The sequence below is a fragment of the Acidobacteriota bacterium genome, assembly GCA_016196035.1.
Taxonomy (GTDB): domain Bacteria; phylum Acidobacteriota; class Blastocatellia; order RBC074; family RBC074; genus JACPYM01.
On record JACPYM010000018.1, the window covers coordinates 1 to 57,671 of the forward strand.

The following is a 57,671-nucleotide window of genomic DNA, read 5'->3' on the forward strand; positions in this document are numbered from 1 at the left end:
AGGTTCGATTAGTCTCCTTTACGTGGTCAATCGCCACAACGAGATGATTCAACCTCTGACCTATCTACTCCAGCTACTTTCGCAACTGGAGTTTACCGCCGCACCTCTTACTCATCATGCCGTCTCCTTTTATAGTGAGGTCATTGCTGCCAGTTTGCGGGCGGCAGGTTAGTCTCAGTGTATGTGGGCTGTCCAGATGTCCGGGCGAATTGTGTGCGGAAAAATTGCTGACCGGTCGGTAAGTTTAGTATCATCCGGCTCGCTGAATCATCTTCACTCATTTGCATTTCGTTTTTCGGCAGTTCCACACCCTCGCCCAGCGTCCGCGCTCCGCGCCTGTACGCTGGCTGCGGCGGCTGTCTGAAGGGCACGCTCCTTACACTGTCGAAGACGCTTACGTCCGAAAGGGAAGACCGCTATGCCAACCAAGTTTTGGTTTTTCGTCACGCTTTCTTTGTTGCTGCTCGCCAGCCCTACGTCCGCCCAACAACCGGCGAGTTCGCGCCCGCCTGATCCGGCGGCGATTCGACCCGCGCCCGCCACGAGTTTCAAAGCGCCGGAGAATATCGAATTCCGCACCGCCAACGTCATCAGCGAAGGCGTGCGCATTCATGCCGAGCTGTATTCCTTAAAGGCGCTCGCGGGCAAACCCTTGCCGACGATCATACAGGCGCACGGCTGGGGCGGCACGGCGGCGAACTTCCGGTTGGATTCGCTGGCGCTGGCGAATGCGGGTTATCTGGTCATCTGTTTTGATTATCGCGGCTGGGGACAAAGCGACGGGCGCATCATTCTGGCCGCGCCGCCTGAAAAACACGAAGGCCGCCGTTTCACCGCCCAGGTCGAAGAGTTACGTGAATACGTTGACCCAATGGAACAGTTGACCGACTGGTTCACCGTCATCAACTGGGCAATGGGCGAACCCGCCGTGGATAAGCAACGCATCGGCCTGCGCGGTTCCAGCTATTCGGGCGGACATGTGTTTTTTGTCGCGGCGCGTGAACCGCGCGTCAAAGCCATCGTCAGCCAGGTCGGCGCGTTTGATTCGCGCTGGGTCATGGCCGATGAAGCCAATCGCAAACTCACCTATGACGAAGCGACCAAACGCGCGCGCGGCGAACTGGGCTATCCCGAACCGCGTGTCAAAGCCGTCGGCAACCTGATCGGCGCGCCCATCCGCGACAAACTCATTCACTATTTGCCCAGCGATGAGGCCGCCAAGCTCAAAGATTGCGCGGCGCTCTTCATCGTGGCCGAAAAGGAAGAACTCTTTGACAACAAAGATCATGCCAAGCTGGCCTATGACCGCATGCCGGGGACGAAGAAGAAATACGTCTCTTACCCAGACATCACGCATTACGGCATTTATCGCGAGAAACGCCAGGAGGCGATCAATCTGGCGATTGAGTGGTTCGATCAGTATTTGAAGAAATAACCCGGCAGGTTCAGAGTGCAAGTTCAAGTTAAGAGTTCACGCTTCAGCGTGCCTAAGTCGAATTAACACGCTGAAGCGTGAACTCTTAACTTGAACTCTTAACCTGAACTCTGAACCTGCACCCAACGTCATTGGCCCAAAGCCGGTATGACAAGACAAATTTTTTCCAAGGAGAATCCATGCAACTGTCGAAAAAACTGTTTCTCAACTTGTGCCTGTCGTTGTTGGTCGTTGGCGTCTTGTCGGTCATCGGCAGCGCCCGCGCCAACTTTGCCGATCTCACGGGCACCTGGAAGCTCACCTTGCAAACGCAGCAAGGCACCAGCAACCCGACCCTGACCTTAAAGCAAGAAGGCGAAGAGTTGACTGGCACTTACAAAGGCCGTCTGGGCGAAGCACCAGTCAAAGGCACGGTCAAAGGCAATGCCTTCAAATTCAGTCTCAAGGTCAACGCGCAAGGCAACGAGTTGCAAATTGATTATGACGGCACCCTCGAAGCCGATGGCACCATCAAGGGCAAAGCGAAGTTCGGCGACTTCGGCGAAGGCACGTTCACTGGCAAGAAAGAATAATTTCAGACATCAGCCCCAAGGGGGCGCAATATGATAGCCCGGTGCAACGCACCGGGTCAGCAGATGAATGGTTTTCAAGCCCCAACGGGGCGCAATAACTATCTCGCCCCGTTGGGGCTTGCCTGATTTGATGTCCTGCGCCCAGGGCGTTGCCCTGGGCTTCATTACTTCGCCCCGTTGGGGCTGAGCAGTAACTCTTTGATTTCCACACCATCGAGAAAGCACGCTATGAAAGCATCCGCAAAAATCATCGGCAGTCTGGTATGTCTGCTGGCGCTCGTTTACGGCTGGGGATTCCCTTCCACCGCGCAAGACCTGGCGGGCAAAGCTGCGCCGCCCGATGGCGCGAAACTTTATGAAGCGCGTTGCGCCGTCTGTCACGACAACGCGCAAGACCGCACGCCGCCCAAAGCGCAACTCGCGCGCAAGCTGCCCGATGAAATTATCACCGCGCTCACCAACGGCGTGATGAAAACGCAGGCCGCCGGGTTGAAGGAATTGGAAATTCGCGCACTGGCCGTGTATCTGACCGGCAAACAACCGGCGGGCTTGCTCGACCCCGCGCAACTCGCCAATCGCTGCCAGACGCCCGGCGCGCCCCTCAATCTGAAAGCGGCGAATTGGAACGGCTGGGGCGCTGATCTCGATAACACGCGCTATCAACCCAAACCCGGGTTGAAGGCCGCCGACGTGCCGCGCCTCAAGGTCAAATGGGCGTTCGCCTATCCCGCCTCAATGGCGATTGGGCAACCAACCATCGTTGGCGACCGGTTGTTTGTCACGACCGATTCGGGCCAGGTCATCAGCCTGAACGCGCAAACGGGTTGCGCCTATTGGGCGGTGGGCGTGAATGCGCCGGTGCGCACGGCGGTTTCGGTCGGCCCGCTGCCCGCTGGTCACAGCAGCGGGGCCAAATTCGCCGCCTATTTCGGCGACGAACGCGCCACGGTTCATGCGGTGGATGCCGAGACGGGCAAACATTTGTGGCGGATAAAACTCGACGATCACCCGGTCGCGCGCATCACGGGTTCGCCTGTCCTGCACGGTGATCGTTTGTACGTGCCCGTTTCTTCAGTCGAAGAGGCCATCTCGCGCGGCGACAAATACGAATGCTGCAAGTTTCGCGGCGCGATGACGGCGCTCGATGCTTACACCGGCAAACTGCTCTGGAAGTCGCACACCATCACCGAAGAGATGCGGCCATATAAAAAGAATTCGGCGGGCACGCAGCTTTACGGCCCGGCGGGCGCGGCCATCTGGTCGGCCCCGACGCTCGACCTCAAACGTGGCGTGCTGTATGCGGGCACGGGCAATTCCTACACCGATGCGCCCACGACCGGGGCCGACTCAATCCTCGCGTTCGATCTGGCGACGGGCAAAATTCGCTGGGGTTTTCAGGCCCTGCCCAACGACAACTTCATCATGAATTGCCGCCAGCCGGGCCAGGGCAATTGCCCCGAAAACGCCGGGCCGGATTTCGATTTCGGCAGTTCACCGATCTTGCGCAAACTGCCCAACGGCAAAGACGTGATTCTCGCCGGCAACAAAGCGGGCATCCTCTTCGCGCTCGACCCTGACAACCAAGGCAAGAAACTGTGGGAAGCCAAACTCGGTTTTGGCACCGCGCTGGGCGGCATCGAGTGGGGCTTCACCGCCGATGCGGCGAATGTGTATGTGCCGCTGGCCGATCCGTTCGGCGATCCCAAGCAACGCAAGCCGGGTCTGGCCGCCGTGAAAATCGCCACCGGCGAAAAGCTCTGGTTCATCCCCGCGCCCGAAGCGAAATGCACCTGGGGGACGACCCGCTGCAACAACGCGCAATCGGCGGCGGCTTCGTTGATTCCCGGCGTCGTGTTTTCGGGCGCGTCTGACGGTCACTTGCGCGCCTACGCGACGGCTGACGGCAAGATCGTTTGGGATTTCGATACGGCGGGACAGCCTTACGATGCGGTCAACGGCAAGCAGGCCAAAGGCGGCACGATAGATGGGGGCGGGCCGACGATTGCGAACGGCATTGTTTATGTCAATTCCGGCTATGGCCGCATCATCGGGATGCCGGGCAATGCGTTGCTGGCGTTTTCGGTGGAGGGCAAGTAGCAAGGAATTTTTTGGCAACCTTGTACAGCGGACTGATAGTCCGCTGGCAGTCTGCAAGGCAAGCCCGCGCAGGATGATTGGAGTCTCTGCCAATGTACGATTGGTAAAGACCGGCAGCGGACTGACAGTCCGCTGTACATTTGAACAAGGAGCATCCATGTTACGACGACGCACTCTGACGTTCTTCCTCTTTACGCTGCTCATTGCCCCGTTGGCAGTGGCGCAAACCGACAACAAGCTCGCCAAGAACGATTACAGCAAAGGCGAAAACTGGCTCTGCCGTCCGGGCCGCCAGGATGCCTGCGCCGCTGACCTAACGACGACCATCGTCGAAGCCAACGGCACACTCAAAGAAGAGAAATTCAAAGCCGATCCCAAAGCGCCGATTGATTGCTTTTACGTCTATCCGACGGTTTCGCTCGACGCGACGCCCAACAGCGATATGACTGCCGGGCCGGAAGAGAATCGCGTCGTGCAATACCAATTCGCGCGCTTTGCCGCCAAGTGCCGCGTGTTTGCGCCGCTGTATCGCCAAGTCACCTTGACCGCCTTGCGCGCCGGCATAGCAGGCAAGCCAATGGCGGCAGATCGCGTGGTTGGTTACAACGATGTCGTTGACGCTTGGAAACACTACCTGGAACACGATAACCTGGGGCGCGGCGTCGTGCTGATCGGCCATTCACAAGGCTCCGGCGTGTTGACGCAACTCATTCGCAACGAAATTGACGGCAAGCCTGTGCAGAAACGGCTCATCTCGGCTTTGCTGCTCGGCACAAACTTGGCCGTGCCCAAAGGCAAAGACGTAGGCGGCGCATTCAAAAACATTCCGCTTTGCCGCGCGGCGTCGCAGCCCGGCTGCGCGATTGCCTATGCCTCGTTCCGCGCCAATCAACCACCGCCTGCCGATACACGGTTTGGCCGTGTTGCTGGCGATGGTATGGCGGCAGCTTGCACGAATCCAGCGGCCTTGGGCGGTGGTAGCGGCGCGCTGCACGCATATTTGAATAGCGGCAGCAACAGCGCCGAGCCACCTGTTTGGGTAACGCCTGCGAAGCCGATCAAAACGCCATTTGTCAGCGTGCCTGGCTTGCTCACCGCCGAATGTGTGTCGAACGAGAAAGGCAGCTATCTGGCGGTTACGGTGCACGGCAATCCGGCTGACCCGCGCACCGACCAAATTGCGGGCGATGTGGTGACGAATGGGCAGGTGCAAGCGAACTGGGGCCTGCACACAATTGACGCGCACCTGGCGATGGGCAATCTGGTAGACATCGTCGGCCAGCAAGCCAAAGCCTATCTTGCCAAACAAGCGAAGAAGTAACTCAAAAGGAGGGCTGTGATGAAAACGCTGTTGCGGTATTCGACCGTCGGCACAACCTGTGCACTCGCCTGTTGTCTGTTGTTGGCTGCCACGAGTGCGTTCGCGCAAAATCCCGCGCCCACACCCGCACGTCCAATCATCGGTTCACCCGCCGCCGCCGCCGGCTTCCAGCAGTTGGCAAAAGACCGATTGGCCAGCGACTTCATTCAGGATCGCTTTTACAAATTCAAAGAAGCGGGCGATTTGTGGCAGCCCTATTCGATCTTTGTGCCGCGCAATTACGACAAGGCAAAGAAATGGCCGCTGATCGTCAATCTGCATGGGTTGAACATTACGCCCGTGCAACAGATTCGTTTTGAAGGTGTCGCCGAACTCGCCGAAAAATACGGCTATATTGTGGTTTGTCCGATGGGGTATTCGGTGCGTTCGTTCTGGGGCATCCCCAACATCGGGCGCGGGCTGATCGAAGGCGAGCCAGGATTTGAGAACGAGAAAAACTTAAAGCTGAGCGTGCAGGAATTGGCCTATGCCGACACGCTGAATGTGTTCAAACTGGTCAAGCAGGAGTTCAACATTGACGAGAACCGCATCTTCCTGATGGGGCATTCGATGGGCGGCGCGGGTGCGTATTTTTACGCCGCGCAGCATCCCGAAATCTGGGCGGGCGTTGCGCCCATCGCGGGCGGTGGCATAGATGACCGTTACGCGCCGGGCGAGAAAGTCAAGGACCTGACCTTTCTGGTCTTGCAAGGCGAAAAGGATTTGATCATCAATGCCGCAGCCTCGCGTGCGTCGGTGGCGAAGATGAAGGAGTTAGGCATCAAGCATACTTACATCGAAGTGCCCGGCGCGGATCACGAAGTTTGGATTCGGCACAACCCGGCGAACATCGCCAAGTTGTTCGACTTCTTCAACGGCTTGAGCAAAGCAACGGCTAAGCCCTGACCTAGACCTTGCTCATCGAAAGTTACACGGCTGGCGATTAATTTCAGACCCAGTGAATTGTGCATCACGAATGCGGCGGCCTTTGGAAGAGAGAAAAAGCATGGGGTTAGTTCGGAACTGCCCTATCTTGACGAGTTGCCTGCTGGGTGGGCTGCCAGCGCGTGGGTCGCTTTTCAACCGACCCTTAACCTTTTACTTGAACCGGGCAGGCTACAGCCAGGCGATCTGGCGACGACGAGCACTTACGATGGCAGGGCCGTCCTCTATGGCATTCGTATAGATTCGGGCGCTCTCAGGCCAGGGCTGAAACCGCAACCTGGCCGTCAACTTCGGCGACGGTTCAGACACATATTCTCCATTCTGCATTCTTCATTCATTGGCAGAGAGGCAGCGGCGGTTACTGTACGGGAATTGAGAATGGCGAATGAATAATGGAGAATGCTTTGGCGCGCCGACAAGCCAGGGAAACGAAACACACTTTATGCAAGCAGCACTCTTACGCGAATTCGGTCAACCGATCACGCTTGAGACTTTGCCTACGCCGGAACCTGATGCGGGCGAAGTCGTCATCAAAGTCGCCGCCTGTGGCGTCTGTCATTCGGATTATCATCTGATACACGGCGAATGGGATTTGCTCAAGCCCATCACCAAACTGCCGCTCATCCCCGGTCACGAAATCACCGGCACTGTTTCCGCCGTTGGCGAAGGCGTCACCAACCTGCAAATCGGCGACCGCGTTGGCGTGCCCTGGCTCTATTACACCTGCGACGAATGCGAGTTTTGCCGCGACGGACACGAGACGCTGTGCGTTAAACAGAAAGTCACTGGCTGCACGGTGGATGGCGGCTTTGCCGAATACCTCAAAGCCAAAGCCAGCCACACCGCCAAGCTGCCCGACAACTTGAGCTTCGCCGAAGCCGCGCCGCTGTTGTGCGCCGGTCTCACCGTTCACAAAGCACTGCGCGTCGCTGAAGCCAAAGCCGGTCAGCGGCTCGTTGTTTTCGGCGTCGGTGGTCTCGGTCATCTGGCCGTGCAACTCGGCAAAGCGGCGGGCATGGAAGTCGGCGCGGTGGATGTCACTGATGACAAGCTGCAACTGGCGACCGAGTGCGGCGCGGATTGGACGGTCAACGCTGCGGCTGGCCCCGCGCATAAAGAAATCAAAAAACACGGCGGCGGCGCGCACATCGCGCTGGTGACTGCGGGAAGCACGGCGGCGTATGAAACGGCGCTGCGTTCGTTGCGCCGCGCGGGCACGCTGGCCGTGGTCGGAATGACGCCGCAACCCATCAGCGTCTCGACCGTGGCGCTGGTGTCGGGTGAATACAAGATCGTCGCCTCGGCGGTCGGTTCGCGCCAGGATTTGGCCGAAGTGCTGGCGCTGGCGGGCGCGGGCAAACTGCGCTGCCGCATCGAAACGCGCCCGTTGGCCGAGGTGAACGAAGTCTTTGCAGCCATGCGCGCAGGGCAGATCACGGGTCGCATCGTGCTGACGCTCTAAAACCCCTGGGTACGCACGGCTTCCAGCGTGCAGTCTCGGCGACAGGCGGCTTCCTTCCGGCAGGAGAACGTCTCTTCCCGAAACCGCACGCTGGAAGCGGTGCGTACCCAGGCAAAACCTAATGTCGCAACAACCCCAGCGCCACTTCCACCATAATCAACACGATCACAATGATTTCCAGCGTATGCGATTGCGCCGTGTGCACGCGATCATTCAGCAATTGGTAAAACTCCGAAGCAATGTCCAGTTTTTGCGCGATCTGCTGTTGCCAGTCCTGTAAGTTGAAACGCCGCACGCCGAGCGTATGCAGCCGCGCCAGATAAAGATTGCCGATCAGCTTCAAGGCATTTTCGACGCGCTCGGCCAGCAGCGAAGATTCGATGCGGGCTTCGGCCAGTTCCGCGATGGCGCGTTTGTAGGTGTTGCGGAAGGGCATCGGCAACGCATTGCGGCGGCGGATGAGGCGTTCGTATTCGTGCAGCCGTTTGTCGAGTTGGGCGTCAATGTAGCGGGCTTCCAGCAATTCGACGTTGAGCAGTTCCAGCACGTTCACCGTGTCTTCGTAATCGGCGTCGAAGATCACCGCTGAATTCCACTCCAACAAGGCGAGGTCGTCGGTGTAATACGAGAGCCGCTGGCTCAGGGCCTCTTCCTGCAACTCGCGGCTGAGTTGCTTGACCTCGAAGCGCAACGTTTGCGCCAGCGCCGCCCCGTGCTGTTGCAGCAACTCGTCAGCGTTCAAGGCCGCCTCGAATTTTTCCACCACGAAGACATAGTAATCTTCGACCAGTGCGGAAAAGGCCGGTTTGGTAATCGCCGGTTCCAGCCGTTGCAACAGGCTTCCCATCAATTCGCGCGCGTGGGCTTCGAGATTGCGTTCGTAAAGGTCGTGGCTGATTTGCGGCAGTGCGGCGAGCGCGAGCGGTTCGCCGCTGACGGCCAGCGGCCAGCGATAGGCAATGCTGACCGCGCCGAAATCGAAAATCGTCGCCTGCATGTGGCCGGGCCGCGTGACCAGTTCCGCTGTCGCCCCCAGGTGCAATATCTGCGGCGCTTTGCTGTATTGCAGATAATTCGGATTGAGCTTCTTGCGCGACAACGGTTGCACGGGCGTCGTGGTGAGCAATTCTCGCACCTTGTCGAGATCAACTTCATAGCCGACATCGAAGGCGAAAAAGGCGATCACGTGGCCTTGTTGAATATTGGTCATACGGATTCTCCGTGTGGCTGGCCGTCTGCGCTGCGTCTGTGGTTAGAGCAACTTCGCGCGAAAGATGACCAGCGCGATGGCGACGATCAGCCCGCCCAGCAACAGCCAGAATACGACCATCAGCAGGTGCTGTTTGTCGGCGATCATCCGCGCGTAATCTTCGCGCAGTTCGCTCGGCGAATTCAGCTTCACCTCTGTCACCTCGGTCAGCAGCACTTGCAGGCAAAAATACAGCGCCCCCATCCACAGCAGCAGCGGCGCGACGAAGACGAGCTTCCACCGCACATTAATCATTTCGGGGATGAATTTCGCAAAGCCGAGAATGCCGAGGTAAATGCCCTGTAACGCGCCGAGTCCCGTCATCAGCGCAGTCGCCGCCCCGCGCAACGAGGCGGGCGCGTCCTGCACCAGCTTGCGCCCGTAATCCAACCACAAATCGGCATCGGGCGGCGGCGGACTGTCGCCCAAATCAATGATTTTGTCTGGCATCGTGGCCTCCTTGAAAATTGAACAGAACGGGGAGCGTCAGCGACCTGCGCCTTCACACCCGGACGCATTCAACAGACAGCTACTTATCAACTTTCCTGCTTCGGCGTATATACATTCCCCACCCATAAATCATCGTCCGTAAAATCCGGAATCAAGTCTACCCCCTGATGATAAAGCACATAATGAATGGCGCGCTCAACCTGCCGTTCGTACCACAAATGCCGTTTGCTGCCGCCCTCAGCCCAGGGCGAATGGGGTTCCTGCCACAAACCGTCCCTTCGCAATTGCCGTGTCGCGTAAGCCTTAAAATCATTGAGTACTTTTTCAGGATGACAAGCTGCCGACACTACGGCGTGCGCATGATTGGTACGCACGTTCAGAGCGCGCAATCCCCAATGACGAAATTGGCAGACCGCTCGAATGGCGGAGTCCACAGCCACGCAGCCTGATATATTTAAGATCACGGGCGGGTATTTCATTCTTTCCCGCGCGGCGGTTTTTCTCACCTCATCGCGCGGGGCGTAGGGCGTTCCCCACACGTTATGGTCGCGGTCTACGGAGCCGCGTTCGTCCCCGTGCAGCCACGTGCCATAGCTACGAAAGGTAATCAGATAAGCCAGCGGGAGGTGATTTTCATTGAACTCGTCGTCGTACATAAAAATGCCCCACAGTACGGAACGGGGAGCGTCAGCGACCTGAGCATTTACGTTCAAGCCCAATCAGGAAAAGCGCAGGCCTCGCCTATCAATCAATACTTGGCAATATCTGGCAAGCGCAGGCCTCGCCTATCAATCAATACTTGGCAATATCTGGCAAATAGCTGGCATTGGAGTACGCAGGTCGCTCACGCTCCCCGTTCCGTACCGGCCACCTTTCCCAACTCGCTGCGGGTGAACACGACGCGGCCATCCGTGCAGGTGCGGCACCTGCACACCAACTCGTTCGGCACATCGGCGGCGGCGGGAGGGGCGGGCGCGATTCTCACGACCGGCGCCTTCCGCAACAAGTCGTCGCGCGTGAAGTCATTGTCGTGTTTTTCCTTGCCATTACATTTCTTGCGGATGATTTGACTCATACATATTTCCTCGGAACATGTACCGTAGGTTGTCCAACCTGCGGGTGATTCGATGATGAAGTTGTTCAGTTACCACCAAGCGGCTGGATGACGAGCCTTCTGCAGGTTAGACAACCTACGGTACACGGCTTCGTCACGTTTCATTGCAACCACTCCGGCACATCCTCGCCCGTAGCCTCACGCCACGCCGCAGCGAAGCCGTCCCATTTGCCGCGCAAGCTTTTCAGCATATTCACCACGATTCCCGTATTCGGCGATTGCAGTTTGCTGAAGGCGCCGAGCGCATTCAGCAACCACCCAAACGCTTCGGCACAACGCCCGGTTTCCGTGAGCAACCGTCCGATCTGCCCTTGCGATTCCGCCACGCCCGCCACGTTGCCGATCTCTTCCAGAACTTTGAGCGAGCATTGATAGTAGTCGAGCGCCGCCTCGTAGTTCCCCCGATTTTGCTGTAGCATACCGAAATTGTGCATCAGTACTGCTGCATCGGCGCGTTCAACTCGATCCAGCACGCGGGCATATTGGCTTTCGACGTACCGGCCAAAGCCCCAGCGATCGAGCAGTTCGTGCGCGCCGAGCAGAAGCTGAGAGGCATCGCGGTAATCTTCCGCTTCCATCAGCAACTCGAACGCTTCCATCCCGCTCCACACCAGCGCAGGCGTCTTTTGCTCATCGGGAATCCGCTTTGTCAGGTTGGTGTAAAAGCCGGTGGCCTCGCGCAAGCGGTTGCGCCACGTGCCGGCTTGTTTCTCGCGGCAGAAAGCGCGCACCAGGCTGTGAACATCCAGACGGCTCAATTCATCGCTTTCATACACCGGCGTCAGCAAGCCCCATTCGATCAGTTCGCGCACCGACTGTTGCAAATCGTCCGGCGCTTGCCGTTGGACGGGCAACATCTCCGTCAGCATTTGCAGCAGCGTCGCATCATCGGCGTCTTTCAATTCAGCCGGAAAGTTTTCATCCTGCCGCAGCATTGCAATCATTGGCTGCAATGCTTCCGGCGACAGTGTCACTGTTTCGCCCATCACCCATTCGGCAGCTTCCAGCGGCACGGCCACGCGAAACGCCGCCAGCCGATTCAGCAATGTGCGCGCTGGTTCGGTCAAACTTCCGTAATTCAATTCCAGCGCCAGATGCTCGCGCAATTTGGTGTGCACGGCTTTGGCGTTCTGCAAGGCGTTGGCGACGGAGGAGGTCTGGCAACACTTATCGAGCGCCACCAACGCGAAGGGATGCCCGCCGAAGGTGTGGTAAATCGCTTCTTTCTCGGCGTAGGCGACCTTCGCCAGGCGCGGCAATTTCAGCATCACCGAAAAGGCTTCGGGACGGCTCAGATCGCCGAGCGGCAACGACGCGACATCGCTGAGACGCTCATCCAACTCGAATAGAAAGCGGCAGGTGAAGACAAACTTCGTGTTCGTCACCGTCGCCTTGACCAGCGCGGCCAGAAAGCGCCGCAAGCCTTCGTCCGCAATGCGAAAGCCCGCTTCAGTGCGCGCAAGCTGCGTCTCGAAATTATCGAAGATCAACAGCAACGGCCATTGCGCCAACACCTGCGCCACCATCTGCGCCAGCACCTCCGGCTCTAACGGCTGCCCGACGAATCGTTCGAGCACGCTGATGTCTTGCAACGCAAAGTACCGGTGCAATTCCAACAACACACGCTCAGGCGCGAGCGTGGCGCCCGCACAATCGAATGCATAGATGCCTTTGAAACGCGGGCCATCCTGCCGGCGGCGATGGTACAAACGATCTGCCGCGTGCGCGATCAGCGAAGTTTTGCCGATGCCGCCGATGCCGTGAATGATGACGGCGCGATGGTTTTTGACCAGCAAATCATCGCGCAATTGCCGGTACTCTTTGCGGCGTCCGTAAAACTTGAAGCCGAGTTGCGGCAAGGTGCCGAGTTGAAAGCCCGTGTCTATGGTGGGATTGAAATTGACGGTGGGTGCGTCTGCCGCTTTGGCTTGCAAACAACCGCCGTTGCCCGTCAGCAACACCAGCGCCAGCGCATCGGCTTGCAAGACCGCATCCTCGCTCAGCCACAACGCCCGGCGCGCGGCGTGGGTTGCCGCTTCGAGCACTTGCCCGGCGCTGAGTTTGGGATAGAGCACTTCGGCCAGCTTCAAACCCCCGCCATCCGAAATCGCAAACTGCATCGCCAGCACGGCGGGAATTTTCTTTTCGACCAGCGCCCGCGCCAGATCGCGGAAACCGCCGGTGTGCAGCGTCTGCGCCGTGTTGCAACCCGAAATCACCGCCAGCCGCAACGTGCCGAAACCTTTTGCCAGCGACGCGACGAAATCGTTGACGCCAACGGGCAGCCGCTTGCCGTCGTGATCTTCCAACAACAAACCGCCGCCCTGTTCGGGCGCGATGCCGTGGCCGGTGAAATGCAGAATGTGGTAACCGGCTTCGAGGCTGGACTCCAGAATTTCCAGTTTGGCTTCGTCCTCGAAATCTACGTGGAGCTTGCCCTGACCGGCGGGCGCATTGATGGCTTCGAGCAACAATTCCTGCTCGCGTTCGATGTTCAGGCGCGAAACATCGGGCAAATCCGGCGGCGAAGAAACCAGCGCCAGCATGCGAATGGGCAACGGAATCGCGGGCAAATCGGTTATTGGATCAATGCCGAGCGGCAAGCGCGTGAGCGTGGTTTTGGCGCCGGCGGCGAGGAATTCCGTGCCGTCGTGCAGCGCCTCCCACGGCACGGCTTCCAGGCGTTTGGCGTCAGCGTGAATGCGCACACGCAAGGTCAGCAAATCGGCGCGCTCGCGCTGTGCTTGCCAGAGCCGTTCGATTTCGGCAGGGAAAAGTTTTTGATAGAGCTTTTGTCCGAAGGCTTGCAAACGTTCGAGGCGGCCCAGCGGATCGCGCGGGTTGAAATCCAACCGGCTGATTTCAACTTGCGCCAAATCATCGAGGCGATATTCAAAACGCGCCGAGGCCAACGGCTGCGCCGCGTCAGGCGCGTAAACCGTGACGTTGAAAATGTCGCTGGTGTCGGACTGCAGATGAAACTCGAGGACGCTTGTCACAACACTGTTCCTTTCCAGTTGAGGCAAACTCAGCCTGGCTGAGGTGAGCCGCAACATTGACGCTGGGATTTCGCACTTGCCGGAATTCGCCCTGTGAAGCTGTAACCGCATAAAAGATTCAGCGGCAACCAATGAAAGACTGTTCCAAGCAATCGTACACATGCCTGCGGTCTCCGACAATCGGGTATCCGTCAATATTTTGTGCCAAGACAGGCCAAGGCGGCTCGCGCAGGAGTAGCGCCACCCGCCGAGGTTGCGCGGCTTCATCAATGACGGACATGGCTATACCTCCGACCGCGGCGCAAGTGGTGAAGCCGCGCAAACCCGGCGGGTTGCGCTACTTGCGCCGCAGCGTCCGTTGCCGTGCACGCAAAACCTTGACGCCCACCCTCGACAATCCACACACAATGTTTATCGCCCGCGCATAGCCACCCCCGCGCATAGAACGGCTGCCGGAAGGACGCCGCCCTTCCGCACATCAGGCGGTACAGCCACAAAGCGATCCTCGAAAATTTACAGGAAGCATAAATCCCCATCCCCATTGCGCAATCAATGGCAGTTGTAGTGACATGAAATTCATCGTGCCGCTATGTCGCGGTGCATGGCAAGCATCCATTCGAGAAATTCCTGGCAAAGAATCCGGCAGAGAATTATGACTAGACGACTGAAATTCATTTGTGTGGTTGCAGTGGTGTTTGGTGGTTGGTGTTCTGGCCGATTGCAACCACTGCACGTGGACGCGGGCGCAGCGCGGCCAGACGCGGCGACAAATACACGCGCGTTTTTGGCAACACATTGTTATGCCTGCCACGACAGCCGGACGAAAAAAGGCAATCTCGATCTGACTGCACTCGAGTTTGAGTTGACGGATGCCAAGCTGTTTGCGACTTGGGTGAAAGTGCACGACCGCGTGCGTGACGGTGAGATGCCGCCGAAGAGTGCGCCGCAACCGGAGGCCGCCGCGCGCGCCGCCTTTCTGAAAAATCTCGTGCCACCCCTGATCGCGGCGGATGCCGCGCGCATTCGGCGCGAAGGCCGTGCCGTGCTGCGGCGGCTGAACCGGTATGAATACGAAAACACGTTGCGCGATTTGTTGGATGCGCCTTGGCTGCAAGTCAAAGAGTTGCTGCCCGAAGATGGTGAGCGGTATCGTTTCAATAAATCCGGCGAAGCGCTCGGCGTCTCGCACGTGCAAATCAGCCGCTATCTGGCGGCGGCGGAATATGCCTTGCGCGAAGTCATGGCGCGTTCAGAAAAACAGCCGGAAACTGTGACAAAACGCTATTACGCCCGCGAACAGCGCGCCTTCACCAATCACATCGAATTCTCGCAATTCAATACGTATACCGAACGCGCCACCTTTCCGCTCAGCGGCAACGAAGCCGATGTCGCCGTGCTTGAGAAAAAAGCGCCGCTGACCGTTGGCGCAGCCGATCCCGTCAAACGCGAACTCGAAAGCCTGGGCGTCGTCGCCAGTTCTTACGAACCGCTTGAAATCCGCTTCAATCAATTCAAAGCGCCCGTGCCCGGTCGTTACAAGCTGCGGCTCAACGCGCATTCGTTTTGGGCCGGGCCGCAGCCGGGCGACAAATGGTTCCACCCCAGCCGCACCGAAGCTTTTGCCGGACGCACGCACGAACCGATTACGCTCTATGCCGAAATCCCGCCGCGCCAGATGCGCTACCTCGCCAACGTAGATGTTTCGCCCGAACCTTCCGTGCAGGAGGCCGAAGTCTGGTTGCTAAAAGACGAAACGATTCGGCCCGACGCCGTGCGCTTGTTTCGTTCGCGCCCGCCCAACTGGCGCAATCCGCTGGCCGAGAAAGACGGCCAGCCCGGCGTGGCCTTTCGCTGGTTGGAAGTCACGGGGCCGATTTATGACGCCCAAACGGAGTGGCCCGGTCGCGGGCATAAGCTGCTGTTCGGCGCTTTGCCGCTCAAGAAAAACACCAAAGGCCAAATCGAAATCATCTCGACCAATCCGCGCGCCGATGCTGAACGGTTGCTGCGCAACTTCCTGCAATGCGCCTATCGCCACGCCACGCCGCCAGCGATTGAAGAAGACACGCAACGCTTCCTCAAACTCGTCAACGCCGCGCTGACCAACGGCGACAGCTTTACGGAGGCAATGATTACGACGTATACCGCCGTGCTCTGTTCGCCCGCGTTCACGACGCTCGAAGAAAAACCGGGCCGTTTGGATGATCACGCCTTGGCTGCGCGCCTCGCCTATTTCCTCTGGAATTCCGCACCCGATGCGGCCTTGCGTGAACTCGCGCAGCAGAGCGCCTTGCGCAAACCCGCCGTCTTGCGCGCGCAGGTTGAGCGCATGCTCAACGATCCGCGCGCGCAACGCTTCGTCAACGCTTTCCTCGATTACTGGCTCGATCTGCGCAAGGTGAATATCACTTCGCCGGATGAGTTGCTTTACGCCGATTATTACCTGGATGACCACTTGGTCGAATCATCTATCGCCGAGACGCGCGCGTTTTTTGCCGAACTCGTGCGTGGTGATTTGCCCGCGCGCAACGTGATCGCGTCGGATTTTGTGATGATCAACGAAAGGCTCGCGGCGCATTACGGCTTGCCGGGTGTGCAGGGTTCACAGATTCGCCGTGTCGCCTTGCCGCCCGATGGAATGCGCGGCGGCTTGCTCACCCAAGCCAGCGTGCTCAAAGTCACGGCAAACGGCACCACCACTTCGCCCGTCGTGCGCGGTGCGTGGATGATGGAACGCCTCCTCGGCAAACCCGTACCGCCGCCGCCGCCCGGCACGCCTGTCGTCGAACCGGACATTCGCGGCGCGACGACGTTGCGGCAGCAACTCGAAAAACATCGCACCAATCAGAGTTGCAACGTCTGCCACGCCAAAATTGATCCGGCGGGTTTTGCGCTCGAAAACTTCGATGTCTTCGGCGGCTGGCGCGACAAATACCGCGCGTTGGCCGAGGGCGAAAAAGCCCCCGGCATCGGCAAGAACGGCCAGCGGTTCGCCTTCCGCTACATTCAACCGGTGGATGCTTCCGGCTCGCTACCCGATGGTCAGAAGTTTCAGGATGTGCGTGAGTTGAAACGCTTGCTGCTCAAAGACGAACGGCAAATCGCGCGCAATCTGACCACCCAACTCATCGTCTTTGCGACCGGCGCGCCCGTGCAATTCAGCGACCGTCCGCAGGTCGAAGCGCTGCTGGAGCGCGCGGCCAGCAAAGGCTATGGCGTGAAAACGCTGCTTCAGTTGCTGAGCGAGAGCGGGTTGTTTCTGGGTAAGTAGCTCAAAGAGATGCCGGAACCCACGCTTTGCTGTAACGACATTCTGTAGCTACAATGCAACCCCATGAAGTTCGAGTGGGACGTCGCGAAATGCCAGACCAATCTTGCTAAACACGGCATTGATTTTGCCGATGTGGGGCCATTGTTTGACGGAGTAACTGTGACCATGCCGGACGACCGCTTTGATTATGGCGAAGAGCGTTTCGTCACACTCGGATTGCTCAACGGTTTCGTGCTGGTGGTTGTTCATACAGAAACTGACAAGGTCATCAGGCTCATCTCCGTTCGCAAGGCTACGAAAAATGAAGAAAAGAGTTACTTCAACGAAATCGCAAACTGACTGGAAACGCATAAAGGCGACGAAGGATAAAGACATTGATTTTTCGGACAACCCGGAATTGACACCGGCAATGTTTGCGCGGGCAGTGGTCAGACGCGGCCTCAAACCCATCTCACGCAAGACGCAATTAACACTGCGCGTAGACGACGATGTATTGGATTGGTTTCGGCTACAGGGACGCGGCTACCAGACACAGATTAACGCGCTGTTGCGGGCTTATATGGAAGCGCATAAGCAGGACGTGGCTTAATCTAAATTCAACCGGCGGATGCGTCGGATACGCTGCCCGCTGGACAGCGCTTTCAAGACGTGTGTGAGTTGAAACGCCTGCTACTCAAAGACGAACGGCAAATCGCGTGCAACCTGACCACTCAACTCATTGTCTTTGCGACCGGCGCGCCAGTGCAATTCAGCGACCGTCCGCAAGTCGAAGCGCTGCTGGAGCGCGCGGCCAGCAAAAGCTATGGCGTGAAAACGCTGCTTCAGTTGCTGAGCCAGAGCGGATTGTTTCGGCATAAGTGACTTCAACCACGCTCCAATAACATCAGCCCGCCACACTCCAACCATTCCGCCAAAATCTCTTGCGCTTGCGGCGCTTTGACGCCGGTCATGGCGGCGCGTGTGAGCAGGCTGCGGATTTCCGCCGGACGTTTCGCTTCGCCCAACACGCCCCAAGTCGGTTTATCAATGTGCGTGAGGGTGATGCCCGTCGCGCCGGGGCTGAAGAGCAGATACAACTTGCGTTTGGGTTCGACGGCGGGCAATTGCGGCAAACGCGGCGCGTCGTCACAGAGCGCCATTGCGGGCATCAGGCTCAATTCAAACAAGTATTGTTCGACGGTTTGAATCGCTTCGATCACATTGGCCTGGAAGCTGGCGACGCCGTAACCGGGCGCGAGGCGAATGTGTGCTCGGTCGTTAATCGTTGCCGGCAATTCACTGGGTTCGTAAGCGCCTTCGCGCGCCAGGGTGCGGCGGCAGGCGGCGACGGCGGCTTCGAGGCGCACGATGTCGGTGATTTGCGGGGCGCGCCAGACGCCATTGCGGCAGCCGTCCAAGAGAAATTCGGAAAAGGACAGCGCCAACGAGCCGCGCTGTTGCACGGCTTGATGAAAGAACGCGCTGGAAAAGAATTGTTCGAGCGCGGCCAGCGAACGCGTTTCGGCGAGGATGATCGTGGTGGAGACTTTGAACTCTTCGGCCAGCGTGCGCAGCGTGCGTTTGCGGCGCAAAGCATCGTGCCGCCAGGCGCGGCGGTCTACGGCCAAGAGTTGCGCGCGTTCGGCGGCGGTGAGTTCCAAACCTTGCAACGCCTGTTCGGGCGCGGCGTGCACGGCGGCGACAAAGGCTTCGTCCCAGAACATGCGCACGACCAGTTTTTGCAGCGTGTGATGACTCATTGCGCGGTGACTCCGGCTTGAACGGGGAACAGCGCGTTGAGCCGTTCAAAGTTGGCAATACAAGCTTCCGGCAGATTGTGTTCGCATTCAAAGACGATGGCTTTGAGGTTGGGCGCGCGCGGCACGACGTATTCCAAAATCTCCCATGTCGCCGGTAAGGGTTCAGGTGAATGGTTGTCTTCGATGTAAGCGTAGCCTTCGACTTCGGTGTAAGCGCCGCCCGCGACGTGCATTTCGATGATGCGGTCGAGCGGGAAATTGTCGAGCGCGGCGAGCGGCGACAGACCGCGCGTTTGTTGAAAGATGGCGAGGTGCGCGCAATCCAGCAAGACGCCGCAATCGGCCTGTTCAGCCACCAGCGCGAAATAATCGAGGATGTGCAACTCGCCCAGATAAATCACCGAGGGCGGATTTTCAGGCAGACAGAACAGGCCGGTTTCACTTTCAATCGTCTTGATGCTTGCGGCTGTTTCCAGCGCGGACTCGCGGCTCAAGATCGGCGGCAGCAACAGCCCGTGGCCGCGTTCGCGCGCGCCGAAATGCCAGCGGCCCGCATCGCCGCACAGCCAGGCCGCACCGATTTCGCGGGCGAACGTCTTGGTGCGCGTCAGCCAGTGTTGATCGAGGTCGGCTTGCTCTTCGAGATTGATGTCGAGGAAGTGATAGGTCGTCGCGCCGCCGTGCGCGGCCCAGCGCCGCACGCCGTCATCAAGGCCGCGTTCGAGGTCGCCGCCGTATTCATAAAAATGCACCAGCGCCGGGTAATGCTCTTTCAGCCACGCGACGTCAATGCCTTTTGCGCCGCTGTTGAACTCGCCGGAAAGGCCGACGCCCAGGCGCGGCAGCCGCTGCACTCTGTTTGCGAATGTGCTCATACGCCGGATTGTAGCGGACGGTGAAAGACAGGCTCAAGCGTCGCCCGCGCGGCCAGACATTTGCCACAGAGGCACGGAGACACAGAGGAAGAAAAAGAGAGCGGAAGCTGATGTCGGGACACTTTTGGCAGCGCGGAAGATAGATACGCGGATGACGCGGATGCAGTGGATCGGCGCGGATCAACCAAAAGAAAAATCCGTAAAATCCGCATCATCCGCGTATCCAAGTTGCCTCGTTTTGAAGCGCTTGGGCGCATCTTTTCAAAAGCGTCCCTGACTTTAGGAATGGAAGAGGAAGAAAGAGGGGGTTGTTGCAATATCTCCATACCAAATTTCCCTCTGTGTCTCCGTGCCTCTGTGGCAAACCTGATTTGTGTGCATGCCGGCTGGCGATTCTGCTGGAACTGACTGAGAATGCGCCCGGCAATTCACCACAACCACTTCACCAATCAAGGAGCAACCCATGCATATCGGCGTATCCATGTTTGTCACCGAGTACACGATCCAACCGGCGGAGTTGGCGCGCGAATTGGAAGCGCGCGGCTTTGAATCACTCTGGCTGCCCGAACATACGCACATCCCGGCCAGCCGCCGCACGCCGTATCCCATCGGCGGCGATTTACCCAAAGAGTATTGGCACACCTACGACCCCTTCATCGGTTTGATGGCGGCGGCGGCGGCGACCGAACGCTTGCGCCTCGGCACGGGCATTTGTCTGTTGATCGAACGCGATCCGATCACGACGGCGAAAGAAGTCGCCACGCTGGATCGCCTGTCAAACGGGCGCTTCATCTTCGGCATCGGCGGCGGGTGGAATGCCGAAGAGATGGAAAATCACGGGACGGTTTACAAGACACGCTGGCGCTTGTTGCGCGAGCGCGTGCTGGCGATGAAAGAAATTTGGACGGAAGAGGAAGCCGAGTTTCACGGCGAGTTCGTCAACTTCGATAAAATCTGGGCGCACCCGAAACCGGTGCAGCGTCCGCATCCGCCGATCATTATGGGCGGCGACGGGCCGACGACGTTTGATCGCGTGATTGAATACTGCGACGGCTGGCTGCCGATTGCGTTTGCGGCGGGCAACCTGGCCGAGCGCATCGCGGTGCTCAAACAACGCGCGGAGGCGGCGGGCCGCGACCCCAACTCAATCAGCGTGACGGTTTCAGCCGTCAGACCGGCGCCCGGCATTGCCGAAGAATTGGCGCAAGCAGGCGCTGAGCGGGTGAATTTCTTCCTGCCCGCAGCGGGCCGCGAGACGGTGTTGCCGCTACTGGATCAGTATGCGGGCTGGGTTCATTCCTAGTGGACGACTTCAAAAGTACTGCGCCTGCTTTCGGTGAGTATTTGTAACTGCTCAGCCCCTCTTCGCCGCGTAGCGGCGGCTGACTTTAGCCGTGGGTTTCAACCCACGGTGGATGTGGAAACAAGCCCGCGTCGCGTCAGCGACGCCTGAATTCAACCGTCGCTGACGCGACGCGGACCATGATGCCCTTCCTGTCCCGTGGGTTGAAACCTTGTCATTACCCAAACTTTGCACGAAACGTGTAGTCGGGTTTTCAGCCCGCGAAGGCGGGCGGCAGCATAAAGCCCAGGGTGTAGTGCACACGCGCGGAACCCTGGGAACATTGGCGAAAACCCGCACAGCCCGCGAAGGCGGGCGGCAGAGCGTGGAGAGCCAATCAATGTCTGTCGCCCGCGTTCGCGGGCTTGCGGCTTCAACTTGACGCTTTCCTGGGGTTCCGGCTGCGCCTTCACCCCAGGCTTTATGCTGCCGCCCGCGTTCGCGGGCTGAAATCATGCAAAGATTTGGGTAAGGACAAGGGGTTGAAACCCACGGCTAAAGTCAGCCGCCGCTACGCGGCGAAGAGGGGCTGAGTAGCGGCGTTCTCTCTTAGAGTTGCTAAAGCATTGGTTGGTTGGCAATGGCTTCATCAGCGGAAAAGATCCGTGACATCCATTGAAAAGAAAAACGCGCCGCGCCCTTCGCGGGCGTGCGGTTGCGGATTGACGGCGTAACCCAGCGTCACATTGAAATTGACCAGCGTGAGCCGCATACCGCCGCCAATCCCGTAGCGCGTGCCAAATTTGTCAGGCCAGATGCGCGCGGCGTCGAAAATGAAAACCGGACTGAGCGAAATCAAATTCAATTCGTGCAGGAACGAATGCAAGACCGGCTCGACGGCTTTCAAATCCTCATCGGCCAGCGTTTGAGCCGCCTGCTCAGCTTCGGCAAACTGGGGGCCGCTGAGCTTTGTCACCAGCGCCGCTTGATGACTTTGCAGCGAGGTCTGAATCTGACGCACGTGCTCGACTGCCGCCGTCGCATTGGTTTGGCCTAGTCTTTCCGCGAGCGCGGTGAGGTGCCGCCGCAAGCGCGTGATGCTTGAACAATCTTCATCCGTCTTGCAGGTGTTGCTGTCGGCTTCCTTCACCAGGCCGTCCAGCTTGCCCGGCAATTCGGACTGTTTTGCAAAGGTCTCGCCCAGGCTGAAGACATCATCCATCACGTCGTCCCGCGCATCCTGGAAGTTGTCGCGCAAATCGGCGGTGAGCGTATCCGTGGCCGGCAGCGTATCCAGCGCGGCGCTCAGCAGCTTCACGTCCTGTTCCAGCAAGAGCGCGTCAGCAATGAACGCTTTGAAGGCGGGCACATCTTTTTTGCGTGCCGCCGTAAGGAACTTGCGCGTGTTCTCTTTCGAGGCATTCAAATTCTCAAAAAACTCTTTTTCCTGCGCCAATTCTCTCGGAATAATCGGATAGCCCCACACGGGCCGCGACACCGTCAGATTGACTGCGTAAAAGCTGGTGCCGCCGAACGGGCCGCGCGTGGCCGCCGCATTCAACCGGTTTTCCGGGATGCTGCGCACCAGCGGGCCGCCGCGAATACGCCAGTTATCGCCCGCGATGAAATCCTCCGCGCGATTGCCGCCGAAGAAGCGTTCGGCCACCGGCAGCTTGCCCAGGGTTTGAATTTTCCCGCCGCTGAATTGCAGCTCCAGGTCGAGCGGTTTATGGAAATCACCGTTATTCGGCTCGTCCTCTTTGGGCAGAAAGCGGGCGGCCAACGCCGCATCGGCGACGTGTTTGACAAAATCCACCGAGGCCGCCGCGCCATTCGTCCCGAGTTGCAAGCCGTAAGAACCAGCGAAGGAATAGCGCTTGCCGCGCGCCGTCGCGCCCACAAAAGTTTTGAGCGAGCCATAGCCGGAATTCGCCACATCGTTGCTGCCCGCAAGCGCCGCAGGCATGTTCGTTTGCTGGTTGCCGCCCGCGAGCGCGGCGCCGAAACGGACGACCACCTTTTGTTCGCCCAAGGGCTGGGTCGCGCCGAAAAGCTGGGCATAGAGCCGCCCTTCGCGGATGCGGTTGCTGCCCGCCGGCGTATCGGCGTGGTAATACCCCAGTCGGTATTCCAAATGATCCAAGCCGGAAATTTGCGGATTGCGCGACCCCACCAATTCCAATTCCTGGGTATTGCCCGCCGTCGAACCGGTCGCGGTCAATTGCACGGCATCAAAAAATCCGCCCGGCGTGCGCAGCAGCATTTTGCCGCCGCCGAACCCACGCCGCGTGCGGTTGTATCCCGCCATTGGTTTGAAAAGGAACGCGCCTTTGGCCTGTTGCGTGCCCGCTGCGGTGGCGGGTTCGGCGATTTCTTCCGTTTTGGCTTCGAGCGAGTGACTCAGATAGGAATTGTAATCGGTCGTGAAAATCCGAAAGACCACGTCGAGTTGACCCGCTGGCCCCGCGTCGCAATGCTCGATTTGCCCGGTTACCACCAGCAGCCTGAAGCGCTGGTCGCCGCTGCTCTCGACAGCTTTCATACGCTGGCGCAGCAGTTCGTGCGCGGCATTGAACTGTTCGAGTGAAAAGACGCCGCCGGCTTGCAACGGCAGTTCCGGTTTATAAGCCGCCAGCGAATGCCGCACGGTAAACAGAAAATCCAGCGGACTGCGAATCTCGATCTTCCGCACCGTGAAATTGCCCTTGGCATAAAACGACGGATTCTCCGAGCAGGGCTGCGTCCCAGCCGCGCTGAGCGCGCCACAGCCAAGACACAACCAGATGCCGATGAGAACACAGTGGCGGACAGCATCCGGCCACGGCCAAAATGCGCTGCGCTTGTCAGCAAAGACAATTATCCTTTGAGGCATCTTTTCTCTTCCTTGCACAGGCTGGTGTCCTAGATCGGTTTCCATTTGCGTAGACAGCAGAGCGCCTGGCGTCGGGACGGTACCGCGCGCGTGAGCAAGCGGCGCGTCACGTCTGGCATACTGGGACAACAGTGCAATTCTCCGCTTGCTCACGCGCGCGGTACCGTCCCGGCGTTAGGCTTTTGCCCTATCCCGTAGTGAAAACCGATCTATGCTTCCATCAAGTTGCTTTGAAGGGCGCTACGAGGTCAGTACCGCGCCCGGCAAGAAGCGCAGCACTGACCAACGCCCATTATTTCCAAGTTGCTGAGACACTAGGCCGTGACACGCGACGAAATAATGGCTTGCGCGTCTGACTTCGCGCGTTTGGTGGAAACCTTCCCCTCTTTGTTTGCCTTCGCTGTGTCGGCGGCAATCAAGGCCTTACTCGTCTGTGCATCATCCAGCCCTTTCTTCGCCGTGGCTTCGGCTTTCGCGTGGTGTTCGACTTGAATGTCCACGTTCAGCGTGACGACCTCAGCAAAAGCGTCCGTCGTCTTTTTCCGCTCTTCCAATTTGAAGGTCATCTTCCACTCAACCGTATCATCTGGCAGAGGGTTTTTGCTCAGCCCGATATTGATTTTGCGAAGCTGATCCTGGGTTACGACCATCAGGTCAACAGATAATTTTTTGACTGCCATGTGTGGGTCTCCTTTAGTGATTCCTGCGGGCGAATCGGTTGATGCGAGGCGAAATCAACCAGCTTTGTTGGCAACTGACTAAGCAGCGCCAGTAACTCAACCGGCGAAATCGCCCCAGCTTAACAAGCGTACCCTCAGCTATTCTGATCAGGCTTGCAGGTGCCGGAGGGTTCAACACTTGCAGTAGTTGTTACAGCCCCGCCAGCTTCCTCAAATCGTCCAATGTGCTATTGAACCGATCCAAGCCCACCTGCTGGTTTCGGTTGCGGCGTTTTGCCACCGAGTGACCTTTTGATCCCTGCCTAATCATGCGTGTTCCGCCCAAGAAACCCGCCACAGGGCCGAAAAAAATGCAAGGAATTGCTGGGCACTATGAATTGGCTAGCCGGGAAAGGTTAGCTGATGCGGTAACGATGCCGACAAAAATCAAGCTGGTGTGCGGCACCAACAGCTAAAAGCCTGAACTGCCAAAGCACTTTCATTTCATCTACTGAAATTCTTACAGCAGATGCGAGACACATGTGGTGGAGCTATAGCATTCAAGATAGAACTTACGCAGAAGCATTGCCACAGAGGCACGGAGTCACAGAGGTAAGCCTTAAACTTCCAGAAAATCTTCTCTCTCGCTCTGTGTCTCGGTGCCTCTGTGGCAATGCTTCCGGCTTTGCGTAAGTCCTAATCTTCCTGCCCCCACGGTCATTCAGCTATTTCCCGCCATTCACCAATGCGCGCGCCGGTTCCACATCGGGCAGCACTTTGACGCCGGTGGTGAATTTGAACGGCGCCAGTCCCAAACCGCTGGGGAAAGTCAGTTCGACCATGTAAGCAGTCCAGCCGGTTTTGGGCAGCGGCACCTTGCCGACATATTCGCCATTAGCTTGTGCCGCGAGCGGCGTGCCTTGCCAACGCGGGCCAATCGAACTCAGCCGGAAATCGCGCGCGCCGCCATTGCTGGCCTGCCAGAGTTTGACTTCGCTGGGCTTGTCCTTGGTGGTCACGCGGATGGTGCCGTCCTTTTCGATCTTCCAGTCATATTGCGGGACTGGCGTTTTGTTCAGGAAGGCGTTGTACCAGGCCAGCACGCTGAACCAGGCATCCGTCCGGCTCAACGAATGATCGCCGTTCGGCACGTAACGCAAGCGGTTGTCGCCCAGCAGATCGCGGTAATAAAACTGCCACGAATCGGGCAGGAAGAACTGATCGCCCGTCGCATTGATGATGAATTTCGGCAAGGTCAGCCGCTGGCGGTATTCGTATGGCTCCTCGATTTTCATCAACGCCTTGTAACGCGGTGAGTCTTGCTGATCCATGATGCCCATCAATTCATAATCACCGACGGCGGGCGCGTAATAACCATAGACCGCCAGATGGTGCTGGAACGAAGGAATCATGTTGAGCAAATCAATCACGATGGGCGCGATGGCGACGACGCGCTTGTCCACGATGGCCGTCGTCCAGGTCGTCCAGCCGCGCTTGGAACCGCCCGCCACGACAAAGCCATCCACCTTCACGTTGCCGCCCGCCGCGCTGTTACAAAACGCCTGCACCGTATCCAGCGCGCGCACGGCGGCTTTGGTCATCGGCAAGCGCAACGGCCATTGATCGTCGCCGCCCTTGATGAACTTGTCCCAGGTGTAAGCGATGATGCCGTCTTCGACGCGCGCGACTTTGTCATCGCTAAACGTCAGCGGCTGGCTCGGCACCATCTTGAGTTCCGCCACGATGGATTTGGTCAGCGTCGCCACATTCACCAGATTGGCGTCGGGCGCTTTGGGCGCAGGGTTTCCGTTGTTGCCGCCCGTGATGTAAAGGAATCCGTTGCTGTGTTTGACTTCATCAGGCTTGATAATCGTCAGCCAATGCTTCCAGACCGTGCGATCCACTTCGTTGGGCGCGCGCCAGGTTTGCGAGGTCAGTTCGATCACGAACGTCTGGTAGCCATTGCCCGGCAACGTGCTGACGAGTTCGTATTTGTAACTCGGATCGGGCGCGGCGACATAACGATCCAGCGCGGTCATCTCACTGGCTGCTACGGCGGGGGCAGGTGCTTGCGCAAAGACAGGCGTGGCACACAGTAACAGCAACAGCGTGCGCGTGATGGACAACAAAATTTGCTTCATGTTCTTCATTCCTATTTGCGAAAAGGTTGGATTGGATTTGTGGCGCAAGCATACGCCAAGCTTTTCGGGGATGCCAGTTGCAAACCTGGGTACGCATCGCTGCCAGTGTGCAGTCTCGGCGGCAGGCAGCTTCCTTCCGGCAGGAAACCGTCTCTGGCCGAGACTGCACACTGGCAGCGGTGCGTACCCAGGTTTCATTGCCGCCGTGTACAAACGCGGCGAATTCCGGTAAACACTGCTTGCACGCAGCATCCAAACAGATGCCAATTTCGCCGAGGAAAGAGAGACTGCCATGAAGTTTCAGGCTCGTTCGATGTTCTGGTTGATTGGATTGCTTTGGCTGACGAACGCAACCGTCAGCCTGGCCCAATCCAATCCGCAGGGCACGCCGCCCACCAAAGCGCCCACACCAGCCGTCAGCCCAACGCCCACGCCCGTCCCCTTGCCCGACAGTTTGTCTGCCGCCGAGTTTTCGCGGCTTAGCCGTGAATTGTCCGAAGAAGGCGGCTATTTCTTCTCTGACAATTTCACCTCGAACGAAACCTCGTACCTGCATATCGTGGACAAGCTGCGCCAACTCAGCGCAGTGGGCGGCGCCTATCTCGGCGTAGGCCCCGAACAGAATTTCACCTACATCGCCAAGCTGCGCCCGCGCATCGCGTTTCTGCTCGACATTCGCCGCCAAGCCATCATTCAGCACTTGATGTACAAAGCGATCTTTCAACTGTCGCCGGCGCGTCCGCAGTTTCTGGCCTTGCTGTTGAGCCGTCCGCTGCCCAAAGAAAAAGCGCCCGCCGCCGATGCGCCGCTCAATGAATTGATGGCGCTGCTGGTCAAAACGCCCGCCGATGAAAAGGCGTATGCCGCCAATCTGGCGCTGCTGCGCAAGACGATTGTCGAAGACTTTCAATATCCGTTGTCCGCGCCAGACGTGGCGAGTCTGGAATACATTTACAAGAGTTTCCGCACCGATGGCCTGGAGATCGCCTTTCGGATGGATGGCGCGTGGAGCACCTACTTCCCTTCGTTGCAAGAGATGCTGACAGCGACCGATTTGCGCGGCCAGCAAGGTAACTTTCTGACGAGCGTCGAAGACTATGAATTCGTGCGCGGTCTGCATACCAAAAATCTGATCATCCCGGTCGTCGGCGATTTCGCGGGCAAACAGGCCATCGCGGGCATCGGCGCTTACTTGCGCAACCACGGGTTGACAGTGGCGGCTTATTACACTTCGAACGTCGAGCAATACCTGTTCGACAACGACGTGTTCACTCACTTCGCCAACAACGTGCGCAAGCTGCCGCTGACGGACAAGAGCCTGTTCATTCGCGCCGTCTTCAATATGCGCTACTCGCATCCGGCGCGGTTGCCTGGACATCTTTCGACGACGGTGCTGCAATCAATGCCCGTGTTTCTGAAAGATTTCGACGCGGGGCAATATAAAAACTACTACGACCTGATCGTCACGAATTACATCGCGGCGGATAAACCCTGAGCGGCATTACCGTCGTTTCTCTTCTTCAAAACAACTCTCCCACGAAGCGACACGAAGGGGACACGAAGGTGCTGCAATATCCTTCGTGTCCCCTTCGTGTCGCTTCGTGGGAAAAATGATTTAGGCCAATTCCAACCCGCGCATCGTGCCCGTGCTGCTGGCGAATTTATCCGCCTCGATGCCCAGCCGTTGCAGCACATTCACGAACAGATTCGGCAGCGGGTAATTGCGTTCGCGGTCAAACGCCAGATGCTGTCCGTGCTTGAAACCGCCGCCCGCAAACAACGTCGGCAAATTCGTCGTCACGTGCGTATTCGCATCGCCCATGTTCGTGCCGTAAAGAATCATCGTGCGATCAAGCAGCGTGTCGTCGCCTTCTTGGCGCGCTTTCAAATCAGTGAACAGTTTGTCGAGCGCCCGCATTTGCAAGCGATCCGCCAATTCGTGTTGCCGCAATTTCTCAGGGTTTCTGCCGTGGTGCGAAATCGCGTGGTAGCTGTCGCTCATCGTTTCGCCGCCGATGGTAATCGCGGGCGAATTCACGCTGTCGAGCATCAACGCCACCAGCCGCGTCGAATCGGTCTCGAACGCGAGCGTGGCGAGGTCGTACATCAAACGCACTTTTTCAAAGTAATCGCGCGGCGCGGCGGTATCTGCCGGACATTGCGCGCTGACGACAGGCTTGGGCTTCTGCTCCCATTCGGCGGCTTGGCCCAAACGTTTTTCGAGGTCGCGCACGCCGGTCATATATTGATCCAACCGTTCGCGGTCACGCGCACCGACGTTGCTTTGCAGGCGGCGCGTCTGTTCGGCCACGCTATCCATCACGCTTTGTCCCAACGCCAGCCGCCGCACTTGCGCTTCGACTTCAGCGGGCGTGCCGGTGACGAACATGCGTTTGAAAATTTCCGATGGTTTCTCTTCGCAAGGAATCAACACGCCGCCGCTCGTCCACGAAAGGCTGTGCTGACCTGCCTGAATGTTGACGCCAAGCGTGAGCGACGGGAAGCGCGTCTGATTGCCGATGTGTTCCGCCGCGAATTGATCGAGCGAGATCGTATTGCGAAAGCCGCCGCTCGATGGGTGTGGCGCGGCAGTCAGGAAGCAATTATCCGCCGGATGCCCCGCGTCTACGTCAGGATGCGAGACGCCGCTGAAGACTGTGAACGCCTGGCGATGCGCGCGCAACTCTTCCAGGTAAGGCGAGAGTTGGTAGTTGAAGCCTTTGGCATCCGCCGCCGGAAAGAACTTCGACGGCAGCACGCCGAGATTGTTGCAAATCGCCAAGAAGCGGCGCGGCACGGCGTTGCTTTCGGCGCGCGCAAACGCCGGCAGCATCGCATCGAGTAAGGGCAGCGAAAGCGCGACACCAGTTCCGCGCAAAAAGCTGCGGCGGGCAAAGGTGGTTTGAGTTGCAATGCTCATGGTCTTCATACGGTGAAGCCTCCCTCTAATTGTGACTATTAAGTCGCGGCAAGAATCGCTGATTTCACTGCCCGTGGCAACTTTACCGGAGCAAAATAACACGCCGACCTACAATCACCCCGCTCAAACGATCCGGTCAAGCAACGCTTCACCCGCTGCATAGCGCCGCAAATTCTCCAGAAAATGCCGCGCCTGCCGCGCGCGTTCGTTGCTGTGCCCGCCGCCTGTGTGCGGCGTGATGAAACAATTCGGTGCGGCCCACAATGGATGAGCGGGCGGCAGCGGTTCGGGGTCGGTCACGTCCAGATAGGCGGCGGCCAGATGGTTGGCTTGCAGGGCCGCAAGCAGCGCATCCTGATCCACGGTGCTGCCGCGTCCGATGTTGTAAAACAGCGCGCCGGGTTTGAGCGCTTGCAGGCGTTCGGCGTTGACGAAATGGCGCGTGGCCGCGCTGGCGGGCAGGATGTTGATCAGGTGATCGGTTTGCGGCAGGTATGCGGGCAGGGCCGCTGCGGTGATGATCGGGATGGATTCGTGGCCGGTGGGCTGGCGGCGCAGGGCGATGAGGTTCAGGCGCAGCGGCGTCAGCAACTCAACCAAGCGCCGGGCAATCGCGCCATAACCCAACAACAAGACCGTCTGCCCGTTCAGCAAATACGCTTGCGCGCGCAATTCGGTGTACCGCCAGGCCCGCGCGCCATTTTGTTCCGCGACGGCCTGCGGGATGCGGCGCGCCAGGCTCAGCATCATCGCCAGGACGTGTTGCGCGCAGGGTTCATCAAAGACGCTGGAACTGTTGGTGAAGGCGATGCCGCGCTGTTGCAACGCGACGCGAATCTCGGCGTGGTCGTAGCGTTCGTAACCGGCACTGTCCAGATGCACCCAACGCAAATTGGCCGCGCGCGGAAACAATTCTACTGGCGGTTGTCCCAGCAGAATGTCAGCCTCGGCTAAAAATGCTTCGGCGGTTTCGTCGTCCCGCACGCACACCAACTCATGTTCAGTGGTGCCCGCGCGTAACAACACCAAGGTGGCGTCGTCATACTTCACATTGCTCCAAATTTTCAGCCCCATAGATTCCTTGTCTCTCTGTCGTGAGTGTGTTGACAAGTGGGCCAAAGACAACCCGGCTACGGTTTCCCCGGCATAGCGTTGCAGCCACCTTCAGCCATCAACGCTTTGCGGCAAGTTGGGTTGCTTTGGCTTGATTGAAACCACTGAAGTCCGCGCGATGGTACGTCACTCTTGCTGCGCAAACAATAATTGCTTGCTGTAAATTTTTCGGTGACGGCAGTTCAGAGTTCACGCTTCAGCGTGTGAGTGGCGGCCCGCAGCACGCTGAAGCGTGAACTCTGAACGTTTGTGGCGGCCCGCAGACACGCTGAAGCGTGAACTCTAACGTTTGTTCCCCTTCCACCCCCGAATTATTTACAGCAAGAATAATTGCGAAGAGAAAAATGCCTCGTCACAAGTGAATGATTAAAGTGCAATTGCCGTTTTTGCGGCGGTCGAATAAATGTAGCGCTTCAACGCAAAAGGATATTTATGAAGTGCGAGGTAAGACGATGTTGTACTGCTAGACCAAAAATCTTGCCTGCGCTAACCGCCTTTGTTTCTTGCACGATAACCATTGCCTGCGTTCACTTGGTAACCGCTAAGCGGTGGTTCATTACTGCCAGGCACATGCCTTGCACTTGTCTGCCGCGAAGTCAGGTACTTCACTAGAGCAGAAGTTAAGGGAAAATCCACAAGGGAAGTTATTTCGGAGGTATCAGATGAAAAACACCAGAACGCTTCAATTACTGTTGGCCGCATTGACTGTCCTCGCGTTGGGCTTGCCCGCCGTGGCACAGCAATCGGAAACAACGACCGAGAAACAACAACAAGAGACGACGAAGACTGCGAACAGGACGGCTCAGGTCAGTGCCGGGCAGAGGCAAAAAATCAGCGGCGTCATTCTGCGGCAGGAAGGCGACAACCTCTTCGTGCGTGATTATCAAGGCGCCGAATACACCGTAAGCGTGAACAATTCGACCAAGCTCAGAGAACGCAAGAGCAATCCGTTCCGGGGCGCGAAAAAATATCAAACTTCCGATCTCTCGCGCGGCTTGGCCGTGGAGGTCGAAGGGCGCGGCAACGAGGCCGGTGCGTTGGTCGCCGATCAAATCAAATTCAGCGAGACTGAACTGCGCACCGCGAGTTCCATCGTTTCGATGGTGACGCCGGTCGAAGGGCGCGTGGCGGTGACGGAAAACCGCGTGACCATGGCCGAACAAAACGCCCAGCGTCTGTCAGGCCAACTCGAAGAATTGAGCGCTGTCGCCAATATGGCGAACGGCGGCGCGAAAGCGGCGCAGGAAACGGCTGACAAAGCCATGACGACGGCGACGGACGCGTTGTCATCGGCCAAGTCCGCTAATGAGCGCATTACCACCACGACTGAGAATTTGAACAATCGCATCACGACCTTGGACGATTATGAGGCGGCCAAAACCGTGACCTTGAACTTCAAGGTCGGTAGCGCCGTGCTGTCCAAGGATGCCAAAGCCGCCTTGGATGAAATCGCCGAGCAGGCGAAGACTGAAAAAGGCTTTGTCATTCAAGTCGCCGGTTTCGCTTCCGCCGATGGCAATGAAGCGCTCAATCGCCGTCTGAGCCAACGCCGCGCGGAAGCCGTGATGAGTTACCTGATCGAAAACCACGACATTTCGCAACGCCGCATCGTGACGCCGCTGGGTTTTGGGGAAGCCCGCCCAGCCGCCGACAATGCCACGCGTGAAGGGCGCAAAGAAAACCGCCGTGTCGAAGTCGCGATTCTCGTGAACAAGGGCCTGACGCCAGCGACGACGACTTCGAGCCTTACTCCGCAACAGTAGATTGAAGCGCCCCTAGTGGGTATTAGCAGCAGGCACGGTGCGGGAACATCCGTGATGATTCAACACCGTGCCTGTTGCCTGGTGCCTTGATCTACCAAGCGAAAATAAAGGGACAAGCGGCCGCAGGGTCGCTTGTCCCTTTTGGCTTTTTTGCCAACCGCTTTTTCTTCGTCACTGCCCGCCCGCTGAAAGCAGCCTTGCTGCTAAGCCAACCCGCTTGCCAACACTCCGCCTAACGCACCGCCGCAAGCTCTTGTTACATCTGCGTGGTTTGCCTGTGGCTAACACCCTGGAAGCTTTTCGGCATAGATTCCGAAAATTCAGAAATATTCAGAAATATGGAAGCTCAAGTTCGGCTTTGGCTGGCTAAGTATCCTAGTTTCAACCAGCCCTCCGCCTGGTTTGTATGGCACAGAGATTGAAATAAATCGTGCGATAAACTTTCCACCATTTGATAGATACCATCGCAGCACGGCTGCCATGGCGCGACCGATTCAAAGCTCCATCACGGCATCATTGCGTTTGACTCTGATAGGACTTACGCAAAAGCCGGAAATTTGCCACAGAGGCACCGAGACACAGAGCAAGAGAGAGTTTACCAGTCAGGCGGGCCTTTCCTCTGTGACTCTGTGACTCTGTGACTCTGTGACTCTGTGACTCTGTGACTCTGTGACTCTGTGCCTCTGTGGCAATGGTTCTGCGTAAGTCCTGTCTGAATGTAAAGGGCGAGCGTTGCTTAAGTCGGCTGCACGTCCACGTCCACGTCACGAAAAGGAACTCACCATGAAGCAAATCGCGTTTCGCGTTCTCGCACTGCTTGCTCTGCTGACCGCAGGTAGTCTGCTCGGTTTCAGTCAGGGCGTCACCACGACTTCTCTTTCCGGCGCAGTGGTTGATCAAACGGGTTCGGTCGTGCCCGGCGCCGAAATCATTATCAAGGACGAGGCGATTGGCGCCGAATTCAGAACCGCCTCCGCCAGCAATGGCACGTTCAGCGTACCGGCCCTGACGGCTGGCACCTATACGGTGACGGTGATGGCCAAGGGCTTCAAACAGTCCGTCATCAGAGGCGTCAAGATTGACGCCGGTATCCCGGCGAGCGTGAACGCCACGCTCGAAGTCGGGGCCACCAACGAATCCGTCATCATTCAAGGCGGCGGCGAAGTGTTGCAGACCCAATCCGCCAGCATCAGCACCACCATCACGGGCCGCCAGATTACCGATTTGCCATTCACCTCACGCAACGTGACCGATCTGCTGTTGTATTTGCCGGGGACAACGACGCCGGGGCGTCCGCGCTCTTCGACCTTTAACGGCTTGCCGCAAGGCGCGATCAACATGACGCTCGACGGCGTCAGCATTCAGGACAACGGCGCGCGCAATACGGATGGCTTTTACACCAACATCTATCCGCGCGTGGATGCTGTTGAAGAAGTGACGCTTTCGACCGCCACGCCGGGCGCTGAGAGTGCAGGTGAAGGCGCGATCCAAATCAAGATGGTGACGCGCCAGGGCAGCAACCAATATCACACCAGCCTGTACGAATATCACCGCAACAAGGCGCTCGACGCCAACTACTGGTTCAACAATCGCAACTTCCGGCCCGGGCCGAATGACAATGCGGCGACGTTTAAGGCCGACCGCGACCTGATGATTCTCAATCAATTCGGCGGGCGCTTCGGCGGGCCGATCCGGATTCCGAAAATTTTTGACGGACACGACAAAGCCTTCTTCTTTGTCAACTACGAGCAATTCCGGCTGGCGACTTCGCAAGCGCAAACACGCACGATCCTCGGCCCGCAGGCGCAACAAGGCGTCTTCCAATACAACACCGCTGCCGGTGTGCGCACGGTGAATTTGCTGACGCTGGCGGCGGGCCGCAATTTCACTTCGACGATTGACCCGACGGTGGGCAAGCTGCTGGCCGACATTCGCAGCGCGGCGGCCTCACGCGGCGGCATCCAGCAATTGACCGATCCGAATTTGCAGACCTATTCGTTCAGTCCCAGCGAAGGCGGCGAGATTCGCATCTTCCCGACGCTGCGGCTGGATTTCAATCTTTCGAGCAAGCATAAACTCGAGAACACCTGGAACATTCAGAGCCATCACACGCTGGTTGATTTTCTCAACGGTGGCGCGCCAGCCTTCCCCGGCTTCCCGAACATCGGCAGCCAGAAATCGAGCCGCTTTACCAACGCCCTGGCCTTGCGTTCGACCTTGAGTTCGACGCTGGTCAACGAAGCGCGCTTCGGCCTGACGGGCGGCACGGTGGTGTTCAACGGCGAAAACTCGCTCGCCGCTTTCACCGGATCAGTCGCCAATCAGGGCGGCTATAGTTTGGCCATCAGCGCGGCGGGCATCACCAACGCGACGGTCAACACCGGCTCCACACGCCGCAATTCGCCGACCTGGAATTTCAATGACACCTTGAGCTGGTCGCGCGGCGCGCACACCTTCAACTTCGGCGGCAGCTTTTTCCAGGGCAACTATTTCACCACCGGGACGACCTTTGTCCCGACGATCACCTTTGGCGTAGACACGACAGACCCGGCCAGCGCGCTCTTTTCCGCGACGAATTTCCAAGGCGCCGCCGCCGCCGACATCACGCGCGCCCAGAACATCTATGCGACGCTGGTTGGCAGCATCACGCAGATCGCCGGCAATGCGGGCCTCAGCGAGACCACCAACAAATATACCTATCTGGCTCAGAACACGGTGCGCGCGCGCAATCGTGAGATGGGCGCTTTCGCGCAAGATGCCTGGCGCATGCGACCCAACCTGACGGTCAACGCAGGGCTGCGTTGGGAGGCACAATTCCCCGTGACTTCGCTCAACAACAATCTGACCAACCCTACGCTGGAAGGCCTCTACGGTGTGTCGGGCCTGGGCAATGTCTTCAAGCCGGGCACGCTCACCGGTACGGCCACGCAATTCAATCTGTTCAAGGAAGGCGACACTGCCTATCAGACGGACAAGAGCAATTTTGCGCCGAGCCTGGGCGTGGCCTGGACGCCGAATTGGAAAGACGGAATGCTGAGCCGTGTGTTCGGCAGCGGTGGACAAACGGTCGTGCGCGGCGGCTTCTCGATGGCCTTCAACCGCGACGGCATCAACACGCTGATCGGCACCATCAGCGGCAACACGGGCGGCAGCATCACGGTCAATCGCAACATCGCCACCGGCAACCTGGGCACATTGCCGCTGTTGCTCAGCAACGTCGGCAAGCTCGCCCCGCTCACATTCCCCGACACGCCGACTTATCCGCTGACCGGCGCGATCACGAATGGGGCCAGCACCTACGATCCCAATCTGAAGACGCCCTACATCATGTCCTGGACGTTCGGTCTGCAACGCGAGATCACCAAGGACATGGCGCTTGAAGTCCGCTACGTCGGCAATCGCGCATTGAACTTCCGCCAGGCTTTCAACATTAACGAAGTCAACATCGTCGAAAATGGCTTCCTCAACGAGTTCAAACTGGCGCAAAGAAATCTGGAAGTCTTCAAGGCGGCCAATCCGACCTGCAGTCAACCGGCTCAGGCAGGCCAACCAACCCCTCCGGCTTGCAGTTTTGCTTATCGAGGGTTAGCAGGCCAGGCGCCATTACCAATTATGTTGGCGTACTTCAGTGGAAAATTAGACCCCAATGCCATTAACAGCTACACCTCCGGTAGTTTCACCAACAACACCTTTGTTAGTGCGCTGGCGGCGAATAACGCCGCGCCGGTGACCTTTGCGACCAACCTGTATACCCCTGCGGCGTCCCGCACCAATGCCGCGAATGCGGGATTGCCAGCGAACTTCTTCCAGACGAATCCGGGCTTGCAGGGAACCGTTTCTTTCACGGGCAATGGCGGGCATTCCTACTACGACTCTGGTGTGGTCGAGTTGCGCCGCCGCTTGTCGAAAGGCTTCTTGGTGCAAACCAGTTACATCTATGCCAAGGGCGCGCAACTCGCTACGCCCTCGCTGCGCGCGGGTTATTACAAGAGCGCCAGCCCGCTCGTCATCACGCATGCCTTTAAGGCGGATTGGGTCTATGACCTGCCGGTGGGCAATGGCCGCGCGTTCTTCAGTAACGTCAAAGGCCCGGTGGGCAAGGCGCTCGAAGGCTGGGCCTTCCAGGGCACGGCGCGCCTTCAAAGCGGCTCGCCCTTCAACGTCAACGGCGTGCGCTTGATTGGGATGACGCGCAAGGAACTGCAAAACTCGCTAAAGGTGCGCTTCGACGATGCGAATGCAGTGGCCTATTACCTGCCGCAGGACGTCATTGACAACACGATCAAGGCGTTCAACGTAAGCGCGACCTCCGCCAATGGCTACAGCACGCGCGGCGCGCCGACGGGCCGTTACCTCGCGCCCGCCAATAGTGCCAATTGCATCGAGGTCTATGCCGGGCAGTGCGGTTTCCCGACCATCGTGCTGTATGGGCCGCAGTTCACGCGCTTCGATCTCAACCTGACCAAGAAGACGAAGATCACCGAGCGGGTCAACCTGGAGTTCCGCGCGGATTTTCTGAACGCTTTCAACTACGTCAACTTCCTCGTCCAAAACCCAGCCAACGCCTCGTCGGCGCTGGGCGGGCTGACGGCGGCCGGTGGCGTTGGCAATGATACGTTTGGCCAGATCACACAAGGCTATCGTGATGTTTCCACCACGAATGATCCGGGCGGGCGCATGATTCAATTCGCCCTGCGGCTGAATTTTTAGGGTGTTGTTTTGATGGAGTGAGCGGGGAGCGCAGCAGGTAGCTGCGCTTCCCGCAGTTTCATTTGCCAGTACCAGCAGCCACAGCGCTCTCCTCGCATGGCACTGAATTGCCAATGTGAAAAAATATTAGGGCACTGATTGATTAGATATTGCATCCTTTGCCACATGACACTATATTGCGCGGGTCAGCCCATACCCCGAAGGAGATTTAGGCTAGGATAAGGTGCAAACGGCTGATAAGCGTTTCCTAGTTACTCTTCGCCGCAGCCCCGCGCAGCGATTCAATTTGCCTAAAAACCTGTTTTGCGTATACCTACAAATACTGTTGTTTGTATGCGCGTTAGCCTGTCTCGCCAATTGAGGAACGAATCATGGATAACCAAACCCACAATCAAACCTCCGCTCAAATGGATAACCAAGCCAATAATCAACTTTCCTCTCAAGACGCTAAAGCAGCTCGCCAAAGCATGGCCATACCACTTATCGCAACATTGTTATTTTTGGCGACGCTAGCAACAATCATACTAACTGCCACAACAATCTTGGCGCTTATAAATAAGTACCATTTGCCATTACCTGGAGAATTTGAGCTCACTGCTAAAGAAGCTAGTTTTGAGCTTAAAAGCGAGGGTGGTGGAGTTCTAGCAGCGCCATCTGAAATAGAGATGATGAATGGTGTTGCACTGGATACTATTGACGTCCATGATTTTTCAATGCTGAAACTTCAACCATCCAAGGTATATGTTTCGTGTCCGTTACCATTCGAAACGGCCCTTACTTGCGATAAAGGTTGGGCATTATTGTCAGACAGGTCTATGGACGTAAAAGATGTGATTGTTAAACCAGTAGGGAGTGAAAACGATGACGCCAATATCATGATAACAAAAGCGGTGGGAGATAGTGACGTTCCGTTATCACTAGATACTATCAAAGTAAGGAGCGGTTCTGCAGTTAATCTTGAAGTCAAAAGCTTCAACGAAGAACAGGAAGCGGTGATTTTGTTGAACGTTAATATCAGCAAACAACCGTCAACAAATAATCTTGCCTTGGGTAAGCAAATTATTTTGCACCCAGAGCGCGCTAGTGTTTTAGGGGCAACTGACTCCCCGGAATTGGCAGAACAGCTAAATGCAGTGAATAGAACAGGTGGGCAGGGAGTAAAGTATAAAACGGAATTTCGCGATGGTAGTAATGCCGCCACTGTCAGTGGAATGCAAGATACTATTACATACGCTTTAACTCCACATGAAAAAACAATCGAACTGTTTAATGCCAAGCTTGAAGAGTGTAGTGAAAAGTGCATCCCAGCAAAATCAATTAAGTTTTCCGACCAACAAGGATGGAAAATCAAATACTTCTCGAAAGACATCATGGAGAGTGGAAAACTCTCCCAATTAACTGCTGAGTCTGATTCGGACTACTTAACATTTGAGAAAGGAAAGGATTTCCAGATCAGGCAAATCGTTTGGGATAGAGAGAAAAGATCGCTCAAATTTAAGCTGCTAGGGGATGTTAATAACGCTCGTACTTCTAAAACAAAGATTCATTTTAGCATGCACGACATGTTAAATGAAAACACTTGGCTGACACGCAGTTTTATAATTATTGCTGCATTGATCGCAGGCCTACTGAATCTTATTCAGTTTATTTTGAACTTGTGGCAACATTTCAAAAAATGATAGGGTGGGGGCTAAAGAATTGACATCTTGAAGTGCAAGTTAGAAGCCAGAGTCGAGAGCCAAAGGTCAGGTTATCATTCAGCAATTTTGGGTTGGTGATAGAAAAAGAAACTTCGATTAAATGGTTTTTTACCTTCCTTAGGTGATTTGCCACTTATAAAATGGCCGCTAACAACCACTGCGTAATCTCCTTGCTTCTCACTACTCATATCACATACAACTCCAAAACGTACAGTAGCTGTTTTACCACTGTCGTAATTGTATGTACATCTCAGCACTACCTTGTCGGCTTCTTTATGCTTAATACTAACATTCAAATCGCTTGCTGTCTGGTTCATCAGAAAATTAAACTTATACTCCCCGAGAGCTTTAGGAGGGATCAAATGATAGATAACAACAGGAGCTATACAGTCATCGCATTGATTTGTCTTCGCCAGGGCATATATGTTTCCAGGCGTTACACCAGCTTTAGAAATTGTGTATATGTTGTTAAAACCAACATTACATTCCTTTTCATTTGAAAGGGGCTGGAAACTTTTTAGTGAAACACTTCGAATGTCAAAACGAATCCGCGCCTGTGATTTCAGGTAAACCCCTGCATTTAATATGTTACTATCCCAAGTTTCGGCCTTCACAATTGCTGAAATAAGTTCGACAGGGCGAGTCTCAACAAAGGTAGCCTCGTGAACCCCTTCATAGATGAACGCTTCGGACGCCTCAACAGGACGCAAACTAATACCCAAATAATGGCAGGGAATTATTAAGCTCACATAAAGTGAAAACCGCTCAAAACTGACAAAGCATATTCCTAATAGCAATATGCTAATATACGCATCTTTAGCTCGCATATGACCTTCCTCGGGGCTAGTTCAGTCAATGTTTCGTTGAGAACTACTTTTCTTGTCAGAATTGCCGTTTTCTGGCTGTTTGCCGAAAAGACAGAATTAGCTATAAACAAGTCACATTCTGACGAAATGCGTCAGAGTGCGGGAGGGATTGCTGAACTTAATAACTTATGACGGAGACAATGACTACTAGACATCAACCCAAATAATGACAGCGTCATTAATATCACAGCAAAAACAGGCTTACAAGCATTGAAGTATTCAATCCCTTTGCCAGATCAGAATTGCTTGTAAACTGTTCCACCTTTCATCACTATCCGCACCTTGCGCAGCGTCGAAACATCGCGCACCGGATCGCCTTCGACTGCGATCAGATCGGCCAACAAGCTCGCTTTGACCTGCCCGATCTGTTTTTCCATGTGCGGCACGGGTGCGGTCCCGTCTTGGCCGCTACTTTTTCACATAGAACTGATCCAGGAATTCATACCGCGTCCGCACCGCCTCACGCTCAGCACGGGTGTTGACGTCAATCACCATACGCTGGCCCGCGCTGAACTTCGGCCAATTCGGCAAACCCGCGCCATTCGGGTTGCCGGTTTTGATGAAGTTGGCAAAGTATTCCTGCATGGTTTTTGAGACCTTGTGATCGTCCGGCGTCCAGGCAAAGACCTTGTTGCCATCCAGATTGCCCATCGCATATTCGATCTCGGCGGAATGCGAAGCCCCGCGTGCCGGTGGGCGCGGATTCGCCGCTGCCTGTTGCCCGCGCACGACACCGCCTGCTAGACCCGGCTGCGCGTCGCCCATCTCTGCGCGCATCGCCGGACGGGGCCGCGCGTAGAGGTAATAGTAAGTTGGCTTGCCGCCCGTCTTGGTTGCCAAATCCACCCACTTCCAAGTGCTATAGGCAATGAAACGATCGCTCGCCAACGCCTGCGCGGCATCCAGCACTTCGGTTTCGTTCGTGGCCGGGTAAAGTTTGAAGACTTCGTCAGCCTTCTCGTTATAAAGCCGCTGCAAAGCCTTGCGATAATTTTCGACCGTCGGTTTCTCGCGCACCAACACGCCACCCGCGCCCGATTCTTCGGTATTCGAACCCGCGAGCAACGGCACGCGCGCCTGTTCGCCTGCCGCGAAAATCTCTGCCGGCGCTTTCGGGAAGAAATAGCCATCAACGGTGGGCGAGAATCGCGGCAGGCCAGGTTTCGCTGTGGCTGCGAGCAACTCGTCGGCGGAGATGGCGCGTAACGCTGCTAACGAAGGCGCATCGCCCTTACCCAGGCCCGCCGCGAACTTAACGCCGCTCTGCTCGCCTTCGGCCAAGGGCACAGCGGAAAGTGCCCCGATCATCGAACCGCTCTCGCCAATCGCGCCCGCGATCAGGTTTTTGGAAAGCGGCGAAGCCATCTGCGCACTGACGGCGATGGAACCGGCGGATTCGCCCGCGATGGTCACGCGCTTCGGATCGCCGCCAAACGCCGCGACGTTTTGCTGCACCCACTGCAACGCGGCGTACTGATCAAAGAGCGCATAGTTGCCCGAAGCGTGATGCGGCGATTCCTTGGTTAATTCAGGATGGGCAAAGAAGCCAAACACGCTCAGGCGGTAACTGATCGAGATGGCCACGATGCCTTTCTTGGCCATGCTCTCGCCGTCATAGCGCGGCTCAGAACCGTCGCCCGCCATAAAGCCGCCGCCGAAAAAGTAAACCAGCACGGGCAGCTTTTCCCGGCCCGTTTTTGCGGGCGTCCAAACGTTCAGGTACAGACAGTCTTCGCTCATCCCGTCAGAACGGAAATTCATATCGCCGAAGATGGGTCGCTGCATACAACGCGGCCCGAATTTGTCGGCCTTGCGCACGCCTGTCCAATTCGCGACTGGTTGCGGCGGTTTCCAGCGCAAATCCCCGACTGGCGGGGCACCAAAGGGAACGCCTTTGAAGCTGCGTATGCCGGGGCTTTCGGCCACGCCTTCGAGCGTGCCGTTGGCGGTTTTGACGCGCTCTTGCGCGCTGACGCTGCCGGTAAACGTTGCCGCAAACAGGAGCGCCGCGACAGCCGACAGATTGCGAATGGTTGGTTTCATGTGAGTTGTCCCTTCATTGATGGAATTTCAAAAAAATTGCCTGTCATTGTCCAACTTCCGACAACGGATGTGTGCGAACGGCAAGACCGAACTGAATCCTGATTCCTGAACCCTGACGACTGGTGGCTGAAAAGTCATCAGGAGTCAGGAATCAGGATTCAGTTGACCGCTCTCGCAGCGCTAGTTCGAACGCATTCATCACAGCAGCTTGTGTTTGTGCGCCGGGTTGACAGTTACATTTGCTTATGAAGCACGCCGTCTTTCATCACCAAGCGCACCTTGCGCAACGTTGAAACGTCGCGTGTTGGGTCGCCTTCGACCGCGATCAAATCGGCGAGCAAGCCCGCTTTGACCTGCCCGATTTGTTTTTCCATGCGCAACACCCGCGCGTTGACCGAAGTCGCGGATTGCAGCGTTTGCAGCGGCGTCATCCCGCATTTCACCATCGCTTCCAATTCGCGCACATTGTCGCCGTGCGGGAAGACACCGACGTCGCTGCCCGCCGCAATCGTGACGCCAGCGGCCAGTGCGGCTTTCAGCATTTCGGGTTTGCGCGCCTGATTGCCGACCGAGAGTGTGGGGCAAAGCGCGACGTTGTGTTCTTTCATCAAGCGGAAGACTTCAGGTGTGCCGTCGTCGCCGTGTTCGATGGTTTCGACACCCGCGAGCGTCGCGCGCCGCATGCCTTCGGCTGTTGACGAATGCGCCGCGACGGGAATGCCCGCGCTGGCCGCAACCTCTACGATCAGCTTCAATTCGGCGAGCGTGAAAGTCGGCGCGGCCCCCTGTTTGCCCCAACGATAATCAGCGTAGACCTTGATCCAATCGGCGCCCTTGCCGATCTGGTCGCGCACAACACGCGTCAGAGTGTCCATGCCGTCGGCCTCTTCCGCGCCCTGCGGCACGCGCCATTCGGTGGCGTAACCTTTCGGGCCATAACTGCCGGTGACGACGATGGCGCGTGTCGCGACCTGCATACGCGGGCCGGGAATGATGTTTTGTTGGACGGCCTGCTTCAACCCGACATCGGCATATTCAGCGCCTTCGGTGCCCAGGTCGCGGATGGTCGTGAATCCAGCCAGCAGCGTGTTGCGCAAATGATTGGTCGCGCGGGCGACGCGCAAACTCAGGTGTTCGCGCGCGACCTGATCGTTCCAGGGGGTTTCGTTGTAAGGATGCAGCAATACGTGCGAGTGCGCTTCGATCAAGCCGGGCAGCAAGGTCGTGTTGGGCAGTTCGATAATTTTGGCGGCGGCGGGTGCGGCGATTTCGCCAACAGGGCCAACCTTTTCGATGCGCTCGCCGTTGACCAGCACGGCCCAGCCTTCGTGCGCCTCGACGCCGTCAAAGATACGCGCGGGTTTGAGCAGGTAAACAGCTTTGGCCGTTTGGGTCGAGTTGGATTGCGCGCGCGGGTAGCTGGGTGGCAACGCCAATAACAGTCCAACCAACAGCGCGGAACAAAAGGGGCTTGGTAGTTTCGGTTTGCTCATTCGATAACCTTGCTTTGCTTCAGTTTTCAAGCGGCTTCAGCCAGGGTGAGCGGTTGTCCTTGGGCAAGACCAATCACAATGTCTTTGGCAGGAATGCCGACTTCCAGCAGGTCTTGGCCGATGCCGTACTCAATGCCGTCGCGTTCAATCCAGATTTTCCCTTCGCGCAGGACGAGTTGCACGACCACATAATCTAAACGTCTACCCGGCAGGATCTCTGTGTCTATCAAACGGTATTCATCGTTCTGTGCATTGCACCGCACCGTTGATTCATAGTTCGCCGGTTCTGCGGCCATTGCGGCATGCCGCTGTAAAACTTGCGTTATGAGTTCTCGATAACGCTCAAGTTTGGCTGTCTGATCCATGCCTTTACCTCCTCTGTGACAGGGTCAAAAACAAGTACGTGAATTTGGCGGACGCGCAGATGAAACTACAGCGCTTCGATCTTTAACAACTCATCCCAGGCTGTTTGGCTAATGGCCAGAAACAACTCCCGCTCAATCTGGGCATCGTGCAACACTGTGCGGTAAAGATCATATTGACCAATCGCCCGTTCAAAATTGTCCACCCGCGACGGCCCGCCAAATACTTTGATCTCAACCGCGATTGGTTCTGGCGCAGCGGCTTCCAAACGCTCGGCGGCCAGATCAATGTAAACGCGCAAGCCTTTGTGACGAATCGTCAGTGGATCATGCGTGATGCGCCAGCCATCCTTTTCCAATGCGCTGCGCAAATTTGCGTGAAAAGCATCGCGTCGAGGCAAACCTCACTCCTTCGTAATCGCCTCATCCAAATTCAACAACACCCGCGCCACCGCCGTCCACGCCGCCAAATCCTCCATCCGCGTGTTGGCCGGCAACGCGAAAGGTTTGTCCGGATCATTCGTCGCCAGATTCCACGGGTTCGCTGCGCCTTTCAAAAAGCGTTCGTGCTGCTGTTTCCATAGACTCAGCAGTTCGTTCGTCTCAGCCAACGTAGGCTTGCGTGAGAGCACGCGGCGAAACGCGAAGGTCAAGCGTTGCGCATTGGTCGCGCCACCTTCCTTGATCGTTTTCACTGCCAATGCGCGCGCGGCTTCGAGAAAGAGCGTTTCGTTCAGCGTCGTCAGCGCCTGCAACGGCGTGTTGGAACGCGAGCGCCGCACGCAGGCGATGTCGCCATTGGGCACGTCGAAGTTTTGCAAGACCGGATAGGGCACCGAACGATAGCGGAATGTATACAGCCCACGCCGATAGCGGTCGGCGCCCTTTTCTTCCTTCCAGATTTTCGGGCCGTAACTCGCCGGGGGCAGGTACAAAAATTCGGGCGAAGGCGGATAGACGCTGGGGCCGCCGATTTTCTCATTGAGCAGGCCGCTCGTCGCCAGCGCGATGTCGCGCACAATCTCGCCGTCTACGCGAAAGCGCGGCCCGCGCGCGAGCAGGCGGTTGTAGGGGTCATCGGATTGCGGATTGCGGATTGCGGATTGCGGATTGCGGCCACTGCTTGAGGCCGATTGCGGATTGAAAGAAGACGACTGGCGATAGGTTGCCGAGTTGACGATCAAGCGGTGTAGATGTTTCAAACTCCAGGGCGGTGAATGCGGAATGCGGAATGCGGAGTGCAGAGTATTGGTGGAACTCGCTGTTCCCAATTCCGCATTCCGCATTCCGCGTTCCGCATTGGAAGGTTCCATCAACTCGACCGCCAGCCAATCCAGCAATTCGGGATGTGAGGGAGCGTCGCTCTGCTTGCCTAGGTCTTCGGAACTCGCCACGAGGCCGGTGCCGAAATAGGTTTGCCAGACGCGATTGACCAACGAACGCGCGGTGGTCGGGGCTTGGCGGTCTACCAGCCACTTGGCGAACGTCAGCCGATTAACCGGCGCGTTGGCAGGCAATGGATTCAGGAATGCAGGCACGCCCGCTTGAATCTCTTTGTCGGGTCGCAGGAAGTCACCGCGTTTGAGCGTGAAGGTTGGGCGCAGTTCGCCGCGTTCGTTCAGCACCAGTTGCGTCGCGCCTGCCGGATGCGTCTGCCAGAGCTTGGCGATCATTTCGTTTTCGTGTTGCCAGGCGGGCACGGTCGTGCGCCAGTAACTGAAGATTGTCTCGACCTGCGCTTTTGAGCGTTGTTCGCGCGGCACGTTGGTGATGAGTTCGCGCACGTTGGCGGGCAGTGGATCGGCTGTCGCATTCGCCGCCGTCGTGAAGCTCAAACGGAATCGTCCGAGGTTGTTGTTCTGATTGTCGTCGCTGTTCCAACCACCATGGTTTTGTTTGAGATAAAAGGTCAGCAGCGTGCCGCCATCATTGCTGATTGGCTTGTCGGCGACGAAGACGGCCTTGCGCGGCAGGTTGCGCAGCACCGGCCCGGCGTCGTGGCCCCAAGCGGTATCATCGTTGCCGTCAATGGCGAATTCGATGGGGCCTTCGACGCGGCGGCGATTGCTCTTGTCGAAATACATCGGCAGGATTTCTCTTTCGGGCAAGTTGATGTCGGCAGTCGCGCGCGTGAATTTGACCTTGGTGATTTTCTTTGGATCGCTGACGGGTGCGGTTTCAACCTCGAATTCGGTCAGCGCGCCCGTGCCTAGAATCGAACGGCCCGGCCCGTTGGCGGGCAGGTTCGGATCGTTGAGCAGTTCCAGCCGGAAGGCTGTGATGTTCTGCACGTCGGTCTTGATCGTCAGCTTGACGCGGTGTTTGGTTGGCGCGTAACCCTGCTGCAAAAACGAACCGTCTTTGAGCGGAAAGTATTTCGCGCCGCCCGTCGAAATATCATCCACGGCGGGCTGCACGATCTGCCAAGTTGGTTGATCTTGTTTCGCCTTGTCTTCCCAGGCGTTCATCTGTGCCAGCCAGTCCGGCTGGGTTTCCTGCAAGCGCGCCTCGATCTCGCGGGTTTGCGAAAGGATGTTGGCGCGTTGCATTTGTTCAGGCGGCGTGTAAACGACCACATTCGATTCGTGCGAGTTGTTGAGGAAGGCGAAGAGGCGGTAATACTCTTCCTGTTTGAGCGGATCGAACTTGTGGTTGTGGCATTGCGCGCACTGAATGGTGATGCCCAGCATGCCTTTGCCGATGGCATCCATGCGGTCGAACATCGCTTCCATGCGGAACTGTTCGGGATCAACGCCGCCCTCTTCGTTAATCATCGAATTGCGCAGGAAGCCCGTGGCGACAAGCTGATCTTGCGTTGGGTTGGGCAGCAAGTCGCCCGCGATTTGTTCGATGATGAATTGGTCGTAGGGCAAATCGCGGTTGAGCGCATTGATCACCCAGTCGCGATAGAACCAGACGAAGCGCGGCTTGTCTTTTTCGTAGCCATCCGAATCGGAATAGCGCGCCGCATCCAGCCACAAGCGGCCCCAGCGTTCGCCGTAATGCGGACTCGCCAGCAAACGCTCGACCTGCTTTTCATAGGCATTCGGCGCAAGGTCGCGCACAAAAGCGTCCACTTCTTCGGGCGTCGGTGGCAAGCCGATCAAATCCAGACTCAGACGGCGCAGCAAGGTCACGCGATCTGCGGCGGGCGAGGGCGTCAAGCCTTCTTTTTCCAGGCGTGCCAACACAAAAGCATCAATGGCGTTTTTCACCGCCAACTTGTTTTTGACGGTCGGCAAGGCTGGACGGACGGGCGGCACAAAGGCCCAGTGCTGCGGCAAGTCTGAGGTCTGAGGTCTGAGGTCTGTTGTCTGTTCAGGCCAGTCTGCGCCTTCATCAATCCAGCGTTTGATGAGCGCGATCTGTTCCGGTTTCAGCGGTTCACCGCCTTTCGGCATACGCGGTTCGCCGTGTTGGCTGTCATTGACGGTAAGGCGTTTGAGCAGGCGTGAAGCCGCGCTATCGCCAGGGCTGATGACCCGCGAGGCAATTTGTTTGTTATCCAGCCGCAACTGCGCCATCTGTTTCGCCGCGCCGTGACAGCCCGCACAATGCGTTTGGAAGATGGGTTGGATGTCGCGCGCGAAATCCACTTTGGCGCTTTGTTGTCGGGCGTTGGTGGATGGCAACAACAAGCCGCAGACCAGCGCCAAAAACAGGCTGACGACTGACAGAGAGAGTTTTCGATGTCTCATTGCCGCGCTCTCAATAAAGGAAGATTTGGGAAGAGATGAATGCGGGCGGCAGTCAATTGTTTTAGGACTGTTGCTTGCCACCGTGATTGCGCGGCTAAGGTAACGCAGTTGATTGGATTAGCCAAGCTGTCGAAGTGGAGACCGAGAGGGCCCGTAGCGAAATGCGAGAACGGTTTGTAGCGGGTTTTAGGATAGAAGGTTTTGTCTGCTGAAATTGGGTCGCCACATAAAGCCCTGAAAGGGCGCAATTCAATAGCCCAGGGCAACGCCCTGGGTGACGGCAATATGGAAGGAACAAGCCCTGATAAGGGCACAATAACGACGTTTATTGCGCCCTTTCAGGGCTTGAGAACCTCTCGGCTGTTACCAGGGGCGTCGCTTCGCTTTGCCCCTGGCTATTGAATGTCGCCCCGTTGGGGCTTGGGCCCAAGTTGCCCTTCCTGTTCCTTAGCTCAATGTATTTACGCTGCCTGTGCCAATGCGCCCATCTGCATTGCTTTCGCCGCTCCATTAGCCAACAGGCCGCAGGATTTGGCGTAGCTGGTCAATTCACTGCGCAACAACTTGCGCCCGCGATTGAGCCGCGACATCACCGTGCCGATGGGGATGTTCAAAATGCGCGCGACCTCTTTGTAGGCGAACTCTTCGACATCGGCCAGCAAGATCACAGCGCGGAAGTTTTCGGGCAAACGGTTGAGCGCCTGCAACACTTCTTCGTCACTGAGATGCTGCGAGAGCGGCGCTTCATACGGCAGCGTTTCTAGCAAAAACTCTTCGCGCTCGCCCAGTGTCTGCAAGCGCCAGTTTTTGCGGCGATGATGCTGGATGACGTGAAAGAGAATCTTGAACAGCCAGGCCCGGCAATTCGTCCCAGCGGCAAAGCGGTGGAACGATTTCCAGGCTTGCAAATAGGTCTCTTGCACCACGTCTTCGGCGGCGGTTTGATTGCCCAGCGTGTGGCGTGCGGCGCGGTAAAGGTCATTCAAATGCGGTAACGCGACCGTCTCGAAATCTTCGTGGGTGAGCGTGGTAAACATAGTCGTACTCCTCGCAAAGCCCAACGGGGCTTTGCCAAATTTCTGCTTCGTCTTTGGTCTCGGCCTGCTGTTGTGCGCGTGGTTAGGCGGCAGGCTTGGCGTTTGTCACGAGTCTGAGTTGCTCCGCCAAAAAGGGCGGACAGTTTTGCAGGTGAATGTGCTGGCGTTGCAGGTTGGCAAGCAGGCTCAAGCCGGCCGCATCAGCAAATGCCAGTTCGCGTAAATCCAGCGTTGCTGCCGTCGCCGCTGCCAGGAGGGTGGCGCATTGGCTATGCAACAACTCCACCCAGGGGCCAGTCAGTCGCCCTTCCAGAATCAGCACCAAATCATCTTCTGTCGTTTTCTGTTCCGTAATCCGCAGCATCTCGCTCCCTCCTTCTCTCTACGCCCAGGGTATTGGCAAGGCTGGTGCCACGAAGGGGACAAGGTTTTGAGAAAGTGTCTAAACAGAGGGAAAGAAATATGTTTAGGCGATGTGGCTGAGTATTCATAGTCGTTCAATTCCGAGTTTGGCCGCGACATTTCGCGGGCGATGTAGCTGTAGTCTATGAAATATCGTGGGTGATTCGTGGGAGTGGCCACGCGATTTCGTGGGTGCAACCTGGGTACGCACCGCGGCTTTGCACAAACCGCTCAATTTGCATAAGTCGTTCAAGGTTTGCACAAATCGGTTAGTTACATTGCCTTATTTTGCAAGGCGATATGAGTCCCCGATTTGTGCAAAAATCCGAGTTGCACAAATCGGGGACTGTTTTCGCGCACCGCTTCCAGCGTGCAGGCGTCAAGTCAGAGTCGCTGGTTGACCGGTATAGCTTGCCAAGCCCGCACGCTGGAAGCGGTGTGTACCCGGATTTGCTGGAATAAAACCGCCAGCCAACGCCATTACAACGCCGGACAGGAAAACTACGAGGGAGGGATAGATGAGATTAAAAGAGAAAGTCGCATTGATTACTGGCAGCAGCCAAGGCATTGGCCGCGCCATCGCCGAACGCTTTGCCCGTGAGGGCGCAAGTGTCGTCATCAATTACAACCGTGGCGCGGGCGGTGCTGAAGAAGCCCTGGCCGCTATCCAGGCGGCGGGCGGGCGCGGCCTGATTGTGCAGGCCGATTTGGGCCAAGTCGCGGACATCCGCCGCCTGATCAACACCGCCGTCGAACATTTCGGACGCCTGGACATTCTGGTCAACAACGCCGGGCTGGAAACGCACGCGCCGTTTTGGGAAGTCCACGAAGACGATTACGACCGCGTGCTCAACGTCAATTTGAAGGGCGTCTTCTTTGCCACCCAGGCCTTTGTGCAACACCTGCTGCCGCACAAACGGCGCGGCAAGGTCGTCAACATCAGTTCGGTGCACGAAGAGTTGCCCTTTCCCAATTTCACCGCTTACTGCGTCAGCAAGGGCGGCGTGAAGATGCTGATGCGCAACCTGGGCGTAGAGTTGGGGCCGCTCGGCATCAACATCAACAACATTGCGCCGGGCGCGATTGAGACGCCGATCAATACCAAACTGCTCAACGATCCGGCCAAACTGGGCGCGCTGCTCGGACAGATTCCGCTGGGCCGCCTGGGACAGCCGCATGACGTGGCGAGTTTGGCGGTCTTTCTGGCTTCGGACGAGAGCGATTACGTGACCGGCTCGACCTTTTATGTGGATGGCGGGCTGACCTGGAATTATCAGGAGCAGTAAAAGCAGGGGTAGTGGGTCAATGGGGAGAGAGTCACGCCGCAGATCAACGCTGACCGACGCAGAGCAATTCAATTGGCTAACAGGACTGCTCCGCGTTTTTCCAGCGTTCATCCGCGGCCAGACCTCTCCTCTTTGAGCCACTACCAAAGCAGGAACAATGATGGCGGCAACGTTGGTCTGGGTGACGACAATTTATGCTTTGCTGGGTTTGCTTTTTGCGCCGGCGTTTGTGGCCTTTGGCGTGACGCGACTGGATGCGGCGGCACGGGGCACGGGGTTGGGCTTCCGGTTGTTGATTCTGCCTGGAGTCGCTGCCCTGTGGCCGCTGCTGTTGTGGCGTTGGTTGCAAGGTCAGCCGGAGCCACCCGTCGAAATCAACGCGCATCGCCGCTGGGATAGTACCGCGCGCGTCAGCAAGCGGTGACTGCAAGCAAGCCCTCATATTCGTTGTGTGATGGCTCCGCTGGCTGACGCGCGCGGTACTGTTGCGGCCAGACATTCTGAGGACAAGATGATTCGTTCGTTGCGACGTGCTCACAACAGAATTTTTTGGATGGCGGCAATCCTCTTGCCGCTGCTCTTGCTGAGTGCCCTGTGGGTGCGGCGGCCCTTCCCGTTGAATTCACAATTGCCTGCTAATCCCGTCGGAGAGGCCCGATGAGTCACGCCTACCAAGCCATCAGTTGGAACCGGCAGAAGCGCGTTTATGACGGCGTGCTGACCAGCGGTGTCTTCGGCTACCTGGCGTTGTTCATCGGCCTGAGCGCCTGGGCGAGTCCGCATGCGACGATTGAGACGCTGTTGATTCGCGCGTTCGGCACCGGGGCGTTGCTGCTGTTGCATCTCGTCTTAATGATCGGCCCGGCCTGTCGTTTGTGGCCGCAGTTGTTGCCGCTGCTGTACAACCGGCGGCACCTGGGTGTGACGACATTTTTGCTGGGACTGGCGCACGGCGGTTTCGCCCTCATTCAATTCCACGCGCTGGGCGATCTGAATCCGTTGGTGAGCCTGTTGGTCAGCAATACGCGCTATGACAGTTTGGCGCATTTCCCCTTTCAGCAGTTGGGACTGGTGGCGTTGCTGATCCTGTTTTTGATGGCCGCCACCAGTCACGATTTTTGGCTGAAGCAATTGAGCGCTCCAGTCTGGAAGCGGCTGCACATGCTGGTTTATCTGGCTTACGGCCTGTTGCTCGCACACGTGGCGCTGGGCGTCTTGCAGGCCGAGACGAATCTGTTGTTGGCCGTCGTGCTGACCTTCGGCTTGGCGAGCGTACTGACTTTGCACCTGGTGGCGGCGCAACGCGAACACAAGGCCGATGTCGAATTGCCTGCCGCTGCCGAGTTTGTGCCCGTTTGTACGCTGGCTGAAATTCCCGAAAAGCGCGCGCGCATCGTGACCTTGGCGGGCGAACGGGTGGCGATTTTCAAATATGACGGCCAGGTCTCGGCGCTCTCGAACGTCTGCCAGCACCAGAACGGGCCGCTGGGCGAAGGCCGTATCATTGACGGTTGCGTGACCTGCCCGTGGCACGGATTTCAGTATCTGCCCGCGACCGGCGCAGCACCCGCGCCCTTCACCGAAAAGGTGCCGACCTTTCGCGTCAAAGTCATCGGGCAACAGGTTTACGTTGATCCGCGCCCGCAAGCGCCGGGTTGTATAGCAGGCTGCCAGCCTGCTGCGGGCTGAAGGAGGCGAGCCTTGCGGGACAGCGTGAACCAGTGTCGCCCGGTGTCGCCCAGTGTCGTAAAGATCAAGTCAACAGCAGGCTGGCAGCCTGCTGTACAACCAGCAAGGACGGCCACGTGCCAGAGTTAAACCAGGATGAGTTTTATATCGGCTATTTGCCACGTGCGCCGCGCGGTGTGGCGAAGCTGTTGCGGCGTGTCGTGACCGCGCTCTTTTGCGGCGGCGTGCTCGTGGCGCTGGTGCTGGCGTTTGGGCAACAGCGGCTGCCATTGAGCGTCTTCGAGTTTCAACAATACCGCGCCTACACCGGCGTCCTGCACGCCACGCCGTATCCGGCCTTGCTGGTGCAAACCGGGAATTCGCTGACGCAATACCTGTTGGTCGCGCCGGGCAAGCACCGGGCGGAAGTCGGCGCGTTTGACGGACAGATCGTCAAGCTGCGCGCGGCGTTGATTCAGCGCGACGGGACGCAGATGCTCGAACTCGCGCCGGATTCGCTGACGGTCACGGCGGCTGCGTCCCTGCCGCTGCCAGCTAAAACCGAACTCGGCACGTTCACGCTGGTGGGCGAGATCGTAGACAGCAAGTGTTACCTGGGCGTGATGAATCCCGGCCACACCAAGCCGCACCGCGATTGCGCGGTGCGGTGCCTTAGCGGCGGCATCCCGCCTTTGTTCATCGCGCGCGATGCGCAGGGGAACGAATTAAAGCTGCTGCTGACCGATGCGCAGGGCGCGCCGGTCAATCAGGCCGTGTTGGACATGGTGGCCGAACCGTTGGAAATCACCGGGCGCGTTGTGCGTGAGGGAACGCAGTATTACTTGCAGGCCGACCCGCCGACGTACCGGCGTGTGAGATAGCCGCACCATTTACTGCCAATCGCACGCTCTCTGGTTTAGACTCCGCCGCGATGAAAACGACCTTTCCATTGCCGCAAGTGCTCGCCTTCCGGCTAGCGCGACACCACCTGACTGATGCCGCGTCTGCCGAATTGACCGGCGTGTGCCGCGACATCGGCGGCTTGCAAGCGCAAATCAACAGCGCCGCGCGTCTGGCCGCCTGGGCGCGCGTGCCGGGGTTGACCCAAACAGAAATCCAAACGGCGCTCTATCAGCAACGCGCGCTGGTCAGGACTTCGTGCATGCGGCAAACCCTGCACCTGATTACGGCGGCGGATTTCGCGCTATACATCAATGCCTTGCGACAAAGCCGGGTGACCGCATTGTTGCGCGTGGCCGCCAAGTTCGGCGTGACGCGCCAGCATGCCGATGCATTGAATGCCTGTTTTCTGGCTGCGCTCAGTGGCGGGCCTTTGCCACGGCGCGCGCTGCTCGAACGCATTCAACCGTTGGTCGGCCAAGAGGTGCGCGCGTGGATGAACGTGGTCTGGGGCATTCAGGTCTTTCGTCTGGCGCTGGTCGAAGGGTTGATTTGTTACGGCCCTGACCAGGGGGCCGAGGGTACTTATGTGCGCGTGGATCAATGGTTGCCCGCGCAACTTGCGCTTGAACCCGCCGCCGCCTTGGCGGAGTTATTGCGCCGCTACCTGCGGACTTATGGCCCGGCCACGCCCAAAGATTTCGCCAAATGGACGGGCAATCCGATGCCGGAAATCAAAGCGGCCTGGGCGGCAGTGCAGGACGAATTGGTCGAGGTCTCAATGGCCGGCACGCCCGGCTGGTTGTTGCGCGATGATTTGCCCGCGTTGCAGCGCAGTGCGCCGGTGGCGGCGCACCTGCGCTTGCTGCCGAGTTTCGATCCCTGGGTGTTGGGACACGCCGATAAAAATCAGTTGGTGGACGCACAACATTACAAACGCATCTTTCGCAGCGCCGCTTGGGTCTCGCCCGTCGTGTTGCTGAATGGCCGCGCCGCTGGCGTGTGGTCGCACCGGCGGCAGGGTAAAAGGTTGTTGGTAGAAATCGAGCCGTTCGAGAAATTCAGCAAACCTGTCCGCAAATTGATTGAAGCCGAAGCCGCGCGGCTGGGCGCATTTCTTGGAGCAGAAGCAGCCGTGCACTAATGGAAGTTTTCGAGCAGCATAATGCTGCTGGCGAAAAGATCGTTGGAAGCGAACAGAATTTGGCGGCCCGTCGGCGCAACGGCCAGGCCGGCGGTGAGCCAGGCCGGTTGTTTGTCAATCGTGGCAATGGTTCTGACGCGCCGGGTAGTGAAATCGAAGTGCCGCACCTGATAGGGAAACTGATCGTTGTGCGCGACGAAATAAAGCCCGCTGCGATTAATTGTCCAATAACGCCAGTAACCGGCTTCGGCCAATTCCGGCACCGCCTCTTCATTCGTCCCTTCGGTGCTGACGCGCCACAGCCCGGAGATGCCGCGCCCTTTCAAATAATAAACAGACTTGCCATCGGGAGCTTCAAACGCCTCCATGCCGCCTTGCTGCGTAAGCTGTTGCGCGGGGCCGCCCGCCACGGGCATTTTCCAAAGCTGCAATTTGCCGGAGCGATTCGAACAGAAATACAGCCAGCGGCCATCATGCGACCAACTGGGAATCACGTCGTGCGAACTATCAGTGGTCACGCGGCGGGGCGCGCCGCCCGTGGAGTTGATGATGAACAGGTCGCCGCTGCTTTCGGGCCGCGCGTCAAAGGCGATTTGCTGGCCGTCGGGCGACCAGTGTGGCGATCCGGTGGCCAAGCCGTTGAAGTGCGTTAACTGGACGGGATTGCTGCCATCGCTTTGGCACACCCAGATTTCATCGTGGCCAGAGCGGCCCGATGAGAAAACGAGGCGTTGGCCGTCGGGCGAAAATTCGGGACTGTGATCGGGGTGGCTGGAGCTGATGAATTTGCGCAACGCCGGGTTGGGTTGATCCAAATCCAAGCGCCACAGATTGGCGTCTTCGAGCGAGTCAACGAAGCCGAGTGTGCCGCCGCCCGTCGCGCCATTGGCGGCAAAGGCCGGATGCGTGGCTTTGCGGCCTGCTGCTTCCAGCAAGACGGGCGGGTTGCCGTTGACGGGTACGCGCCAGAGGCTGTTGCTGCCTTCGCGATAGGCGGCGCAAATCAGCGCTTGCCCGTCCGCCAGCCAGGCCAACCCGTGAATGGGCGCGGCCAGTTTGGTCAATGGGCGCGGCTGGCTGCCATCGGGATTAGCGAGGAAGACTTCGCTGTTGACGCGATTCAACGTGCGTTTGAAGGCCAGTTGCTTGCCATCCGGCGCAAAGCGCGGATCGTCATCCCCGCTCAGCGCGGGCGGATTGGTCAGCGTGTGGCGTTCGCCGGTTTCGAGATTGATCTGCACCAGCGCCGCGCTCTCTTTGTCAGAGGTCGCAATCGCGTCGGGCACGACCAACGCCTTGCCATCGGGCGTCCAGGTGAGTCCGACCCAAGTGGTTTGCAGGTCGGCGATCTTGCGTTCGGTGCCGCCCAGCGCGGGCAGGATCAACACCTCGCTGCCTTGGCCGCGCGCGCGCAGGAAGGCGATGGTTTTGCCGTCGGGCGACCAGGCCGGGCTGTATTCATCGTGCGGATTATTGGTCAGCCGCAACGGCTGGCCTGCGCCGACGAGTTTTACATAAATGTCCATCCCTTCGGCTTCTTCAGGCCGCCAGGCATACGCGATTTGTCGCCCGTCGGGCGAAAACGTAGGCGTGTCTTCACGGCCCGCCAGTCCGGTCAAAGGGGCAAACTTGGCTGTCGTGGCATTGGTTGCCGCCGCGTTGGGCCGATTCAGCCAGAAATAAAGTCCGGCGGCGAGAGCGATCAACCCGGCGGCAACGAAGCCTGCGCGCCGTTGCCAGCTTCCCGGTTGCGGGGACGCGGCAGCCGGTAGTGTGGCAACAGGCTTGGTTGCTAGGGCTACGGATGTTGACTTGCTGGCGGTTGAGGTTTCGTTGATGACGACGCGCGAAAGCGTGTGCCGTTCGAGCACCAGCGGTTCGTCCTCTACAAGCCCGGACAGCAGCGTTGGATGTTGTTCACTGACTTGCGCCGTGAAGCGGTAGCCGCGCCCGGGGATGGTGACGATGAATTGCGGGTTATCCTTTTCGTCGCCCAGCACGCGGCGCAGCGTGTAAATGTAATGCGTCAGGTTCGACTCTTCGACGTAGGTATCCGGCCAGAGCCGCCGCATCAATTCTTCCTTTTCCAGCACCTGCCCGTTGTTTTCGACCAGCACCAAGAGCATGTCATAGGCCTTTTTTTTGAGCGGCACGACCTCGCCGTCGCGCAGCAAGAGCCGGTTCGCCACATCCAGGCGGAACGGGCCGAACTCGTAAAAGTGATTGTGAGGCTTGGACATACGCCGAATTCAGAAACGATTCAGAAGTGCTTCAGACCAAAAACGAGCACAAATTCAGCGCGCGTTCAGGACGAGTTGCGGGGGGAATGGCCTATGGTCTCGCTCGAACCTGACGGGGCCGATCTGCTGGTGCCGAAATGAACGGGAGATACTGCTGGAAAACGCCGCGCAGTGTAGCACGGTGCCACGCAATGGAACAGAACACGGGGTGTGGATGAGCAAACGGACGGAGATCACCATTGAACAACACGAAATCACCATTGTCAGAAGCGGGCAGCACCGGCTCTTGCCGGCCGAGCCGCAACGCGCATGGTGTCCGGTCTGCAAAGAGGAAGTCGTCATGCTCACGGCAGAAACGGCGGCGCAGGTGCGTGGCGTCAGCCGCCGCGAAGTTTATCGCCGCCTCGAGCGCGGCGCCTTGCATTTCAACGAAACGGCTGAAGGCGTGGTGCAGGTCTGTCTGACCAGCTTGCGCGCCCTGAACGAGTAAAAAGGAGAAAGTTAATGAGCAATCGAATGCCGCGAAAAATTTGGTTCTTCACCTTGGCCTTGACGGGGTTGCTCTGCGCCCATCGTCCCGACACCGCTTGGTCGAAGCCTGTTACGTCAGCGTTTAATATCACGCCCTTTCTCAGTTGTATTGATGTCAACGACACAACCGGTGCAATTACGGCCTATTTTGGTTACGAAAGCTTCGAGAGCGCTGAGGTGACAATACTGGTCGGGGGAGAGAACCGCTTCCTGCCCCCTCCTAGCAACCGTCAGCAACCGGCGGTGTTTTATCCCGGCTTACACGAGCGGGCCTTTCGCATCACCTATCCGGTCAGCAACCTTGTCTGGCTTTTCAATGGCTTTGGAGTCACGGTAACACCAGGTTCACCACGCTGTACGCCCCCACCAGTGGTTGCCGACATCGTGCCTTTCGTTGAAAGCGTGACGGTGAGTGACGCGACCGCCACGGCAACCTTTGGCTATCAAAACGCCGCCAGTAACACGATCACCATTGCCGCAGGCAGCCCGCACAACCGCCTGTCGCGGACAGCGAACCAGAACCAGCCCACGCAATTTTTGCCCGGTTTGCAGCGCAATGTTTTTACCACGACCTTTCCCGCCAGCGAGGCGCTGTACTGGATGGTGCAAGGTTTGCCCGCGTTGGCGGTGCCGGGCACGTGCCCGACCATCACGGTGCGGGTGCGCTAACGACCATACCTGAGCAAGCCGTCTTTCGCTTACTAACTTATAGCGGTTTGCAGATAGGTGCGACCTGCGGCAACCCATACCCAACGTAGGGGGCAGACCTGCGTGTCTGCCCCGGTGTCATCAGACGGAACCGAAGGCTACAAATGCCACCGGGGCAGACACGCAGGTCTGCCCCTACGTTGGGTCGTACCCATCTGCAAACCGCTATAAGGAGTTTTCCATGTCGCTTCGGCGACGCCCTGAAAGGGAGGAGAGAACAATGACACAAAGGCTCACCCTGCGGTTGAGATTAGCCGCACTCTGTCTCGTTGCGTTGCCAAGCGCTTTGAATTGGTACTCGACTTCGTCGGGACTAGCCGCCGCCAAACCTGCTATCCAGCAGCAGGCGGCCAGTTTCAGCGGTCAACTGACCACCCAGCACGACACCTGGAACCGCATGACGACCATCAATGTCTTCAGCGGCCAGCAGGTGTTTTTTGAAGTTACGCACCTCCGCATTGTGACGAGCGGGCCATATACGATCGACGTCAATGCGACGGGGTTTACGCCCACCATCAATGTTTACGGCGGCACGTTCTTTCCCGCGACGCCGCAGGTGAATTTC

45 protein-coding genes (1 of these 45 running past the window's edge) are annotated in these 57,671 nt (G+C 57.7%); 23 read left to right on the plus strand and 22 right to left on the minus strand.

Going from position 1 to position 57,671, the window contains the following annotated elements; genetic code table 11:
- Nucleotides 1-418 precede the first annotated feature (418 nt).
- The 6 genes from HY011_05980 to HY011_06005 all read left to right on the plus strand — a co-directional run bounded on the left by HY011_05980 (nucleotide 419) and on the right by HY011_06005 (nucleotide 7,871).
- The gene (locus tag HY011_05980; protein MBI3422469.1) at nucleotides 419-1,435 is read left to right on the plus strand and encodes an alpha/beta fold hydrolase; all 1,017 of its coding nucleotides are present in this window, start codon (nucleotides 419-421) and stop codon (nucleotides 1,433-1,435) included.
- 179 nt (nucleotides 1,436-1,614) lie between these two features.
- A complete protein-coding gene (locus HY011_05985; protein ID MBI3422470.1) occupies nucleotides 1,615-2,007 on the plus strand; it encodes a hypothetical protein in 393 nt (130 codons plus the stop codon).
- 228 nt (nucleotides 2,008-2,235) lie between these two features.
- Nucleotides 2,236-4,104 carry a PQQ-binding-like beta-propeller repeat protein gene (locus tag HY011_05990; protein MBI3422471.1) on the plus strand — a complete coding sequence of 623 codons (1,869 nt, stop codon included), beginning with the start codon at nucleotides 2,236-2,238 and terminating at the stop codon, nucleotides 4,102-4,104.
- A 157-nt stretch (nucleotides 4,105-4,261) separates the two neighbouring features.
- Nucleotides 4,262-5,425 (plus strand): DUF3089 domain-containing protein, encoded by a 1,164-nt coding sequence (locus tag HY011_05995; GenBank protein ID MBI3422472.1) that lies wholly within the window; start codon nucleotides 4,262-4,264, stop codon nucleotides 5,423-5,425.
- Between the two features lie 18 nt (nucleotides 5,426-5,443).
- Nucleotides 5,444-6,370, plus strand: coding sequence for a prolyl oligopeptidase family serine peptidase (locus tag HY011_06000; protein ID MBI3422473.1), 927 nt, complete (start codon nucleotides 5,444-5,446; stop codon nucleotides 6,368-6,370).
- 481 nt (nucleotides 6,371-6,851) lie between these two features.
- A complete protein-coding gene (locus HY011_06005) occupies nucleotides 6,852-7,871 on the plus strand; it encodes a zinc-dependent alcohol dehydrogenase (protein MBI3422474.1) in 1,020 nt (339 codons plus the stop codon).
- 118 nt (nucleotides 7,872-7,989) lie between these two features.
- On the opposite strand, the gene HY011_06010 is transcribed toward HY011_06005, so the two are convergent.
- The 5 genes from HY011_06010 to HY011_06030 all read right to left on the minus strand — a co-directional run bounded on the left by HY011_06010 (nucleotide 7,990) and on the right by HY011_06030 (nucleotide 13,683).
- Nucleotides 7,990-9,081, minus strand: coding sequence for a hypothetical protein (locus HY011_06010; GenBank protein ID MBI3422475.1), 1,092 nt, complete (start codon nucleotides 9,079-9,081; stop codon nucleotides 7,990-7,992).
- A 42-nt stretch (nucleotides 9,082-9,123) separates the two neighbouring features.
- Entirely contained in the window at nucleotides 9,124-9,570 is a 447-nt protein-coding gene (locus HY011_06015) for a hypothetical protein (GenBank protein ID MBI3422476.1), read from the minus strand.
- 86 nt (nucleotides 9,571-9,656) lie between these two features.
- Nucleotides 9,657-10,226 carry a hypothetical protein gene (locus HY011_06020; protein MBI3422477.1) on the minus strand — a complete coding sequence of 190 codons (570 nt, stop codon included), beginning with the start codon at nucleotides 10,224-10,226 and terminating at the stop codon, nucleotides 9,657-9,659.
- A gap of 188 nt (nucleotides 10,227-10,414) precedes the next feature.
- A complete protein-coding gene (locus HY011_06025) occupies nucleotides 10,415-10,645 on the minus strand; it encodes a hypothetical protein (protein MBI3422478.1) in 231 nt (76 codons plus the stop codon).
- A gap of 140 nt (nucleotides 10,646-10,785) precedes the next feature.
- Nucleotides 10,786-13,683, minus strand: a complete 2,898-nt coding sequence (locus HY011_06030) for a CHAT domain-containing protein (GenBank protein MBI3422479.1) — start codon at nucleotides 13,681-13,683, stop codon at nucleotides 10,786-10,788.
- A gap of 652 nt (nucleotides 13,684-14,335) precedes the next feature.
- Between HY011_06030 and HY011_06035 the strand changes: the two genes are divergently transcribed.
- The 4 genes from HY011_06035 to HY011_06050 all read left to right on the plus strand — a co-directional run bounded on the left by HY011_06035 (nucleotide 14,336) and on the right by HY011_06050 (nucleotide 17,815).
- Nucleotides 14,336-16,954, plus strand: a complete 2,619-nt coding sequence (locus tag HY011_06035; GenBank protein ID MBI3422480.1) for a DUF1592 domain-containing protein — start codon at nucleotides 14,336-14,338, stop codon at nucleotides 16,952-16,954.
- Between the two features lie 63 nt (nucleotides 16,955-17,017).
- Complete coding sequence (locus tag HY011_06040) at nucleotides 17,018-17,293, plus strand: BrnT family toxin (protein MBI3422481.1); 276 nt, start codon at nucleotides 17,018-17,020, stop codon at nucleotides 17,291-17,293.
- On the plus strand, nucleotides 17,256-17,543 hold the full coding sequence (locus HY011_06045; GenBank protein ID MBI3422482.1) for a BrnA antitoxin family protein: 288 nt from the start codon (nucleotides 17,256-17,258) through the stop codon (nucleotides 17,541-17,543). The genes HY011_06040 and HY011_06045 overlap by 38 nt, the downstream gene beginning before the upstream one ends.
- Before the next feature lie 68 nt (nucleotides 17,544-17,611).
- Complete coding sequence (locus HY011_06050) at nucleotides 17,612-17,815, plus strand: DUF1585 domain-containing protein (protein MBI3422483.1); 204 nt, start codon at nucleotides 17,612-17,614, stop codon at nucleotides 17,813-17,815.
- 2 nt (nucleotides 17,816-17,817) lie between these two features.
- Here HY011_06050 and HY011_06055 read toward each other — a convergent pair whose 3' ends face one another.
- Both HY011_06055 and HY011_06060 read right to left on the minus strand, forming a co-directional pair.
- Complete coding sequence (locus tag HY011_06055; GenBank protein MBI3422484.1) at nucleotides 17,818-18,693, minus strand: hypothetical protein; 876 nt, start codon at nucleotides 18,691-18,693, stop codon at nucleotides 17,818-17,820.
- A complete protein-coding gene (locus HY011_06060) occupies nucleotides 18,690-19,568 on the minus strand; it encodes a DUF692 family protein (GenBank protein ID MBI3422485.1) in 879 nt (292 codons plus the stop codon). The genes HY011_06055 and HY011_06060 overlap by 4 nt, the downstream gene beginning before the upstream one ends.
- Before the next feature lie 463 nt (nucleotides 19,569-20,031).
- Here HY011_06060 and HY011_06065 point away from each other — a divergent pair, with 463 nt between their 5' ends.
- Nucleotides 20,032-20,871, plus strand: a complete 840-nt coding sequence (locus tag HY011_06065) for an LLM class F420-dependent oxidoreductase (GenBank protein MBI3422486.1) — start codon at nucleotides 20,032-20,034, stop codon at nucleotides 20,869-20,871.
- Between the two features lie 628 nt (nucleotides 20,872-21,499).
- On the opposite strand, the gene HY011_06070 is transcribed toward HY011_06065, so the two are convergent.
- The 3 genes from HY011_06070 to HY011_06080 form a co-directional block, all read right to left on the minus strand.
- Nucleotides 21,500-23,722 (minus strand): hypothetical protein, encoded by a 2,223-nt coding sequence (locus tag HY011_06070; GenBank protein ID MBI3422487.1) that lies wholly within the window; start codon nucleotides 23,720-23,722, stop codon nucleotides 21,500-21,502.
- A 314-nt stretch (nucleotides 23,723-24,036) separates the two neighbouring features.
- Nucleotides 24,037-24,402 carry a hypothetical protein gene (locus HY011_06075; GenBank protein ID MBI3422488.1) on the minus strand — a complete coding sequence of 122 codons (366 nt, stop codon included), beginning with the start codon at nucleotides 24,400-24,402 and terminating at the stop codon, nucleotides 24,037-24,039.
- Nucleotides 24,403-25,106: 704 nt separating this feature from the next.
- On the minus strand, nucleotides 25,107-26,522 hold the full coding sequence (locus HY011_06080; protein ID MBI3422489.1) for a PhoPQ-activated pathogenicity-related family protein: 1,416 nt from the start codon (nucleotides 26,520-26,522) through the stop codon (nucleotides 25,107-25,109).
- 292 nt (nucleotides 26,523-26,814) lie between these two features.
- Here HY011_06080 and HY011_06085 point away from each other — a divergent pair, with 292 nt between their 5' ends.
- The gene (locus HY011_06085) at nucleotides 26,815-28,017 is read left to right on the plus strand and encodes a hypothetical protein (GenBank protein ID MBI3422490.1); all 1,203 of its coding nucleotides are present in this window, start codon (nucleotides 26,815-26,817) and stop codon (nucleotides 28,015-28,017) included.
- A 120-nt stretch (nucleotides 28,018-28,137) separates the two neighbouring features.
- Here the strand turns inward: HY011_06085 and HY011_06090 are convergent, their stop codons facing one another.
- On the minus strand, nucleotides 28,138-29,442 hold the full coding sequence (locus HY011_06090) for a DUF1552 domain-containing protein (protein MBI3422491.1): 1,305 nt from the start codon (nucleotides 29,440-29,442) through the stop codon (nucleotides 28,138-28,140).
- Between the two features lie 123 nt (nucleotides 29,443-29,565).
- On the minus strand, nucleotides 29,566-30,516 hold the full coding sequence (locus HY011_06095; GenBank protein MBI3422492.1) for a D-2-hydroxyacid dehydrogenase: 951 nt from the start codon (nucleotides 30,514-30,516) through the stop codon (nucleotides 29,566-29,568).
- Between the two features lie 701 nt (nucleotides 30,517-31,217).
- On the opposite strand from HY011_06095, the gene HY011_06100 reads away from it, so the two are divergent.
- The 3 genes from HY011_06100 to HY011_06110 all read left to right on the plus strand — a co-directional run bounded on the left by HY011_06100 (nucleotide 31,218) and on the right by HY011_06110 (nucleotide 38,707).
- A complete protein-coding gene (locus tag HY011_06100; protein MBI3422493.1) occupies nucleotides 31,218-32,318 on the plus strand; it encodes an OmpA family protein in 1,101 nt (366 codons plus the stop codon).
- A gap of 783 nt (nucleotides 32,319-33,101) precedes the next feature.
- Nucleotides 33,102-37,028, plus strand: a complete 3,927-nt coding sequence (locus HY011_06105) for a TonB-dependent receptor (protein ID MBI3422494.1) — start codon at nucleotides 33,102-33,104, stop codon at nucleotides 37,026-37,028.
- Nucleotides 37,029-37,399: 371 nt separating this feature from the next.
- Nucleotides 37,400-38,707, plus strand: a complete 1,308-nt coding sequence (locus tag HY011_06110; protein ID MBI3422495.1) for a hypothetical protein — start codon at nucleotides 37,400-37,402, stop codon at nucleotides 38,705-38,707.
- A 74-nt stretch (nucleotides 38,708-38,781) separates the two neighbouring features.
- Here the strand turns inward: HY011_06110 and HY011_06115 are convergent, their stop codons facing one another.
- The 9 genes from HY011_06115 to HY011_06155 form a co-directional block, all read right to left on the minus strand.
- The gene (locus HY011_06115) at nucleotides 38,782-39,555 is read right to left on the minus strand and encodes a hypothetical protein (GenBank protein ID MBI3422496.1); all 774 of its coding nucleotides are present in this window, start codon (nucleotides 39,553-39,555) and stop codon (nucleotides 38,782-38,784) included.
- 275 nt (nucleotides 39,556-39,830) lie between these two features.
- The gene (locus tag HY011_06120; GenBank protein ID MBI3422497.1) at nucleotides 39,831-39,971 is read right to left on the minus strand and encodes a hypothetical protein; all 141 of its coding nucleotides are present in this window, start codon (nucleotides 39,969-39,971) and stop codon (nucleotides 39,831-39,833) included.
- Nucleotides 39,972-40,002: 31 nt separating this feature from the next.
- Nucleotides 40,003-41,637, minus strand: coding sequence for a carboxylesterase family protein (locus HY011_06125; GenBank protein ID MBI3422498.1), 1,635 nt, complete (start codon nucleotides 41,635-41,637; stop codon nucleotides 40,003-40,005).
- 233 nt (nucleotides 41,638-41,870) lie between these two features.
- Complete coding sequence (locus HY011_06130; protein ID MBI3422499.1) at nucleotides 41,871-43,130, minus strand: amidohydrolase family protein; 1,260 nt, start codon at nucleotides 43,128-43,130, stop codon at nucleotides 41,871-41,873.
- 26 nt (nucleotides 43,131-43,156) lie between these two features.
- Nucleotides 43,157-43,495: a XisI protein gene (locus tag HY011_06135; GenBank protein ID MBI3422500.1), complete on the minus strand. Its 339-nt coding sequence runs from the start codon at nucleotides 43,493-43,495 to the stop codon at nucleotides 43,157-43,159.
- Between the two features lie 65 nt (nucleotides 43,496-43,560).
- Nucleotides 43,561-43,893, minus strand: a complete 333-nt coding sequence (locus HY011_06140; GenBank protein ID MBI3422501.1) for a hypothetical protein — start codon at nucleotides 43,891-43,893, stop codon at nucleotides 43,561-43,563.
- A 3-nt stretch (nucleotides 43,894-43,896) separates the two neighbouring features.
- Nucleotides 43,897-47,190, minus strand: coding sequence for a PSD1 domain-containing protein (locus HY011_06145; protein ID MBI3422502.1), 3,294 nt, complete (start codon nucleotides 47,188-47,190; stop codon nucleotides 43,897-43,899).
- A 461-nt stretch (nucleotides 47,191-47,651) separates the two neighbouring features.
- The gene (locus HY011_06150; protein ID MBI3422503.1) at nucleotides 47,652-48,227 is read right to left on the minus strand and encodes a sigma-70 family RNA polymerase sigma factor; all 576 of its coding nucleotides are present in this window, start codon (nucleotides 48,225-48,227) and stop codon (nucleotides 47,652-47,654) included.
- Between the two features lie 82 nt (nucleotides 48,228-48,309).
- Nucleotides 48,310-48,591 (minus strand): STAS domain-containing protein, encoded by a 282-nt coding sequence (locus tag HY011_06155; GenBank protein ID MBI3422504.1) that lies wholly within the window; start codon nucleotides 48,589-48,591, stop codon nucleotides 48,310-48,312.
- 556 nt (nucleotides 48,592-49,147) lie between these two features.
- Here HY011_06155 and HY011_06160 point away from each other — a divergent pair.
- The 5 genes from HY011_06160 to HY011_06180 all read left to right on the plus strand — a co-directional run bounded on the left by HY011_06160 (nucleotide 49,148) and on the right by HY011_06180 (nucleotide 53,627).
- A complete protein-coding gene (locus HY011_06160) occupies nucleotides 49,148-49,915 on the plus strand; it encodes a glucose 1-dehydrogenase (GenBank protein MBI3422505.1) in 768 nt (255 codons plus the stop codon).
- 157 nt (nucleotides 49,916-50,072) lie between these two features.
- Nucleotides 50,073-50,339, plus strand: coding sequence for a hypothetical protein (locus HY011_06165; GenBank protein MBI3422506.1), 267 nt, complete (start codon nucleotides 50,073-50,075; stop codon nucleotides 50,337-50,339).
- A 233-nt stretch (nucleotides 50,340-50,572) separates the two neighbouring features.
- Nucleotides 50,573-51,604, plus strand: coding sequence for a ferric reductase-like transmembrane domain-containing protein (locus tag HY011_06170; GenBank protein MBI3422507.1), 1,032 nt, complete (start codon nucleotides 50,573-50,575; stop codon nucleotides 51,602-51,604).
- A gap of 116 nt (nucleotides 51,605-51,720) precedes the next feature.
- Entirely contained in the window at nucleotides 51,721-52,464 is a 744-nt protein-coding gene (locus tag HY011_06175; protein ID MBI3422508.1) for a hypothetical protein, read from the plus strand.
- A gap of 50 nt (nucleotides 52,465-52,514) precedes the next feature.
- A complete protein-coding gene (locus HY011_06180; protein ID MBI3422509.1) occupies nucleotides 52,515-53,627 on the plus strand; it encodes an AlkZ family DNA glycosylase in 1,113 nt (370 codons plus the stop codon).
- Here the strand turns inward: HY011_06180 and HY011_06185 are convergent.
- Nucleotides 53,624-55,867 (minus strand): PD40 domain-containing protein, encoded by a 2,244-nt coding sequence (locus tag HY011_06185; GenBank protein ID MBI3422510.1) that lies wholly within the window; start codon nucleotides 55,865-55,867, stop codon nucleotides 53,624-53,626. The two genes, HY011_06180 and HY011_06185, sit on opposite strands and share 4 nt — an antisense overlap.
- A gap of 214 nt (nucleotides 55,868-56,081) precedes the next feature.
- Here HY011_06185 and HY011_06190 point away from each other — a divergent pair, with 214 nt between their 5' ends.
- The 3 genes from HY011_06190 to HY011_06200 all read left to right on the plus strand — a co-directional run.
- Nucleotides 56,082-56,357, plus strand: coding sequence for a hypothetical protein (locus HY011_06190; protein MBI3422511.1), 276 nt, complete (start codon nucleotides 56,082-56,084; stop codon nucleotides 56,355-56,357).
- Nucleotides 56,358-56,383: 26 nt separating this feature from the next.
- Entirely contained in the window at nucleotides 56,384-57,067 is a 684-nt protein-coding gene (locus HY011_06195; protein ID MBI3422512.1) for a hypothetical protein, read from the plus strand.
- A 259-nt stretch (nucleotides 57,068-57,326) separates the two neighbouring features.
- Nucleotides 57,327-57,671: the 5' end (the start) of a cadherin-like domain-containing protein gene (locus HY011_06200; GenBank protein ID MBI3422513.1), read on the plus strand. Its footprint extends 2,124 nt past the window's final position; 345 of the gene's 2,469 nt are visible here — the first part of the coding sequence; its start codon is at nucleotides 57,327-57,329; its stop codon lies off the right edge, out of view.

Excerpts from the sequence above, each read along its gene's own strand:
- HY011_06180 (MBI3422509.1), top strand. The coding sequence starts at position 52,515 with ATGAAAACGACCTTTCCATTGCCGCAAGTGCTCGCCTTCCGGCTAGCG.
- HY011_06160 (MBI3422505.1), top strand. The coding sequence starts at position 49,148 with ATGAGATTAAAAGAGAAAGTCGCATTGATTACTGGCAGCAGCCAAGGC.
- HY011_06080 (MBI3422489.1), bottom strand. The coding sequence starts at position 26,522 with ATGAAGCAAATTTTGTTGTCCATCACGCGCACGCTGTTGCTGTTACTG.
- HY011_06105 (MBI3422494.1), top strand. The coding sequence starts at position 33,102 with ATGAAGCAAATCGCGTTTCGCGTTCTCGCACTGCTTGCTCTGCTGACC.
- HY011_06055 (MBI3422484.1), bottom strand. The coding sequence starts at position 18,693 with ATGAGTCATCACACGCTGCAAAAACTGGTCGTGCGCATGTTCTGGGAC.
- HY011_06040 (MBI3422481.1), top strand. The coding sequence starts at position 17,018 with ATGAAGTTCGAGTGGGACGTCGCGAAATGCCAGACCAATCTTGCTAAA.
- HY011_06090 (MBI3422491.1), bottom strand. The coding sequence starts at position 29,442 with ATGAGCATTGCAACTCAAACCACCTTTGCCCGCCGCAGCTTTTTGCGC.
- HY011_06185 (MBI3422510.1), bottom strand. The coding sequence starts at position 55,867 with ATGTCCAAGCCTCACAATCACTTTTACGAGTTCGGCCCGTTCCGCCTG.
- HY011_06095 (MBI3422492.1), bottom strand. The coding sequence starts at position 30,516 with ATGGGGCTGAAAATTTGGAGCAATGTGAAGTATGACGACGCCACCTTG.
- HY011_05985 (MBI3422470.1), top strand. The coding sequence starts at position 1,615 with ATGCAACTGTCGAAAAAACTGTTTCTCAACTTGTGCCTGTCGTTGTTG.
- HY011_06115 (MBI3422496.1), bottom strand. The coding sequence starts at position 39,555 with ATGCGAGCTAAAGATGCGTATATTAGCATATTGCTATTAGGAATATGC.
- HY011_06130 (MBI3422499.1), bottom strand. The coding sequence starts at position 43,130 with ATGAGCAAACCGAAACTACCAAGCCCCTTTTGTTCCGCGCTGTTGGTT.
- HY011_06190 (MBI3422511.1), top strand. The coding sequence starts at position 56,082 with ATGAGCAAACGGACGGAGATCACCATTGAACAACACGAAATCACCATT.
- HY011_06000 (MBI3422473.1), top strand. The coding sequence starts at position 5,444 with ATGAAAACGCTGTTGCGGTATTCGACCGTCGGCACAACCTGTGCACTC.
- HY011_06020 (MBI3422477.1), bottom strand. The coding sequence starts at position 10,226 with ATGTACGACGACGAGTTCAATGAAAATCACCTCCCGCTGGCTTATCTG.
- HY011_06010 (MBI3422475.1), bottom strand. The coding sequence starts at position 9,081 with ATGACCAATATTCAACAAGGCCACGTGATCGCCTTTTTCGCCTTCGAT.
- HY011_05995 (MBI3422472.1), top strand. The coding sequence starts at position 4,262 with ATGTTACGACGACGCACTCTGACGTTCTTCCTCTTTACGCTGCTCATT.
- HY011_06005 (MBI3422474.1), top strand. The coding sequence starts at position 6,852 with ATGCAAGCAGCACTCTTACGCGAATTCGGTCAACCGATCACGCTTGAG.
- HY011_06195 (MBI3422512.1), top strand. The coding sequence starts at position 56,384 with ATGCCGCGAAAAATTTGGTTCTTCACCTTGGCCTTGACGGGGTTGCTC.
- HY011_06060 (MBI3422485.1), bottom strand. The coding sequence starts at position 19,568 with ATGAGCACATTCGCAAACAGAGTGCAGCGGCTGCCGCGCCTGGGCGTC.
- HY011_06025 (MBI3422478.1), bottom strand. The coding sequence starts at position 10,645 with ATGAGTCAAATCATCCGCAAGAAATGTAATGGCAAGGAAAAACACGAC.
- HY011_05980 (MBI3422469.1), top strand. The coding sequence starts at position 419 with ATGCCAACCAAGTTTTGGTTTTTCGTCACGCTTTCTTTGTTGCTGCTC.
- HY011_06015 (MBI3422476.1), bottom strand. The coding sequence starts at position 9,570 with ATGCCAGACAAAATCATTGATTTGGGCGACAGTCCGCCGCCGCCCGAT.
- HY011_06110 (MBI3422495.1), top strand. The coding sequence starts at position 37,400 with ATGGATAACCAAACCCACAATCAAACCTCCGCTCAAATGGATAACCAA.
- HY011_06150 (MBI3422503.1), bottom strand. The coding sequence starts at position 48,227 with ATGTTTACCACGCTCACCCACGAAGATTTCGAGACGGTCGCGTTACCG.
- HY011_06145 (MBI3422502.1), bottom strand. The coding sequence starts at position 47,190 with ATGAGACATCGAAAACTCTCTCTGTCAGTCGTCAGCCTGTTTTTGGCG.
- HY011_06075 (MBI3422488.1), bottom strand. The coding sequence starts at position 24,402 with ATGGCAGTCAAAAAATTATCTGTTGACCTGATGGTCGTAACCCAGGAT.
- HY011_06065 (MBI3422486.1), top strand. The coding sequence starts at position 20,032 with ATGCATATCGGCGTATCCATGTTTGTCACCGAGTACACGATCCAACCG.
- HY011_06165 (MBI3422506.1), top strand. The coding sequence starts at position 50,073 with ATGATGGCGGCAACGTTGGTCTGGGTGACGACAATTTATGCTTTGCTG.
- HY011_06070 (MBI3422487.1), bottom strand. The coding sequence starts at position 23,722 with ATGCCTCAAAGGATAATTGTCTTTGCTGACAAGCGCAGCGCATTTTGG.
- HY011_05990 (MBI3422471.1), top strand. The coding sequence starts at position 2,236 with ATGAAAGCATCCGCAAAAATCATCGGCAGTCTGGTATGTCTGCTGGCG.
- HY011_06125 (MBI3422498.1), bottom strand. The coding sequence starts at position 41,637 with ATGAAACCAACCATTCGCAATCTGTCGGCTGTCGCGGCGCTCCTGTTT.
- HY011_06120 (MBI3422497.1), bottom strand. The coding sequence starts at position 39,971 with ATGGAAAAACAGATCGGGCAGGTCAAAGCGAGCTTGTTGGCCGATCTG.
- HY011_06170 (MBI3422507.1), top strand. The coding sequence starts at position 50,573 with ATGAGTCACGCCTACCAAGCCATCAGTTGGAACCGGCAGAAGCGCGTT.
- HY011_06085 (MBI3422490.1), top strand. The coding sequence starts at position 26,815 with ATGAAGTTTCAGGCTCGTTCGATGTTCTGGTTGATTGGATTGCTTTGG.
- HY011_06135 (MBI3422500.1), bottom strand. The coding sequence starts at position 43,495 with ATGGATCAGACAGCCAAACTTGAGCGTTATCGAGAACTCATAACGCAA.
- HY011_06100 (MBI3422493.1), top strand. The coding sequence starts at position 31,218 with ATGAAAAACACCAGAACGCTTCAATTACTGTTGGCCGCATTGACTGTC.
- HY011_06035 (MBI3422480.1), top strand. The coding sequence starts at position 14,336 with ATGACTAGACGACTGAAATTCATTTGTGTGGTTGCAGTGGTGTTTGGT.
- HY011_06045 (MBI3422482.1), top strand. The coding sequence starts at position 17,256 with ATGAAGAAAAGAGTTACTTCAACGAAATCGCAAACTGACTGGAAACGC.
- HY011_06155 (MBI3422504.1), bottom strand. The coding sequence starts at position 48,591 with ATGCTGCGGATTACGGAACAGAAAACGACAGAAGATGATTTGGTGCTG.